The sequence below is a fragment of the Shinella sp. WSC3-e genome (genome assembly GCF_945994535.1).
GTDB lineage: Bacteria > Pseudomonadota > Alphaproteobacteria > Rhizobiales > Rhizobiaceae > Shinella > Shinella yambaruensis.
This window is the reverse complement of the sequence record NZ_OZ000530.1, coordinates 1,064,059-1,121,729: the sequence shown is the minus strand read 5'-3', so window position 1 is coordinate 1,121,729 and position 57,671 is coordinate 1,064,059. Positions and strand designations below refer to the sequence as shown.

General features: G+C 64.4%; 49 protein-coding genes (2 of these 49 only partly in view). 23 read left to right on the top strand and 26 right to left on the bottom strand.

The window, feature by feature from the left end; genetic code table 11:
• The 10 genes from AABF56_RS05670 to AABF56_RS05625 all read left to right on the top strand — a co-directional run.
• On the top strand, positions 1-386 hold the final stretch of the coding sequence (locus tag AABF56_RS05670; protein WP_272805224.1) for an extracellular solute-binding protein. 1,048 nt of this gene lie to the left of the window's left edge; 386 of the gene's 1,434 nt are visible here — the last part of the coding sequence; its start codon lies beyond the left edge, outside the window; its stop codon occupies positions 384-386.
• A gap of 107 nt (positions 387-493) precedes the next feature.
• Positions 494-1,375: a carbohydrate ABC transporter permease gene (locus AABF56_RS05665; RefSeq protein ID WP_244765723.1), complete on the top strand. Its 882-nt coding sequence runs from the start codon at positions 494-496 to the stop codon at positions 1,373-1,375.
• Complete coding sequence (locus tag AABF56_RS05660; RefSeq protein WP_272807449.1) at positions 1,375-2,211, top strand: carbohydrate ABC transporter permease; 837 nt, start codon at positions 1,375-1,377, stop codon at positions 2,209-2,211. Before AABF56_RS05665 ends, AABF56_RS05660 begins: the two co-directional genes overlap by 1 nt.
• A gap of 3 nt (positions 2,212-2,214) precedes the next feature.
• Positions 2,215-2,451 (top strand): DUF2160 family membrane protein, encoded by a 237-nt coding sequence (locus AABF56_RS05655; protein ID WP_272805223.1) that lies wholly within the window; start codon positions 2,215-2,217, stop codon positions 2,449-2,451.
• Positions 2,452-2,483: 32 nt separating this feature from the next.
• On the top strand, positions 2,484-3,527 hold the full coding sequence (locus AABF56_RS05650) for an NAD(P)-dependent alcohol dehydrogenase (protein ID WP_272805222.1): 1,044 nt from the start codon (positions 2,484-2,486) through the stop codon (positions 3,525-3,527).
• 9 nt (positions 3,528-3,536) lie between these two features.
• Positions 3,537-4,598, top strand: a complete 1,062-nt coding sequence (locus AABF56_RS05645) for an ABC transporter ATP-binding protein (RefSeq protein WP_272805221.1) — start codon at positions 3,537-3,539, stop codon at positions 4,596-4,598.
• Between the two features lie 13 nt (positions 4,599-4,611).
• Entirely contained in the window at positions 4,612-5,382 is a 771-nt protein-coding gene (locus AABF56_RS05640) for an SDR family NAD(P)-dependent oxidoreductase (protein ID WP_272805220.1), read from the top strand.
• Positions 5,383-5,393: 11 nt separating this feature from the next.
• Entirely contained in the window at positions 5,394-6,119 is a 726-nt protein-coding gene (locus AABF56_RS05635; protein ID WP_244765728.1) for an SDR family oxidoreductase, read from the top strand.
• A gap of 18 nt (positions 6,120-6,137) precedes the next feature.
• Positions 6,138-7,208, top strand: a complete 1,071-nt coding sequence (locus AABF56_RS05630; protein WP_272805219.1) for a carbohydrate kinase family protein — start codon at positions 6,138-6,140, stop codon at positions 7,206-7,208.
• Complete coding sequence (locus tag AABF56_RS05625; protein ID WP_272807448.1) at positions 7,205-7,930, top strand: SDR family oxidoreductase; 726 nt, start codon at positions 7,205-7,207, stop codon at positions 7,928-7,930. The genes AABF56_RS05630 and AABF56_RS05625 overlap by 4 nt, the downstream gene beginning before the upstream one ends.
• Positions 7,931-8,053: 123 nt before the next feature.
• On the opposite strand, the gene AABF56_RS05620 is transcribed toward AABF56_RS05625, so the two are convergent.
• The 6 genes from AABF56_RS05620 to AABF56_RS05595 form a co-directional block, all read right to left on the bottom strand.
• A complete protein-coding gene (locus tag AABF56_RS05620) occupies positions 8,054-8,491 on the bottom strand; it encodes an acyl-CoA thioesterase (RefSeq protein ID WP_272805218.1) in 438 nt (145 codons plus the stop codon).
• On the bottom strand, positions 8,491-9,651 hold the full coding sequence (locus tag AABF56_RS05615) for an iron-containing alcohol dehydrogenase (protein ID WP_272805217.1): 1,161 nt from the start codon (positions 9,649-9,651) through the stop codon (positions 8,491-8,493). Before AABF56_RS05615 ends, AABF56_RS05620 begins: the two co-directional genes overlap by 1 nt.
• 24 nt (positions 9,652-9,675) lie before the next feature.
• Entirely contained in the window at positions 9,676-11,202 is a 1,527-nt protein-coding gene (locus tag AABF56_RS05610) for a class I adenylate-forming enzyme family protein (protein ID WP_272805216.1), read from the bottom strand.
• Positions 11,203-11,224: 22 nt separating this feature from the next.
• Positions 11,225-11,980, bottom strand: coding sequence for an SDR family NAD(P)-dependent oxidoreductase (locus tag AABF56_RS05605; RefSeq protein ID WP_272805215.1), 756 nt, complete (start codon positions 11,978-11,980; stop codon positions 11,225-11,227).
• Positions 11,981-12,057: 77 nt separating this feature from the next.
• The gene (locus tag AABF56_RS05600; protein ID WP_272805214.1) at positions 12,058-12,825 is read right to left on the bottom strand and encodes an enoyl-CoA hydratase-related protein; all 768 of its coding nucleotides are present in this window, start codon (positions 12,823-12,825) and stop codon (positions 12,058-12,060) included.
• 56 nt (positions 12,826-12,881) lie between these two features.
• The gene (locus AABF56_RS05595) at positions 12,882-14,090 is read right to left on the bottom strand and encodes an ABC transporter substrate-binding protein (RefSeq protein WP_272805213.1); all 1,209 of its coding nucleotides are present in this window, start codon (positions 14,088-14,090) and stop codon (positions 12,882-12,884) included.
• Between the two features lie 187 nt (positions 14,091-14,277).
• Here AABF56_RS05595 and AABF56_RS05590 point away from each other — a divergent pair, with 187 nt between their 5' ends.
• Genes AABF56_RS05590 through AABF56_RS05575 form a run of 4 tightly spaced genes read left to right on the top strand, consistent with a single transcriptional unit; the run spans position 14,278 to position 17,714 of the window.
• A complete protein-coding gene (locus AABF56_RS05590; protein ID WP_272805212.1) occupies positions 14,278-15,117 on the top strand; it encodes an ABC transporter ATP-binding protein in 840 nt (279 codons plus the stop codon).
• The gene (locus tag AABF56_RS05585) at positions 15,110-15,817 is read left to right on the top strand and encodes an ABC transporter ATP-binding protein (RefSeq protein WP_244765737.1); all 708 of its coding nucleotides are present in this window, start codon (positions 15,110-15,112) and stop codon (positions 15,815-15,817) included. Before AABF56_RS05590 ends, AABF56_RS05585 begins: the two co-directional genes overlap by 8 nt.
• Positions 15,818-15,852: 35 nt before the next feature.
• Positions 15,853-16,740 carry a branched-chain amino acid ABC transporter permease gene (locus AABF56_RS05580; RefSeq protein ID WP_272805211.1) on the top strand — a complete coding sequence of 296 codons (888 nt, stop codon included), beginning with the start codon at positions 15,853-15,855 and terminating at the stop codon, positions 16,738-16,740.
• A 2-nt stretch (positions 16,741-16,742) separates the two neighbouring features.
• A complete protein-coding gene (locus AABF56_RS05575) occupies positions 16,743-17,714 on the top strand; it encodes a branched-chain amino acid ABC transporter permease (RefSeq protein ID WP_272805210.1) in 972 nt (323 codons plus the stop codon).
• Between the two features lie 59 nt (positions 17,715-17,773).
• On the opposite strand, the gene AABF56_RS05570 is transcribed toward AABF56_RS05575, so the two are convergent.
• Positions 17,774-18,568 carry an SRPBCC family protein gene (locus AABF56_RS05570; protein WP_272805209.1) on the bottom strand — a complete coding sequence of 265 codons (795 nt, stop codon included), beginning with the start codon at positions 18,566-18,568 and terminating at the stop codon, positions 17,774-17,776.
• Positions 18,569-18,745: 177 nt separating this feature from the next.
• Here AABF56_RS05570 and AABF56_RS05565 point away from each other — a divergent pair, with 177 nt between their 5' ends.
• Genes AABF56_RS05565 through AABF56_RS05550 form a run of 4 tightly spaced genes read left to right on the top strand, consistent with a single transcriptional unit; the run spans position 18,746 to position 23,292 of the window.
• The gene (locus tag AABF56_RS05565; protein WP_336314374.1) at positions 18,746-19,669 is read left to right on the top strand and encodes an FAD binding domain-containing protein; all 924 of its coding nucleotides are present in this window, start codon (positions 18,746-18,748) and stop codon (positions 19,667-19,669) included.
• Positions 19,662-20,147, top strand: coding sequence for a (2Fe-2S)-binding protein (locus tag AABF56_RS05560; RefSeq protein WP_272805208.1), 486 nt, complete (start codon positions 19,662-19,664; stop codon positions 20,145-20,147). The genes AABF56_RS05565 and AABF56_RS05560 overlap by 8 nt, the downstream gene beginning before the upstream one ends.
• The gene (locus tag AABF56_RS05555; RefSeq protein ID WP_272805207.1) at positions 20,144-20,902 is read left to right on the top strand and encodes an N-acyl homoserine lactonase family protein; all 759 of its coding nucleotides are present in this window, start codon (positions 20,144-20,146) and stop codon (positions 20,900-20,902) included. Before AABF56_RS05560 ends, AABF56_RS05555 begins: the two co-directional genes overlap by 4 nt.
• Positions 20,899-23,292 carry a xanthine dehydrogenase family protein molybdopterin-binding subunit gene (locus AABF56_RS05550; protein WP_272805206.1) on the top strand — a complete coding sequence of 798 codons (2,394 nt, stop codon included), beginning with the start codon at positions 20,899-20,901 and terminating at the stop codon, positions 23,290-23,292. Before AABF56_RS05555 ends, AABF56_RS05550 begins: the two co-directional genes overlap by 4 nt.
• On the opposite strand, the gene AABF56_RS05545 is transcribed toward AABF56_RS05550, so the two are convergent.
• From AABF56_RS05545 to choX, 3 genes are all read right to left on the bottom strand, one after another.
• Entirely contained in the window at positions 23,282-24,304 is a 1,023-nt protein-coding gene (locus AABF56_RS05545; RefSeq protein WP_272805205.1) for a winged helix-turn-helix transcriptional regulator, read from the bottom strand. The two genes, AABF56_RS05550 and AABF56_RS05545, sit on opposite strands and share 11 nt — an antisense overlap.
• Before the next feature lie 193 nt (positions 24,305-24,497).
• Positions 24,498-25,508, bottom strand: a complete 1,011-nt coding sequence (locus tag AABF56_RS05540) for an alcohol dehydrogenase catalytic domain-containing protein (protein WP_272805204.1) — start codon at positions 25,506-25,508, stop codon at positions 24,498-24,500.
• 8 nt (positions 25,509-25,516) lie between these two features.
• Positions 25,517-26,467 carry a choline ABC transporter substrate-binding protein gene (choX, locus tag AABF56_RS05535; RefSeq protein WP_272805203.1) on the bottom strand — a complete coding sequence of 317 codons (951 nt, stop codon included), beginning with the start codon at positions 26,465-26,467 and terminating at the stop codon, positions 25,517-25,519.
• Between the two features lie 104 nt (positions 26,468-26,571).
• Here choX and betI point away from each other — a divergent pair, with 104 nt between their 5' ends.
• The 3 genes from betI to AABF56_RS05520 all read left to right on the top strand — a co-directional run bounded on the left by betI (position 26,572) and on the right by AABF56_RS05520 (position 28,714).
• Positions 26,572-27,234: a transcriptional regulator BetI gene (gene betI / locus AABF56_RS05530; RefSeq protein ID WP_272805202.1), complete on the top strand. Its 663-nt coding sequence runs from the start codon at positions 26,572-26,574 to the stop codon at positions 27,232-27,234.
• A gap of 2 nt (positions 27,235-27,236) precedes the next feature.
• Positions 27,237-27,476, top strand: coding sequence for a BrnA antitoxin family protein (locus tag AABF56_RS05525; RefSeq protein WP_272805201.1), 240 nt, complete (start codon positions 27,237-27,239; stop codon positions 27,474-27,476).
• Between the two features lie 176 nt (positions 27,477-27,652).
• Positions 27,653-28,714, top strand: a complete 1,062-nt coding sequence (locus tag AABF56_RS05520) for a TlpA family protein disulfide reductase (protein WP_272805200.1) — start codon at positions 27,653-27,655, stop codon at positions 28,712-28,714.
• 300 nt (positions 28,715-29,014) lie between these two features.
• Here the strand turns inward: AABF56_RS05520 and ftsH are convergent, their stop codons facing one another.
• Complete coding sequence (gene ftsH, locus AABF56_RS05515; RefSeq protein WP_272805199.1) at positions 29,015-30,871, bottom strand: ATP-dependent zinc metalloprotease FtsH; 1,857 nt, start codon at positions 30,869-30,871, stop codon at positions 29,015-29,017.
• Positions 30,872-30,938: 67 nt separating this feature from the next.
• Positions 30,939-31,124 carry a hypothetical protein gene (locus AABF56_RS05510; RefSeq protein WP_244765751.1) on the bottom strand — a complete coding sequence of 62 codons (186 nt, stop codon included), beginning with the start codon at positions 31,122-31,124 and terminating at the stop codon, positions 30,939-30,941.
• 234 nt (positions 31,125-31,358) lie between these two features.
• Between AABF56_RS05510 and AABF56_RS05505 the strand changes: the two genes are divergently transcribed.
• Positions 31,359-33,140 carry a PHA/PHB synthase family protein gene (locus AABF56_RS05505; RefSeq protein WP_272807446.1) on the top strand — a complete coding sequence of 594 codons (1,782 nt, stop codon included), beginning with the start codon at positions 31,359-31,361 and terminating at the stop codon, positions 33,138-33,140.
• 138 nt (positions 33,141-33,278) lie between these two features.
• On the opposite strand, the gene AABF56_RS05500 is transcribed toward AABF56_RS05505, so the two are convergent.
• The 13 genes from AABF56_RS05500 to AABF56_RS05440 form a co-directional block, all read right to left on the bottom strand.
• Complete coding sequence (locus tag AABF56_RS05500) at positions 33,279-34,199, bottom strand: LysR family transcriptional regulator (RefSeq protein ID WP_272805198.1); 921 nt, start codon at positions 34,197-34,199, stop codon at positions 33,279-33,281.
• Positions 34,200-34,292: 93 nt separating this feature from the next.
• Entirely contained in the window at positions 34,293-34,997 is a 705-nt protein-coding gene (locus AABF56_RS05495; protein WP_272805197.1) for a class II aldolase/adducin family protein, read from the bottom strand.
• Between the two features lie 2 nt (positions 34,998-34,999).
• Positions 35,000-35,989, bottom strand: coding sequence for an ABC transporter substrate-binding protein (locus AABF56_RS05490; RefSeq protein ID WP_272805196.1), 990 nt, complete (start codon positions 35,987-35,989; stop codon positions 35,000-35,002).
• A gap of 15 nt (positions 35,990-36,004) precedes the next feature.
• Positions 36,005-37,111: an ABC transporter ATP-binding protein gene (locus AABF56_RS05485; protein WP_272805195.1), complete on the bottom strand. Its 1,107-nt coding sequence runs from the start codon at positions 37,109-37,111 to the stop codon at positions 36,005-36,007.
• Positions 37,112-37,206: 95 nt separating this feature from the next.
• The gene (locus AABF56_RS05480; RefSeq protein WP_272805194.1) at positions 37,207-38,253 is read right to left on the bottom strand and encodes an ABC transporter substrate-binding protein; all 1,047 of its coding nucleotides are present in this window, start codon (positions 38,251-38,253) and stop codon (positions 37,207-37,209) included.
• 33 nt (positions 38,254-38,286) lie between these two features.
• Positions 38,287-39,339: an ABC transporter substrate-binding protein gene (locus tag AABF56_RS05475; protein ID WP_272805193.1), complete on the bottom strand. Its 1,053-nt coding sequence runs from the start codon at positions 39,337-39,339 to the stop codon at positions 38,287-38,289.
• A gap of 41 nt (positions 39,340-39,380) precedes the next feature.
• Positions 39,381-41,126: an ABC transporter permease gene (locus AABF56_RS05470; protein ID WP_244765758.1), complete on the bottom strand. Its 1,746-nt coding sequence runs from the start codon at positions 41,124-41,126 to the stop codon at positions 39,381-39,383.
• Between the two features lie 39 nt (positions 41,127-41,165).
• Positions 41,166-42,419, bottom strand: a complete 1,254-nt coding sequence (locus tag AABF56_RS05465) for a flavin-dependent oxidoreductase (RefSeq protein WP_272805192.1) — start codon at positions 42,417-42,419, stop codon at positions 41,166-41,168.
• Positions 42,420-42,886: 467 nt separating this feature from the next.
• The gene (gene betC, locus AABF56_RS05460) at positions 42,887-44,443 is read right to left on the bottom strand and encodes a choline-sulfatase (protein WP_272805191.1); all 1,557 of its coding nucleotides are present in this window, start codon (positions 44,441-44,443) and stop codon (positions 42,887-42,889) included.
• Positions 44,444-44,454: 11 nt separating this feature from the next.
• On the bottom strand, positions 44,455-45,207 hold the full coding sequence (locus AABF56_RS05455) for an amino acid ABC transporter ATP-binding protein (RefSeq protein ID WP_272805190.1): 753 nt from the start codon (positions 45,205-45,207) through the stop codon (positions 44,455-44,457).
• 19 nt (positions 45,208-45,226) lie between these two features.
• Positions 45,227-46,321 (bottom strand): amino acid ABC transporter permease, encoded by a 1,095-nt coding sequence (locus tag AABF56_RS05450; protein WP_272805189.1) that lies wholly within the window; start codon positions 46,319-46,321, stop codon positions 45,227-45,229.
• A gap of 16 nt (positions 46,322-46,337) precedes the next feature.
• Positions 46,338-47,492, bottom strand: a complete 1,155-nt coding sequence (locus tag AABF56_RS05445; protein ID WP_272805188.1) for an ABC transporter permease subunit — start codon at positions 47,490-47,492, stop codon at positions 46,338-46,340.
• Between the two features lie 73 nt (positions 47,493-47,565).
• Positions 47,566-48,603, bottom strand: coding sequence for an amino acid ABC transporter substrate-binding protein (locus AABF56_RS05440; RefSeq protein WP_244765764.1), 1,038 nt, complete (start codon positions 48,601-48,603; stop codon positions 47,566-47,568).
• 184 nt (positions 48,604-48,787) lie between these two features.
• Between AABF56_RS05440 and AABF56_RS05435 the strand changes: the two genes are divergently transcribed.
• Positions 48,788-49,507, top strand: coding sequence for a GntR family transcriptional regulator (locus AABF56_RS05435; RefSeq protein WP_272805187.1), 720 nt, complete (start codon positions 48,788-48,790; stop codon positions 49,505-49,507).
• 487 nt (positions 49,508-49,994) lie between these two features.
• Here the strand turns inward: AABF56_RS05435 and AABF56_RS05430 are convergent, their stop codons facing one another.
• Positions 49,995-57,671, bottom strand: partial view of a GH36-type glycosyl hydrolase domain-containing protein gene (locus AABF56_RS05430; protein WP_272805186.1) — the 3' portion only. Its footprint extends 918 nt past the window's final position; only the last 7,677 of its 8,595 coding nucleotides appear in the window; its start codon lies off the right edge, out of view — the gene reads right to left on this strand; it ends in the stop codon at positions 49,995-49,997.

Genomic DNA, 57,671 nt, shown 5'->3' with positions numbered 1-57,671 from the left:
TCGGCTACTATGACGGCGGCGCCTTCGGCCTTCCGATCACCTCGAAGAACAAGGAGGCGGCCCTGCTCTTCCTGCAGTTCATCGGGCAGGATTCGGTACAGGCGGACTGGGCCGTCGCGGCGCCGCGCATCACCAACACCGCGACCTATGACGACCCCAAGGTCATCGAGATGGACAAGCAGCTGAACGGCTACTACTCGATGCTCAAGAACGAGGGCAAGCTGTTCGCCGGCGCGCCGCCCTTCCCGTTCCATGCGCAGGTCCGCGAAGCCACCGCGCCGATCTTCTACAGCATCCTGCTCGGCGAGATCGGCCCCGACGAAGGCCTCGACCAGATGGCGGCCAAGGCCGAAGAGGAACTGACCAACCTCGGCTATCGCAAGTAGCTCGGCAGAGCCTGCGTCCGGGCGGCACCTCCCAGGATCGCCGCCCGGACGCAGCCGTCTTCGCGGCAGGCCGCGGCCTGCTCCTGTTGCCTCGGGAGACCGCCTTCATGCGTTCGAACACGGTGGGCTGGCTGATGCTTGCCCCGACGATTGCGATCCTCGCCGTCTTCGGCATCGCGCCCTTCATCTACGTGCTCTACGTCGCCTTCCACCACTGGAACCCGTTCGGCGCGGACCCTCTCATGACCTATAACGGCGCGAACAATTTCCGCCGCCTGGTGTTCGACCGGGAATTCCTGCTGTCGATCGCCGTCACGATCAAGTTCGCCTTCTTCGCGGTCGTGAGCGAGATCATCCTCGGCTATCTGCTGGCGCAGCTGTTCATGCGCGAGTTTCCCGGCCGTGGCCTGTTCCGCACCGTCCACACGCTGCCGCTGATCGTGGCGCCCATCGTCGTCGGCTCCGTTTGGCGCCTGATGACCACGCCGTCGATCGGCATCATCCCCTACCTGCTCAAGACCTGGTTCGGCTACGACCTCAATATCGGCCGGGACGCCGGCGCCGCCTTCCTGCTCACCGTCATCATGGATATCTGGCACTGGACGCCGCTGGTGACGCTGACGCTGCTCGCAGCCCTCCTGTCCCTGCCCAAGGAGCCGTTCGAACAGGCCCAGATCGACGGGGCGAATCGCTGGCAGATCTTCTGGCACATCACCTTGCCGATGATCCGTCCCGCCATCCTCGCCACCGTCTTCATCCGCCTCATGGACGCGCTGCGCACCGTCGACGAGGTCTGGATGCTCACCTCCGGCGGGCCGGGCGCGGCGACCCGCTATGTCGGCCTGCACATCTGGAAGATCGTCTTCCCGAAGACGGATTACGGCTACGGCGCCGCCATATCGGTCATCGTCCTCTACCTGACGCTGGTCATGTGCTGGCTGCTCTATGTGGCGCTGGTCGCGCCGCGCCAGAAGAAGGAGGCGGAATGATGCGCCAGTCGAGCCCCGTCCTCTACCTCGTCTTCTGGATCCTGCTCAGCCTCCTGACGCTGTTTCCGATCTACTGGCTCTTCGTCATCTCGGTGAAGCCCGCGGTGGACCTGTTCACCACGCCGAGCCTGATCCTCGATACGGTCTACTGGAACAACTACGTCAAGGTGCTCTCCAACGAGACGATCCGCCGCTACATGTATAATTCGCTGGTCATCTCGACCAGCAATGCGGCGCTGGTCACCGTGCTTGCCTTCATGGCCTGCTATGCGCTGTCGCGCTTCGATCTCGCCGGCAAGGAAAACATCTTCTTCTGGACGATCACCAACCGCATGGCGCCCGCCGCCGTGTTCCTGCTGCCCTTCTTCCTGCTGTTCACCCAGGTCTTCACGATCGGCGACTGGAAGCTCTACGACACCAAGATCGGCATGGTGCTGCTCTACTGCACCTTCAACCTGCCCTTCGCGATCTGGACGCTCAGGCCCACCATGGACGGCATACCGAAGGAACTCGACGAGGCGGCGACGGTCGACGGCGCCACGACGTGGCAGGTCATCCACGAGGTGGTCTTCCCCCTCGCCCGGCCCGGCCTCGCGGTGACCTTCATCCTTACCTGGGTGTTCGCCTGGAACGAGTTCCTGCTGGCGGCCACGCTCACCAGCTTCAACGCCCGGACCATCACCACGGGCCTTTCGGAATACGTGACGACGACCGGCACCGAATGGGGCGCGATGGCCTCGATCGCCGTGATCACGCTGATTCCGGCGCTCATCATCTTCTCGATGGTGCAGCGTCACATCGTGGCGGGCCTCACCTTCGGCGCGGTCAAGGAGTAAGCCATGGAGCATCATGTCGACCCCGATACCGCCGAGGACCGCCAAACCGATCAAAGGCCGGCGCGGCGCACCGGCTTCCTGCCGATCAGGACGAACTGGTTCGACCGGCTCTTCGTCGGAATCTACCTGTTCGTCGCGCTGGAGCTGTTCTGGATGCGGTTCCTGGAACAGTCGATCCCGCTCACCGTCTGCCACGTCCTGGCGATCGCGCTCGGGGTGCTGATCGTCTGGCGCGGCTGAGGCATTTCCTCAAGCCAGGATGGAATGGAACGATGAAATCGCTTGTTCTCGAAGAAAGATTGAAGCTGTCGCTCAGGGATTTCCCGATCGAGCGCGAGGAGGTCCTGGGGCCGCGCGACGTGCGCATCAAGCTGCACACCGTCGGCATATGCGGCTCGGACGTGCACTACTATACCCATGGCGGCACCGGCGTCTTCCAGGTGAAGGCGCCGATGATCCTCGGCCACGAGGCCTCCGGGACCGTGATCGAGACAGGCCCGGACGTGACCGGCCTTGCGGTCGGCGACCGCGTCTGCATGGAGCCGGGCATTCCCGACCCCAACAGCCGCGCGACCCGGCTCGGCCTCTACAATGTGGACCCCGCCGTGCGCTTCTGGGCGACGCCGCCGATCCACGGCGTGCTGCGCCCCACCGTCGTCCATCCGGCCGATTTCACCTTCAAGCTGCCGGACAACGTCTCCTTCGCCGAGGCGGCGATGGTCGAGCCGCTCGCCGTCGGCGTGCACGCCGCCACCAAGGCGCAGGTGAAGCCGGGCGACATCGCGCTCGTCATCGGCGCCGGCCCGATCGGTCTCGTCACCGCGCTTTCGGCGCTCGCGGCGGGTTGCGCCCGCGTCTTCGTCAGCGATATCGACGATGCGAAGCTGGAGATCGCCGCAAAGCTTGGCGCGATCGTTCCGGTCAATGTCCAGCGACAGGACCTGGCGGCGGAGATCCTGAAGGCCACCGACGGATGGGGCGTCGAGATCGTCTTCGAATGCTCGGGCCATCCCAAGGGCGCGGAAGGCGTGTTCGATCCGCTCTGCCCCGGCGGGCGCGTCGTGTTCATCGGCTCGCAGGTGCATCCCGTCCAGTACGATGTCGGCAAGGCCATGGTGCGCGAGGCGCGCGTCGAGCATGTGTTCCGCTATGCGCATGTGTTCCCGCGCTGCGTCGCCATGCTGTCGTCCGGCGCGATCGACGTCAAGCCGCTGATCACCCGCAATTTCAGCTTCGACGAGAGCGTCGAGGCCTTCGAGATCGCCGCCGCCGCGCCGAAGGGCGAGGTGAAGATGCAGATCCTTCTGCCCCAATGAGGAAGACACATGGCTCAGGTCGCCGTCAGGAATGTCGTCAAGAAATACGGTAGTCTCCAGGTCATCCATGGGGTGAACATCGATATCGCCGATGGCGAGTTCGTCGTGCTCGTCGGCCCGTCCGGCTGCGGCAAGTCGACCCTGCTCAGGATGATCGCGGGGCTGGAAAGGATCTCCGGCGGCGAGGTCGATATCGGCGGGCGCGTGGTCAACGACGTCCTGCCCAAGGATCGCGACATCGCGATGGTGTTCCAGAACTACGCGCTCTATCCGCACAAGACGGTGGCCGAGAACATGGGCTTTCCGCTGAAGCTCAAGGGCCGGCCGAAGGACGAGATCGCCGCCAAGGTGAAAAAAGCCGCCGAGATCCTGGCGCTGGAAAAGCTGCTCGACCGCTATCCCAAGCAGCTTTCCGGCGGCCAGCGCCAGCGCGTCGCCATGGGGCGGGCGATCGTGCGCGATCCCCAGGTGTTCCTGTTCGACGAGCCGCTGTCCAACCTCGACGCCAAGCTGCGCGTGACCATGCGCGTCGAGATCAAGGAACTGCACCAGCGGCTGAAGACCACCACGGTCTATGTGACGCACGACCAGATCGAGGCCATGACCATGGCCGACAAGATCGTGGTGATGCGCGACGGCCATGTCGAGCAGATCGGCGCGCCGCTCGATCTCTACGACCGGCCCGCCAACACCTTCGTCGCCGGCTTCATCGGCTCGCCGGCGATGAACTTCGTGCTCGGCAGGCTCGAAGGCCGGGACGGCGAAACGGTGTTCGTCAGCGACCACGGCACGGTCCTGCCGGTGCCGGCCGGGACCGCGCCGCGCCCGGAACCCGTGGTCTACGGCATCCGCCCCGAGCATATCGACCTGCGCCCCGGCGGGATCGCCGCCACCATCTCCGTGCTGGAGCCCACCGGTTCGGAAACCCAGATCTTCGCGCGCATCGGCGAGGACCCGCTGAACGCCGCCGTGCGCGACCGCGTCGCATCAAGGCCTGGCGAGACGATCCCGCTCTCGATCGACAGCCAGCGCGTCCACCTCTTCGACCGCCAGAGCGGCAAGCGTATCTGAAAGGAGAAGTGCCGTGTTCTTCGAGAAATTCCGGATGGACGGCCAGGTCGCGGTGGTGACCGGCGGCGGGCGCGGCATCGGGCTTGCCTGCTGCGAGGCACTCGCCGAGGCCGGCGCCAAGATCGTCATCATCGACCGGGAGGACGCGATCGCCGAGGCCGGCAGGGAGGCCTTGGCGAAAAAGGGCCATGATGCCGACGCGCATGTGCTCGACGTGACCGATTCCGCCGCCGTCGGCCGCATCGCCGATGCGATCGTCGAGGCGCATGGCCGCGTCGACACGCTCGTCGCCAATGCCGGCATCGCCCGCACCGGGTTTGCCGCCGAGGACACGCCGGACGAGGTCTGGCTCAGCGTCAACGACGTCAACTACAACGGCGTCTTCTGGTGCTGCCGGGCCTTCGGCCGGCACATGCTGCGGGCCGGGCGCGGCGCGATCGTCAATATCGGCTCGATGTCTGGCTATATCGTCAACCGCCCGCAGATGCAGTCCTACTACAACGCCTCGAAGGCGGCGGTGCATCATCTCACCGCCTCGCTTGCCGCCGAATGGGCGGATCGCGGCGTGCGCGTCAACGCCGTCGCGCCGACCTATATCGAAACCGAGATGACCAGGACCGTGGTCGACAAGGCGATGATGGACATCTGGATCCGCGACACGCCGATGGGCCGCATGGGCCAGCCGCATGAAATCGCATCCGTCGTGCATTTCCTGGCCTCGGACGCGTCGAGCCTGATCACCGGCGCGACCGTGAAGGCGGATGCCGGTTTCACCTGCTGGTAAAGGAGGAAGACATGGATTTCACGGGCAAGCATGTGATCGTCACCGGCGCCGGCAAGGGCATCGGCAGGGCAACCGCCGTGATGCTCGCCCGGCGGGGCGCGAAGGTCGTGGCCCTGACACGCTCGGCCGCCGACCTCGAAAGCCTGGAAAAGGAGATCGGCTGCGTCCCGATCCCGGTCGATCTCGCCGATGCGGCGGCAACGCGCGCCGCAGCCCTCAAGGCGCTGCCGGCCGACTACCTGGTCAACTGCGCGGGCACGACCGAGCTCGAACCCTTCCTCGACGTCTCGGTCGAGAACTTCGACCTCCTCTATGCCGTCAACACCCGGGCGCCGATGATCGTGGCGCAGGAATATGCGCGCGACAGGGTGGGGAAAGGCGCAAAGGGTGCGATCGTCAACGTGTCGAGCGTCGCGGCCTTTGTCGGCATTCCCGACCACGCCGCCTACTGCGCCTCGAAATCCGGCCTCGACGGGCTGACGCGGGTGATGGCCAGGGAGCTCGCGCCGAAGGGCATCCGCGTCAACGGTGTGCACCCGACCGTCACCCTCACCCCCATGGCGGTCAAGGCCTGGAGCGACCCGGACAAGGCCGCCGGCATGCTTGGCCGCATTCCGGTCGGCCGCTTTGCCGACCCCGACGACATCGCCGAAGTCATCCTCTTCCTGCTGTCGGACGAGGCGGCGATGGTCAACGGCCTGTCGATGCCGGTCGACGGCGGCTACACGATCGCCTGAACCCCGCTGGAGGATGCCGTGGCCGGAGTGGAAAGGCGTGGTTTCATCACGGGCGGCACCTGGTGCCTCGACCGCAACCGCAAGATCGACGCCTGGCCGCGCGAGGACAGCGTCGGTGTCGCCTGGGGGCTGGAAGAGCGCGGCGGCGGCTCGGCCTGCAATCTCGCCATCGACGTCAAGCGCCTCGACCCGACGATGCCGGTCGAGACGATCGGGCTCGTGGGCGATGACGATGCGGGACGCAAGCTGCTCGCCGAGGCGGACCGGGCGGGGCTCGATTGCCGGCAGATGCATGTCAGCCGCGAGGCGCCGACCCACACGACCGAGGCCTTCATCTCGCAGGCGAGCGGCCAGCGCACGCATATCTCGGATCTCGGCGCCGGGACGCTGCTGACGCCGGACCATTTCGACTTTTCCGGAACGGCGGCGCGCGTCCTGCATCTCGGCCTGCCGGGCATCCATCCCCGGATGGATGCCCCCTGGGGGACGGATGCCAACGGATGGGTAAGCGTGCTCAGGGCCGCCCGCGCCGCCGGCCTTGAAACCAATCTCGAACTCTGCACGGTCACGCCGGAGCGCCTGCGTGCGCTGATCCTGCCATGCCTGCCGCATCTCGACACGCTGATCGTCAACGACAGCGAGATCGGCGCGCTGGCGGGGATCGCGACCATGGACGGCGGCAGGGCGAATGCCGACGCCTGCGCCGCAGCCTCGGCCACGGTCCTCGAACGGGGAGCGATGCGGCTCGTGACCGTGCACTTTCCCGAGGGGGCGATCACCGTCACGCGCACGGGCGAGATGATTTTCGTACCGTCGGCCAGCGTGCCGCCCGATGCGATCGTCGGGCCGAACGGCGCGGGGGACGCGTTTGCAGCGGGCTTCCTCTACGGCCTGCACGAGAACTGGCCGCTGGCCGACAGCCTGTGGCTCGGCCATGCGGCGGCCGCCTGTTCGCTGCGCTCGGCGGGCACGACCGACGGCGTCGTCTCCTGGCGGCAATGCCTCGACACGGCGCGGACCTGGGACAGGCGCAGGCAGCCGGATCTGACGAAACCTCAACCCGACTCGGAAGGGACACGGACATGGTGAAGCAACTGGAAGGCAAGGTCGCGGCGGTGACGGGCGCAGCTTCGGGGATAGGGCTTGCGAGCACGAAGGCGATGATTGCCGAGGGCGCGCATGTCGTGCTCGTCGACCGTGATCGCAATGCCCTCGATGCCGTTTGCGCAGATCTCGGAGGTGCCGCGATCCCGCTGGTGATCGATCTTCTCGACCCGGCGGACTGCGCGACATTGATGCCCGCCATCGAGCGACTGACCGGCCGGCTCGATATCCTTCACGCCAATGCCGGCACCTATATAGGCGGAGACCTGGTCGATGCGCAGACCGCCAATATCGACCGGATGCTCAACCTCAATGTCAACGTCGTGATGAAGAACGTGCATGACGTGCTGCCGCACATGATCGAGCGCGGCGCCGGCGACATCATCGTGACGAGTTCGGTGGCGGGCCACTATCCGGTTCCGTGGGAGCCGGTCTATTCGGCATCGAAATGGGCCATGACCTGCTTCGTCCAGACGGTGCGCCGGCAGGTCAACAAGAAGGGCATCCGGGTCGGGTCGGTTTCTCCCGGCCCCGTGATCAGCGCGCTGCTTGCCGACTGGCCCGAGGAAAACCTCCGGAAGGCCAAGGAATCGGGAAGCCTGATCGAGCCCGCCGAAGTGGCCGATGCAGTCATCTTCATGCTGACCCGCCCCCGGAACGTCACCATCCGCGACGTCGTGGTGCTTCCATCGAATTTCGACATCTGACCCGCCGGGAATGGCAGCGACAGGTTTCGATCCACGCCCCCGCGAGGAGGCGACCACTCAGGAACACCTCCCGGATCGCTGGGATAATAGCCGTGGCCGCCCTTTGTCCACCGGCAACCCTGCCTAAACCAGCAGCGGTTCAAGCACGCGTCTTGCGGCGTGCCCGAACGGCACGGGGCGCCGTGCCATGCGGTCGACATTCACATGGATGAAAAAGCCCTCCGCCGCCGCGATGTCTTCGTCGTTGCGGAAGAGCCCGATCTCATAACGGACGGACGAGCTTCCGAGCCGGGCGACACGGATGCCGGTCGTGACCACGTCCGGGAAGGTCATTTCCGCGTGGTAGCGGCACCCTGTCTCGACGACGAGGAAGATCTCCGGTCCTCCCCTGATATCCAGAACCCCGTTTTCGATGAGGAAGCCATTCACCGCGCTGTCGAAGAGGCTGTAATGGACGACATTGTTCATGTGCCCGTATGTGTCGTTGTCCGACCAGCGCGTTCCGATCGTCCGGAAAACCTTGTAGCCGGAGCGCCCGCCGGGTCCGATCCGTTCCGTCATCACCAGGCCGCCTTGTAGATCGAGAGGGCGTCCGCTTCACTTACCGCCCGGGGATTGTTCACGAGGAGCCTGGTCTGCTTCATGGCGTCGCGCGCCATGCCCGCCAGATGCTCCTCGCCGATGCCGACATCCCGCAACCGGGCTTGCAGCCCGAGCCGTGCCGACAGTTCGGCCAGCCGCTCGATGAAGGCCGCGCAGCGCTGCCCGCCATCCTGCTCGCGCGAGAGATCCGGAAAGGTGTCGGCGGCGATCTCCGCATAGACGGACGCCGCCTCCGGCGCGTTGAAGCGCAGGACATGGGGAAGCACGAGCGCATTGGAAAGCCCGTGCGGAACATGGAACGTCCCGCCGATCGGATAGGCGAGCGCATGCACGGCGGCGACCGGCGAATTGGCGAAGGCCTGGCCTGCCAGCATGGAGCCGAGGAGCATCGCCCCCCGCGCCGCCCGGTCCTTGCCGTCGAAGACCGCCGTCTCGATGTTCGCGCCCAGCAACTGCAGCGCCTGCCGGGCCAGCATCCTGGAGAGCGGATTGTTGTTCGCGTTTCGGGAGGCATAGGCCTCGATGGCATGCACCATCGCATCGATGCCGGTGGCAGCCGTGATCGACGGCGGCAGCCCGAGGGTGAGCTCCGCATCGAGGATCGCGACGTCGGGCAGGATGACCGGCGACGAGACACCGCGCTTCTCGTCGCCGCCCACCGTGATGATCGAGACCGGCGTCACCTCCGATCCCGTCCCCGCCGTCGTGGGCACGAGCGCCAGGGGCAGCCGGGGGCCCTTGGCATTGCCGACGCCCCACGCGCCATCGAGATCCTCGCCCGAACCGCAGACGAGCGCCACGACCTTTGCCACATCCAGCGAGGAACCGCCGCCGAAGCCGATCACGCCCGTCACGCCGGCGGCCCTTGCCGCCTCCACCGCGGCCTCAACCGTCGCCAGCGAAGGATCGGCCTCGACCGCATCGAAAACGGTGACCTCCATTCCCGATCCCGAGAGCGAGGCGAGCGCGGCGTCGCACAGACCAAGCTTCCTGAGGCCGCCGTCCGTGACGAACAGGATGCGCCCGCCAAATCGCGGGCCGAGCAGGCCGCCGAGCTCGGCCGCGGCACCGGGGCGGAAAACGATCTGGCTCGTCGTATTGAACACAAAGGGATTCATGATTTCCTCCTGTGCCGTCCTGCATCACGCCGCAGGAAGGCTTTCGCGAAGTTTGACCCGCAGGATTTTTCCCGATCCCGTGCGCGGGATCTCGGCCACGACATAGACACGATCGGGCACCTTGTAGGAAGACAGGCGGGCCTTGCAATGCCGGATCAGATCCTCCTGGTCGAAGGGCCGCCCGTCCTTGACGACGATGCAGGCGACGGGGACCTCTCCCAGCATGGCATGGGGCATTCCGATCACCGCGCAGTCCATGACCGTGTCGTGCAGCAGCAGGATCGCCTCCTCGACCTCCGCCGGCGCGATGTTCTGGCCGCCGCGGATGATCAGTTCCTTGAGGCGGCCGGTGATGGTGAGGAAGCCGTTCATGTCGGACTTCGCGAGGTCGCCGGTATGATACCATCCATCGACGATGGCCTTTTCCGTCTCCAGCGGCTTGTTGTGGTAGCCCTGCATCAGGTTCGGGCCCTTGCAGATCAATTCGCCCTCGACGCCCGCCGGCACATCCAGCCCTGTTTTCGGATCGACCAGACGGACCGCAAGGCCCGGCACCGGCAGCCCGCAGGAACCGGGAACACGCCATTTTCCAGGCCAGTTCATGGTCACCATCGTCGATGTCTCGGTGATGCCGTAGCCATCCAGAAGCGGGACGCCGAAGAACGCCTCGAAGTCGCTGTTCAGCGTTCCCGGCATGATCGCTCCGGCGGAGACGCAAAGCCGGACGGATGAAAGCAACCGTTCTCCACTGGCCTGGCAGGCCGACAGGAAATAGTGGAAGACCGTCGGGACGCCCGGCATGAAGGTGAAGCGGCCCGTGCGAAGAAGTTCCGTCGCCTGGGAGGTCGAGAACTTCTCCATGATATATTCGCTCGCGCCCGTCGCGATGATGGAGAGAACCGCGATGTTGAGGGCATAGGAATGATAGAGAGGCAGGGTGTTGAGAACGACGTCGTTCTCGTTCAGCCCGGCGATCGGCGCCCAGCATGCCGCCGCCACCCAGAGCATGGAGCGCGTCGACAGCAGGACGCCCTTGGGCTGGCCCGTCGTGCCGGATGTATAGACGATGAAGGCCGGGCGATCGATATCCCGGTCATCCTCGAAGGCTGACGCCGGCGCCGCTGCGCCAAAGCCGGCCTCCTCGTCCACGGCGATCACGACGGGCGGTTTGCCGGCGCGCGGCGGCAATCCGTCCACCAGCGGCTGCTTCTGCGATGGCATGATCACGAAGGCGCATCCCGCATCGTCGATGCGGTAGGCGAGTTCGGCCTCGGTCGCCTCGATGCTGACGGGAACGGCGATCCCTCCCGCCCGCACGACGGCAAGGCAGGCGACGACCCAGTTCACCGAGTTCGGCAGGAAGATCGCGACGGCCTCGTCTTTCGCGAGGCCCAACGCGACCAGACGAGACGCCAGCTCCGCGGTCTCGCGGTCTAGGGCGTCATGGGAGACCGACCGTCTCCTGTCCTCGAAGGCCATCTTGCCCGGATACAGGCGCGCATTCCGCCGAAGGATTTCTCCGACCGGCGCGATAAGCTCGAAGTGTATCATGTTCTCCTCCCGCTCCTCCCGGTCAGACCATGCAGAATCCGCCGTTGACGCTGATCACCTGGCCGGTCACCCAGGAGGATGCCTCGGAAGCCAGGAAGGTCACCATCGGCGCCACGTCGCCGGGCCTGCCGATGCGGCGCAAAGGGTAGGCCTTTACGATCTTCTCACGATTCTTCTCGAGAAAATCGGGATCGGAATGGGACGTTTCGATCAGGCCGAGCGAAACCGTGTTGACCGTGATGTTGTTTCGGCCGAATTCACGGGCCAGCGACTTGCCGAGCGCGATCGTGCCGCCACGCGCGGCCGCGGCCAGCGCCAGATTGGCTTCGCCGATGCGGGAACTGTCGCCGACGAGATTGATGATGCGGCCGGAATTCTGCCCGATCATCAGCGGCGCGACGGCGTGGCAGCAATTGATCGCGCCGTAGAGGCATATGTCGATCTGCTTCTTCCAGTCTTCAGGGGTCGAGTCGACGAACCGCTGGTATTTGACGTATCCCGCATTGTTGACCAGCACATCGACGGTCCCGAAATCCGCCTTGATGGCGGCGACCATCGCCCTGACCTGATCGTTTTCGCTGATGTCGGCCCTATAGGCCCTGGCCTTTCCGCCGGCGGCCGCGATCGCGGCGACCACCGCCTCCGCCTCGGCCTGCGAACGGCTGTAGTTCACGGCGACGATGGCGCCTTCCGCCGCGAGAGACCGGGCGATATCTCCGCCGACATCTCTTCCGCCGCCGGTCACCAGCGCCACCTTGTCATTCAGATTGGTCTGCATTCACGAAACTCCTCGATAGTCCGACGGCTGCAGCGCAGCGCAATCCAGTGCGGCCCGGTCCGCGGAACGAAGCCGGGTCATTTCCCCAGAAACCGGGGCGAACGCTTGTCCTTGAAGGCCTGCCGGCCTTCGATGTAGTCGTGGCTCGCGCTGGCCTCGTCGATCAGCCTGCCGGCCGCGGCGTGATCCAGCGTCCCGCGCGCGCAGCCGTTGAGAATGAACTTCGCGCCCGCAATCGTAAGGGGGGCGTTTTCAGCCAGCTCCGCCGCCCGGTCGTGCGCGGCAGCAAGCGCATCCTCCGCAACCTGATCGATGAAGCCGATATCGAGAGCCTGCCCGGCATCGAAGCGGCGGGCCGAGAAGAGGATGCGCTTTGCCTGCGTCACCCCCACGAGCGCGCACAGCTTGCGGGTCGCGGAGATGCCGTAGACGATCGACAGCCGTGCTGCGGGGATTGCGAAGACCGCATTGCCTTCGGCGACCCGGAAATCGCAGGACATGGCCAGGTGCGCCGCGCCGCCGAGGCAATATCCCCGCAGGGCGGCGATCGTCGGCTTGGAAACCTCGTATATCGCGTCTCCCGCGGCATCGACCACCACCTCATAGGCCTTGCTGGCCTCGAGGCCGCCGCGCACCGCGTCGAACTCGCTGATGTCGGCGCCGGCCGAGAAATCGTCGCCGGCGCCGGTCAGGATGATCGAACGGACCGACGGGTCCCGATCGAAGGCGCGGAACAGATCGGCGAGCCGCCGCCACATCGCATAGGTTACGGCATTCCTGTGTCCGGGGCGGCTCAACGTGACCACCGCGACCCCATCCCTGTCTTCAACGAGAATATCGCTCATTCGCCTGCCCTCGAACCGCCTGGGAAGCGCCCGGCCGCTTGCCGGGCGCCGTCGCGTCACTTCTTCACGAGCGGGCACTGGCTTTCCGCAAGCGGACGGAAAGCCTCGTCGCCCGGAATGGTGGTGACGAGCTTCAGGATGTCCCATTCGCCGGTGGATTCGGCGGGCGTCTTGACCTGGTAGACGTACATGTCGTGCACCATCCGGCCATCCTCGCGGATCTTGCCGTTCGTGGCGAAGAAGTCGTTGATCGGCGTCTCGCGCATCTTCGCCATGACCTCCTGAGCGTCGGTCGTACCGGCGGCCTGGACGGCCTTCAGGTAATGCATGGTCGAGGAATAGTCTCCCGCATCGCCCATGTGCGGCGGGCGGCCGACGCGCTCTTCGAAGCGCTTGGAGAAGGCCCGCGTCGCATCGTCGCGATCCCAGTAGAAGGCATTCGTCAGGATCATGCCCTGCGCGGTATCGAGGCCGAGCGAATGAACGTCGGTATCCCAGACGAGCAGGCCCGCGATGGTCTTGCCGGAGGCGGCAAGGCCGAACTCCGCCGCGGACTTCACCGCATTGATGAAGGTGGTGCCGGAGCCCGCCATGGCGACGACCTGCGCCGGCGATGCCTGCGCCTGCAGCATGAAGGCGCTGTGGTCGGACGTCTCGATCGGATAGCGCACGGCGCCGGAGACCGCGCCGCCATTGTCCTCGACGATCTGCGTCGCATCGGCTTCCAGCGCATGCCCGAACGCGTAGTCGGCCGTCAGGAAGAACCAGTTCTTCATGCCCTGCAGGAGCAGCTGGTTGGCGGTCCCGTTGGCAAGGGCATAGGTATCGTAGGAATAGTGGATGCTGTTCGGCGTGCAGCCGTCGTTCGTCAGGCGTGACGAGCCGGAGCCGTTGACGATGGCGATCCTGTCCTCGTCCTTCGCGACCTGCGTGACGGCCAGCGCAATGCCGGAATTGATCAGGTTGTTGATCATCGTCACGCCCTGCGCTTCATACCATTCGCGCGCCGTGGCCACCGCCACTTCCGGCTTGTTCTGATGGTCGGCCACGACGACTTCGAGCGGCCGGTCGAGAACCTCGCCGCCGAAATCCTCCACCGCCATCCTCACTGCGGTGATCGCCCCCTCGCCCGCCTCATGCGAGAACTGGCCGCTGACATCGGTGAGCACGCCGATGCGAACGGGCGCGGCATCCTGCGCCCCGGCGGACATGGTCAAGGCGCCGACAGCCGCGGCGCAGGACAGTAGCATAAGCTTGTTCTTCATCGTTCTTCCTCCCAGGTTCGGCGCCCCGAGCTCCTCCCAAGGCCCTATCATCAACTTGCGTTATCATACTAAGACTACGCTTGAGGCCTACATCTTGTGCGCTGCAACAGCCTTTACGCAGCAAGGTAAGCAGAGTTTTCCGCAAAGCGCAAGCTTGCATTATTAGACTTTATGTGTTTTTCTGATCATGCCGGAACCGAACAGTGGGAAGGCGGGCGCGCCATCCGGCGCCCGCCCGGAGAATGAGAAAGCCGGCGGAGGAGAAAACGTGCTGGACACCGCACCCATCATCGAGGCGCGCGCTTTGACGCGCTCCTTCGGCGGCTTCGTCGCCGTCAAGAACGTCGACCTGAAGATCCGCGCCGGCACGATCCACGCGCTGATCGGGCCGAACGGCGCCGGCAAGAGCACGCTGTTCAATCTCCTGACCAAGTTCCTGTCGCCGAGCGGCGGACAGATCCTGTTCAAGGATCGCGACATAACGCGGATGGCGCCCGCCGACATCGCGCGCATGGGCCTCGTGCGGTCGTTCCAGATTTCATCGGTCTTCCCGCATCTCAGCGCGCATGAGAATGTCCGGGTCGCCCTGCAGGCCCGCGCGAAGGAGACATTCGCATTCTGGAAATCGAACGCGACGCTCCGCCGCTTCAACGAGGAAGCGGCAAGGCTGCTCGACAGCGTCGGCCTTGCCGACCGGGCGCAGACAAAGGCCGCCGAGCTGTCCTACGGGCGAAAACGCGCCCTCGAGCTCGCCACCACATTGGCGCTCGACCCGGAAGTCCTGCTTCTCGACGAGCCGATGGCGGGAATGGGCACGGAGGATATCGGCCGGACGGCCGCCCTCATCCGCAGCGTCGGCAAGGGACGCACGGTGCTGATGGTCGAGCACAATCTCGGCGTCGTCTCCGACCTGTCGGACCGGATCACGGTGCTACGCCGGGGAGAGGTCATCGCGGAAGGAAGTTATGCGGACGTTTCCGCCGACAGCGAAGTCCGCAAGGCCTATATGGGAGGCAGCCATGGCTGAGGCTCCCCTCCTTGACGTCAAGCGTCTCGAGGCCTGGTATGGCGAAAGCCATGTGCTGCACGGCATCGACTTCGATGTGCGCAAAGGCGAGGTCGTGACGCTTATCGGCCGCAACGGCGCCGGCAAGACGACGACGCTGCGCAGCCTCGTCGGCGTCGTCGGAAAGAGGCGCGGCGCCTGCATCTACAAGGGCGCGGACCTCCTGAAGGTCGCGCCGCACAAGGTCGCGCGCCTCGGCATCGGCTACGTGCCGGAAGAACGCGGCATCTTCTCCTCGCTCAGCGTGCTGGAAAACCTCCTGTTTCCGCCGGCCTGGCAGGCGGGCGGCATGGCGGTCGACGAAATATACGGCCTTTTTCCGAACCTGAAGGGGCGGGACAGCACATCGGGCACGCGCCTTTCCGGCGGCGAACAGCAGATGCTGGCCATCGGCCGGGTTCTCCGGACGGGCGCCGACTTCATCCTGCTCGACGAGCCGACCGAAGGCATCGCCCCCGTGATCATCGAGGAGATCGGCGCGGCCCTGCGCATCCTCAAGGATCGCGGCATGACGATCATCCTGGTCGAGCAGAACCTTCGCTTCGCGGCATCCATCGCGGACCGCCACTACGTCCTCGACCAGGGAAAGGTCGTCGACGAGATCCCAAACCACGCACTCGACGCCAACATGGACCGGCTGAACAGATATCTCGGAGTCTGATCCATGACGCGCTCCTTTCAGATAGGTAGAAACCGATGACGGACATCTTCGGGGTTCCCATTGCCGTCCTGCTCGGGCAACTGCTGCTCGGCCTGATCAACGGCTCCTTCTATGCCCTCCTGAGCCTCGGCCTCGCCATCATCTTCGGCATGCTGAACGTGATCAACTTCGCCCATGGCGCCTTCTACATGCTCGGCGGCTTCGCCGCCTGGCTCCTGCTGTCGAGCCTCGGCCTCGGCTACTGGGAAACGCTCGCCATCGCCCCCCTGGTGGTGGGAGCGCTGGGCGCCGTCGTGGAGCGGCTGTTCCTCAAGCGCCTCTACAGGATCGACCACCTCTACAGCCTGCTCCTGACCTTCGGGATCGCCCTCATGCTCGAAGGGCTTTTCCGGCATGTCTTCGGCGCCGCCGGCAAGCCCTATCCCATCCCGCCGTCGCTGACGGGCGGCATCAATCTCGGCTTCATGTTCCTGCCGGTGTACCGCGCCTGGGTGATCGTCGCCTCCCTTGCGGTCTGCCTCGCCACGTGGCTTGCGATCGAGCGGACGAGGCTCGGCGCCTACCTGCGGGCGGCGACGGAAAATCCAAGCCTCGTCCAGGCCTTCGGCATCAACGTCCCGCTCATGCTGACCTTGACCTATGCCTTCTGCGTGGGCCTTGCCGGCTTTGCCGGGGCGCTGGCGGCACCGCTCTACCAGGTCAGCCCCGGCATGGGTTCCAGTATCATCATCGTGGTCTTCGCGGTCGTCGTCATCGGCGGCATGGGATCGATCGGCGGTGCGATCGTCACCGCCCTGGCGCTCGGCGTCATCGAGGGGCTGACCAAGACATTCTATCCCGCGGCCTCCTCCATAGCGGTTTTCGTGGTGATGGTCCTTGTCATTCTCATCCGGCCGTCCGGCCTGTTCTCCCGCGAGGCTTGATCATGAACAGCACAACCGCGACCTCTTCCCTGACGGCCCCTCGCCGCCTCCGGACGACCGGCGGCCTCCTTCTCGCCCTCGTCGCCGTGCTGATGATCGGCGCGCCGCTGGCGATCTATCCGCTCTTCCTCATCAAGATCCTCTGTTTCGCGCTCTTCGCGGCCGCATTCAACCTCGTTCTCGGATATGCGGGGCTCCTGTCGTTCGGGCATGCGGCCTTCTTCGGCGGGGCGGCGTATGTCGCCGCCCATGCCGCCAAGGTCTGGCAGCTGCCCTTCGAGCTCGCCGTGCTCGCGGGAACCGCGTTCGCCGCGCTTCTCGGCCTTGCCTTCGGTACGCTTGCCATTCGCCGCCACGGCATCTACTTCGCGATGATCACGCTCGCCCTCGCGCAGATGATCTATTTCATGGCGGTACAGATGCCCTTCACCGGCGGCGAGGACGGCATCCAGGCCGTGCCGCGGGGCTATCTTCTCGGGATCGTCGATCTCCGCAACATCACCGCGATGTACTACACGGTCCTCGGCGGAACGGTCCTTGGCCTCGTGATCATCTGGAGGACCGTCAACTCGCCCTTCGGCCACATCCTCTCGGCCATTCGCGAGAACGAAACGCGCGTCGCCTCGCTGGGCCTCAAGTCGGAGCGCTACAAGCTGATCGCCTTCACGCTCTCCGCCGCACTCTCCGGTTTCGCCGGCTCGCTGAAGGCGATCGCGTTCCAGCTCGCCTCGCTCGTGGACGTCACCTGGCACATGTCCGGCGAAGTCATCCTCATGACCCTTCTCGGCGGCATGGGCACGCTGATCGGCCCGATCGTCGGTGCCAGCATCGTCGTCGGGCTGGAGCATTTTCTTTCGACGAGCGGCCTGCCGATCACCTTCATCATCGGCCTGTTCTTCGTCGTGTGCGTGATGATGTTCAGGCGGGGCGTGTTCGGCGAGCTGAAGGCGCTGCTCGATCGCCCCAGGGCTTGATATAAGTCTTCTTGTGCAAGCTATTTTTCCGGGGCCACGTTTGGCCCCGGTTTTCGGCCTCAGCCGGCGCGCCTTGCGCGAGACCCGAACAGGTAACCGATGGCCGCGGCCATGACGAGCTGCACGATGCTCCCCATGTCCGGTGAAATGCGCGCCGGACCATCCGCCTGCGGCGCAAGGCTCGGCAGCAATCCCCCATGGATCGCCCACATCGCCACCACGACGGCGGCGAAAACGACAGCCGCGAGAACCGGCAGGCCGAGCGACGCGCCGGCGGGCGACGCGGCGGCCGGCGCGGGAAGCACGCGCGGGGCGGCGGAGGCGCCCCCGTCGGAAGACGCGACGGCGGCCACCTGCCTTGCGGCACCAGTCTGAACGACGGCATCGCCCGCGGCAGGTGCCTCAGGGGACTGGCGGGCGAGGATCTCCTCGGCGAACCGCTTGAAAAACTGCCCCGACATCTGCTTTGCGGTTGCATCGATGAGCCGGCCGCCGAGTTGCGACAGCTTGCCGCCGATCTGGGCGTCGACGGTATAGTGCAGGACGGTCCCGTTCTCGACCGCTTCCAGGCGAACGACCGCCACGCCCTTCGCGAATCCGGCGACGCCGCCCTGCCCTTCGCCGGTGATGCGATAGCCGTTCGGGGGATCGAGGTCCGACAGCGTGACGGCGCCCTGGAACCGGGCCTTTACCGGCCCCACCTTGATGACGGCGACGGCCGACATTTCGGTCTCGGAAAACTTCGTCAGTTCCTGGCATCCGGGGATGCAGGCTTTCAGCACGTCGGCATCGTTCAGGGCGCTCCACACATCCTCCCTGCGCGCGGGAATATGCTGCTGGCCGGTCATGTCCATGGAATTTCCTCCTCGTCCTCCGGCGAAAACCCTTCATGTCCCGGGGCGCCGGTATTGCTTGACAATCCTATTTTAAGTCTAATAATGCAAGTTAATTTTGGAATTCGCCACGGGATCGGCGAGGCTGGGAGGAGCCGCGATGACAAGGCTTTCCGCTATGCGGCGCGCGGCCGGACGATGCCGGCAAGCGCCCTTGCGACGGACGGCGGCGAAATGAAGCCGGCGCCCTTCGACTATCTCGCCGCGACATCGGCATCCGAGGCCGCCGAAGCCCTTGCCGCCGCGAGCGGCGACGGCAAGATCATCGCGGGCGGCCAGAGCCTCATGCCGATGATCAATTTCCGCCTGGTGAAGCCCGCGATCCTGATCGACATCAACTGCATCGCCGGCCTCGACCGTATCGAGAAACACGGCGAACGTCTGCGCATCGGGGCGACGGTCCGGCACCGCATGACGGCGACGGATGCGCTCGTGCACCGGCACATCCCGATCCTGCACGATGCCATGCATCATGTTGCGCATTTGACGGTGCGCAATCGCGGCACGTTCTGCGGCAGCGTCTGCCATGCCGATCCGGCCGCGGAGATGCCGATGATGACGCTCCTCCTTAACGGGACGATTGCGGCGCTCTCGATCAGGGGCGAGCGGCAGATCGCCGCCTCGGACTTCTTCGTCGGCTCGCTGATGACATCGCTCGAGCCGGACGAGTTCGTCACCTCGATCGAAATCGACACGCTGCCGCTCGACACGGGCTGGGGCTTCGAGGAGTTCTCGCGGCGCCACGGCGATTTTGCCCTTGCCTGCGTGGCGACGACGCTGCGCATCGTCGACGGCGTGGCGCGCGACGTCCGTTTCGGCATGATGGGCGTGGGCGAGACGCCGTTGCGCCTGCCGGAAATCGAGGCACGCATCGAAGGCCAGGCGATTTCGCAGGCGCTGCTGCAGGACGTGACGGAGGCGCTGAAGGGGCGCCTGCATCCCAACACCGACATCCATGCGTCCGCCGACTATCGCCGGCATCTTGCCGGCACGCTGGCGCGGCGCGCGCTGCGCGATGCCTGGCGGCGGGCCACGCTTCGCAAGGACGCTGCAGATGCCTGAAAAGAAAACCACCCTCAGCGTCAGCGTGAACGGCGTGGTCCACACCGCCACCGTTGAGCCGCGCATGCTGCTGAGCGATTTCCTGCGCCACGCGCTGGGCCTCACGGGAACGCATGTCGGCTGCGAACACGGCGTCTGCGGCGCATGCACCGTCCTTCTGGACGGCCGCAGCGCGAGGTCCTGCCTGATGCTTGCCGTGCAGGCCGAGGGCGCGGAGATCGAGACCGTCGAGGGACAGGGAAGCGTGGACCGGCTCGGGCGGATCCAGGAGGCGTTCCGCCAGCATCACGCCTTGCAATGCGGCTTCTGCACGCCCGGCTTCATCATGGCGATCACCGACATGCTGCGCCACCACCCGCTCGAAACCGACGACCAGATCCGCGAGGCGCTCTCCGGCAACATCTGTCGCTGCACGGGCTACGAACACATCGTCAACGCCGTCCGGGAACTGGCGAAGGAAAGAGGGCCCCTGACATGAGAATGCATTTTCTCGCCGGAGGCCGGCTGCGCATGCGCCGCTCCGTCTTCGTTCCCGGTGCGGCGAAGGAAGAGACGATCGAGCTGCCCGTCCATGCCACCTTGATCCGCCATCCGCAGGGCAACGTGCTTTTCGACAGCGGCTGCAATCCGCAGGCCGCCATCGACCCGCAAGCCTGCTGGGGCGGGCTGGCAAGGGTGATGACGCCGATATTCGATCCCGAGCAGACGGTTGTCCGGCAGCTGGCAACGCTCGGCCTCGAAGCTGGCGACATCGACGTCGTGATCTGCTCGCACCTGCATCCCGACCATTGCGGATGCAACCGGTATTTCGGCCGCGCGACGTTCCTCTGCCACGAGGCCGAGGTCGCGGCGGCAAAGGCGGACGGCGCCGAAAACCAGGGTTACCTGAAACCGGAATGGGACCAGCCACAGGGTTTCCAAACCTTCGGCGCGGAGCACGACGTCTTCGGCGATGGGCGCATCGTCCTCCTCCCCATGCCCGGCCATACGCCCGGCATGACCGTCGCGCAGGTGGCGCTGGACGGCGGCACCTTCGTCCTCGCCTCCGACGCCGCGCCGCTCCAGGCCAATATCGACGAGGGCATGGCGCCGCGGAACACGTGGAACATGGAGCTCGCCGTGGCGGCGCTCGCGCGCCTGAAGGCCCTGCGGGACAAGGGTGCGACGATCGTCTCCGGACACGACGAGGCGCAGTGGCTGGCCCTGCGGAAGGGCGGGGAGTTTTACGAATGAGCCTGCGCGACCATTCCGTCGAACTGCGCCCCAAGCTCGTCGGCAAGCGGGTGAAGCGCACCGAGGACCCGCGGCTCCTTGCGGGCGTGGGGCAATATGTCGACGACATGGCGCCGGCCGGGATGGTGCATGTCGCGCTGCGCCGTTCCGACCAGCCGCATGCCCGCATCCTCGGCATCGATGTCGGCGAGGCGTTCTCCGTCCCCGGAGTCATCGCCATCTACGACGCGACGGACCTGGAAAGCGAGGTCAGGCCGGCGATCCCCACCTCCCGCATGCCGGACTACTACGCGACGCCCATCTGGCCGCTGGCGCGCGGCAAGGTGCGCTATGTCGGCGAACCCATCGTCGCCGTCGTCGCGGAAAGCCGCTACGCCGCCGAGGACGCGCTGGAGCATATCACCATCGACTACGAACCCCTGCCCTTCGCGATCCGGCAGGTCGATGCGGTGAAGGACGACGCGCCGCTGCTGCACGAGGAAGCCGGCACGAACACGATCATCCGGCGGGAATTCAAGCGCGGCGACGTCGACGCCGCCTTCGAAAGCGCCGCGGTGACCGTCAAGGGCCGGTTCCGGATGACGCGCAAGACGGCCGTCGCGATGGAAAACCGCTCCTACCTCGCCGAATGGGACCCGCGAAAGCAGGCGCTGACGCTCTACACCTCGTCGAACATCCCCGGCGTCATCCGCGACGTCCTGTCCGGATGCCTCGGCCTGCCGGGCACGCGCCTGCGGGTCGTGGCGCCGGATGTCGGCGGCAGCTTCGGCGGCAAGGGATCGCTCTACGGGGAGGAGATCCTTGTCTGCGCCCTTGCCCGCAAGCTGAGGCGCCCGGTGAAGTTCATCAGCGACCGCCTCGAGGACCTGTCCGCGACCAGCCAGGCATTCGACGAACTGATAGAGGCCGAGCTCGCCGTCACGCAGGACGGCCTGCTGATCGGGCTGAGGGCCGACGTCATCGGCGATGTCGGCGCCTATTCGATCTATCCCTGGACCGCGGCCCTCGAAACCGTGCAGGTGGTGAGCTTCCTGCCCGGTCCCTACAGGATGGAGCACTACCGGGGCCGCATCAGGGGCGTCCTCACGCCCAAGCCCCCGACCGGACCCTACCGCGGCGTCGGAAGGCCATCCTCGACCTTCGCGATGGAACGCCTGATCGAGATGGCGGCGCGCAAGCTCGGCATGGACCCGGTCGCGTTCCGCCACAAGAACCTCGTCAATGCCGACGAGTTCCCCTACCGGACCGCCTCCGGCATCATCTGGGACAAGTCCGCGTTTCAGGAATGCTTGGCGGGCGCCTGCGCGCATGCCGACTATCCCAACCTCCTCATCGAAAGGGACGAGGCACGAAGGCAGGGACGCTGGATCGGCATCGGCCTTGCGAGCTATGCGGAACTGACCGGCATCGGCTCGCGCATCTCCGTCGCCCCCGGCATGCCCATCAACACCGGCACCGAAACCTCGAAAATCGAGATCGACGCGACCGGCGCGATCACCGCCGCCTTCGGCATCGCCTCGCACGGACAGGGCCTCGAGACCACGCTCGCGCAGGTGATCGTCGACGAACTCGGCTGCAGGCTGGAGGATATCGAGGTCAAGCACGGCGACAGCGCGCTGGTGCCGATGTCCAGCGGCACCTATGCCAGCCGTTCGGCCGTCCTCGGCGGCGGCGCGGCGACCCTCGCCGCGCGCGTCGTCAAGGCCAAGGTCCTGCGCGCGGCCGCCTATCTGATGGAGCAGGACGTCGACGACCTCGACATGCATGACGGCATCGTCACCAGCAAGAGCTCGAACCGGACGATGACGCTCGGGGAAGTCGCATCCGCCGTCTATTCGCAGATGGGCCGCATCCCGCGCGACCGGCGCGAGGACCTTGCCGCATCGGAGACCTATGACCCCTATCTCGGCACCGCCTGTTCATCCACCCATCTTGCCATGGTCGAGGTCGATCCGGAGACCTACGGCGTCAAGGTCCTGCGTTACGTGGTCGCCGAGGATTGCGGAAAGATCATCAATCCGATGATCGTCGACGGCCAGGTGCAGGGCGCGGTGGCGCAGGGCATCGGCGCGGCCCTCCTTGAAGAGGTCGTGCACGACGACCAGGGCCAGGCCGTCGCGGCAAGCCTGGCGGACTACCTCGTTCCCGTCGCGAGCAACATACCGGATATCGGCATCGTGCATATCGAGGCGGACCTGCCCGACACTGTGGGCGGGTTCCGCGGCATGGGCGAAGGCGGGACGATCGGCGCGCCGGCGGCGATCGCGAATGCCGTGTCCGACGCGCTTTCCCATCTCGGCATCTCGGTCGAGACGCTTCCCGTCACGCCGGAGCGGATATTCCGGATGTTGCAAGCGCGCACCGACCCGGCCGATGCCGTCACAGGTTGAACGGATAACGCAGGATGTAGTCCGTGTCCTTCGCCGCGATCTGCTTCTTGCATTCGGAGCACACGACGATGGCCGAGAAGTCCTGCCCGCAGGTCTTGTGCCGCAGGCGCATCGGCGGCTTGCCTTCCGCAAGCCAGCGGTCTCCCCAGGCCATCATCACCAGCATCGGCTTGTAGAGATCAAGCCCCATTTCGGTGAAGCGGTATTCGAAACGTTCGCTTGAGCCATAGGGAACCTTGCGAAACACTCCGGCCTGCACGAGGCGCGCAAGGCGGTCGGCGAGGATGTTCGTGGCGATGCCGAGATTTTCCCGCATCTCCTCGAAGCGGCGCACACCGAACCAGCCCTCCCGCAGGATCAGGAAGCTCCACCTGTCGCCGATGATCCCGAGCGTCCGTGCGACGGAGCAAGGCCGCACCCGCTCCAGAAGCGTGGGATCGGAACTGCGGCGCGACGTCGGGCGCGTGTCGACCGGAGCATATCCCGCACCCGGCCCGTCGCGGGGAGCGACCTCCCGCGCCGTGAACGGCTCCAGGCACTCGCAGCAGACCGTGACCGGATGGCATGCGCAGCCGCAGCTCTTGTGAATCAGTTGCAGGGGCGGCTCCTTGCCGCCCGTCAGCCATCTATCGCCGAATTCCATCAGGGACAGCATGGTCGGAAAGAGGTCCTTTCCTCTTTCCGTCAGGAAATATTGCTGCCCCGGCTCGTTGGGCCGCCGTCCCACGCTCATGATCTCGTTCGCGACAAGGGCGGACAGGCGCGACGACAGCGTCTGCCGGGGGATGCCCAGCCTTTGCTGGAACTTGTCGAACCGGCGAACCCCGAAATACGCCTCGCGGAGAATGAGGAAGTTCCAGGTGTCGAGGACGATCTCCATCGTACGGCGGACGGACGACTGCCTCTGCAGCGGCGCCGGCTTTAACGAAGCACTGTCGGACTTGGCGGGCAGAGTGCCTTTATTCAACATATTCAGCTTGATCTCAGTGGCGCGGCAATAGGATTCAACCATTCTCCTTTGTCCAGGATAGGCGGAAAAGTCTATCAGTGAAAGTTAAAAGCAACCGGCATTCTGCGAGCCGGGTACCGGGCGCTCCGGCACACGGCTTCTTGGCGCATCCGCCAGGTTCGGGATTGACGCGGTGCCACGGCAAGGAAGGCCGTCCGGGGCTTGACTGGATACGAGCCATCCTCATCGCCCCGCTTCAAAAGCGTATCACGAAACGTCCCCGTGCTTTCCCACTTTCAAGCGCGTGAAGGGCGTCAGTGGCATGCGCGAGGTCGATCTCCTCGATCGGATTGAGCAGGGGCTGGCGGGCGTGAAGGGCGACCACCTCGCGCATTTCCTGCCGGGTGCCGACGCTGGTCCCGGTGATGGTGACGCCGGTCGCGGTCAGCCATTCCTGGATGAGCGGCACGGGCTCGGATACCAGCGCTGCGGCAACGATGCGCCCGCGCGGCCGGACCGACGCGACGATCCCCGCCCAGGTGGCAGGCGTCGGCGCAAAGTTGATCGCCGCATGGTAGCCGGGATTGTCCGCCAGAAGCCGTTCAAGTCCCTCGCCCGCCGTTTCGACTGCGGCTGCGCCATATCGGCGGGCATGCTCGAGTTTCGCCAGATCACGATCCACCGCCAGGACGTGCACCCCCATGCGCGCGGCGATCTGTACCGCATAGAGGCCGAGGCCACCGCAGCCGAACACCGCGAGCCGCTCGCCGGCCGCCACGCCCGCACGGCGGATGGCGCCATAGGCGGTGACGCCCGCGCACATGACCGGTGCCGTCGCCAGCGGATCCACGTCGGCCGGCAGCGGCACGGCGAATGCGGCGTCGACCGCGACATATTCCGCAAAGCCGCCCGGAACGTTGAGGCCATGCGCCCGCTGGTGCTGGCAGAAGGCCTCGTAGCGGTCGATGCATTCGTCGCAGCGCAGGCAGGTGTCGTGCAGCCAGGGCACGCCGACCGTATCGCCCACGGCCCAGCCGCGCACGCCTTCACCGATCGCCTCGACCACGCCAACGCCCTCATGGCCGAGGATGAAGGGGTTCGGCGCCTGCGGCGGCCGCACGTCGCCCTTCCAGATGTGAACGTCGGAATGGCAGATGCCGCAGGCCTTCAGCCGGACGAGCAGCTTGCCGTGCCCTGCAACGGGCCGAGGCACCTGCCTGATCTGCAACGGCTCCCCGTATGCCGCCAGCACGGCAGCCCGCATCATGGGAGATGTCACTGGATGCCGAGCTCCGCCTTGACCGCCGCAAGTCCCGGCCTGCCGTCGAAGGTCAGGACGTCCTTGAGCCAGGCCTCGAGCTTTTCCGGATGCGCTTTCAGCATCTTCTCGGCGGCGTCGCGCGCCTCCAGCCCGTCCGTCATGATCATGTTCATGCCCGCATTCTCGTAGTCGATGTCGAAGACGAGGTTGCCGAAGAACGCCGTCACGTTCGGGCATTGCCCGGGATAGCCCTTGCGAACGAGCGTGCGGACCGTCGCGCCGCCGAAGTCCGGTCCGAATTCCGCGTCTCCGTCCGCCAGATAGGCCATGTCCATGTTGACGTTCATCGGATGCGGCTGCCAGCCGAGGAAGACGATCCATTCCCGGTTTTCCACGGCCCTCTGGACCTGCGCCAGCATCGCGGCCTCGCTCGATTCCACGACCTCCCAGTCGCCGGTGAGGCCATGCGCCTTGCTTTCCACCATGTCGAGCAGCGGCTTGTTGGTGCCCGGCTCGATGCCGTAGATCTTGCGGTCGAGCTTGTCGGCAAACGTCTCGAGGTCGTCGAAGGAGGTCAGCCCGCCGTCGAAGACGTATTTCGGGACGGCCAGCGTGTACTTGGCCCCCGTCAGGTTGGTGGCAACGGGAATGACGGAACCGTCATCGAAATAGGCCTTGTAGTCTTCATCCTGCACCGGGCGCCAATTGCCCAGGAAAACGTCGATATCGCCGTTCCTGAGGGAATCGAAGGTGATGTTGAGGGCAAGCATCGTCTGGCTCGGTTCGTAGCCGAGCGCGCCCAGAATGATCTCGGCGGTGGTGTTCGTGAGCGCGATATCCGTCCAGCCGAGATCGGCAAGGCGCACCGCCTTGCACTCCGGCGCGTCGGCGGCGAGCGCGGCATGGGCCGGCGCGAGACATGCGGCGCCGGCCGCAACGATCATGGCGAGTGCTGTCCTGTTCATAAGCGTTCCCTTTCTTGGTTTTCCCGGAAGGATAAGGACGATGATTTTTAAGGCAAGCAAAAATTTGTTAAAGCGTACAAAAATTTGATCTGCTACGGAAAACCATGCAGCAGAAACCGAAGAAGCAGCGAACCCGTATCGAGGACGTCCGCCGCGTCGAACTGATCGACGCGGCCCATCGCATCTTCCTGAAGGAGGGATTGCGGGGCCTGACGAGCGCGAAGATCTGTGCCGAGGCAGGCCTCTCGCAGGGCATCCTCACCTACTATTTCAAGGACAAGGAAGAGGTTCTCTTCGAGATGGTGCGGATGAACAACCGCATCCTCGCCGAGGAGGTGGTCGGCAACCTGCGCCGCGCCCGCTCGGGCTGGGAGCGGCTGGTCGCCCTCATCGACGGAAACTTCCCCGCCCAGCGCTTCGACAAGCAGACGGCGAGCGCCTGGATCTCGCTCTACGCCGAAGCCTCGCACAACGAGCGTTACGCACGCCTGCTGCGCCCCTACTATCGCCGTCTCCGGTCAAATGTTTCCAGCATCCTGAAACCCTATCTCGATCAGGGCGAGATCGACCATTTCGTCCTTGGCTTCGCCGCGATGATCGACGGCCTGTGGCTTCGCCGCGGACATGCCGACATCGACCTGTCTCTGGAGGAGGCCAAGACGATCCTCATCGAATACGTCGGGAAGGCACTCGGGCCGGAGGTCGTACGACCGCTGGTCGAGCCGAACGCAAGCGCGCATCAACACACCGAAACAACAAGGACATGACGATGGCAACGACACCCCGACGCCCGGCCAACCCGAAAGACGCAGCCGAGGCATTGTTCAAGCCGGCAAAGAAGATCGCCGCGCCCGCCGTTGAAAGGCCTGTGATCCCCAACACCCGGGAACCCGTCACGCTGAAGATCGACAGCGATGTCCTGGCTTATTTTCAAGCGGAAGGACCCGGCTGGCAGGAGCGCATCAACCACGCCTTGCGCGCAGCGATGAAGACGTCTTCCGGCCTGTGATGGGCGATATTGCGCAAGATGCAGGAGGAAAGACTGGTGTGAATAACGCCCGCGCGCCGTCGAGGATGACGCGCCTCTTTCCGGAACGCCTTCGGCGCACCATGTCGTACGGCGAAGGCGGCAGGTGAAGCAGCGGTCGCCGACCATCTGGTTTTCAAAGCACGGAGGAAAGCTCCATGACCAGCAATCCTGGTTCGGTGAAGCGACTGCTGCCGGGAGACGCGGCGCCCGCACTGGTACTTTCCAGAAACCTTGCAACGGGAGCGCATTCTCCTCGCGTCGTGTTCAACGAGACCAGCATCGTGGTCCTTTGGAACGCTGGATGCAGCGGCTGCCTGCCGGCGATCGCGACATATTCCAGGGCAGCAAAGGCCCTCGGCGTGCCGATGTACGGCGTGGCCATCATGGTGCGCGACCTCGACAGGACGATCGAGATCGCTCGCCAGACACCGACGGATGCCTTGCTTGCGCACGAGCAGGTCGATCCAGCGCAGGGCGGCCTGTCCCGAGGCCTGGTGACGCGCGCGTGGCTGGAGGCGAGCGGTCAACGCGGAATCCCGGCCGCGTTCCTGATCGACAGGGACGGCAAGATTGCCTGGATGGGGCCTCTCGATGACGCCATTCTCGACCCGTTGCGCGCTGTTTTCGACGGCGTATGGGATGTAGAAGCTGCGCGCCGGCATTGGGAGAATGATGTCTCCGATAACGATGTCATTCATTTGGGCATTCGTCGGGACATTACCGATGCAATGCTGGCAAACGACCTGGAGCGCGCGCGAAGCTTGATCGACGAGGCTGAACGCGACAGGCCCGAACTGGTTCACGACCATGAATTCGCGATGGAGAAGCTGATCCTGCTTGCCGCCGTGCCCGAAACCGCCGCCGCGGCAGGCAGTTACTACGACACCTGCGTCCGGACGTTCGCGGACGACCCGCTGCAAACCCTCTCCTTCACTGATTGCGTTTTGCACAGGAAGGTGCCGGTGGAGGTGTTTTCGCAGGCAGCGCACGATGCGTTGAAGCGCGTGGAACACCAGATCGACGGAATGGCGGACCAGCTCATTCCCCGTCTTCGCTTTCATTTCACTTCGGCAAGGCTTTGCCGCCGCCTCGGTGACGAGGATGGATATCAGCGGTGCGTGGACGCCCTTCGTGCGCTTGCCGCAAATGAAATCACGTCATTCGACCTCAAGCAGCGGATCGCGGCCGAAATCCACCGGCTACACGAGGAGCGTTGATTTACCGGTGCTCTTGATGGGATCCGGCCTGCCGACCTTCTGCCGCTCAACGGCACCAGCGGGCTCGTTCGCATGGAGCATTAGACCGCGCGCAGATACCGCCAGCGTTGTCCGAGCCTTTGTCGTATCAAGGGGGGCGCAACATCAAGACAGAAATCCCGATGAGCGTATCAAGCAATCCAGCGAGATCCCGGCTTGACGCCCAACGGGTCTTCACCGCAAAGCAGGCGGAGAAGCGGTCAAGGCCGCCTGACGTCGCCCGGCTTGTTTCGCATGGCGAGATCGTGCAGGTCAGAAACTCTATGAAGAAGTCGTTGCGCGGCCTGTGGCCGACGGATTGACCCGCCGTTCCGAAATCCCCTCCCCGCGCCGGATCGGCGGGAAATCGTCCGGCGTGATGGTCTCGCGCTCAAGCAACAGGCGGGCACCGGCCTTGAGGTCGTCTATGCGGGAGCGCAGCAGTTCCTTCGCCGCCGTGGCGGCCTCGTCAAGCATCTCGCGCACCGCAAGATCGACTTCCCGCGCGGTCGCCTCGGAATAGTCCCTGGGATGAAGGCGGGCGCCATCGCCCAGCCACTGCTGTTTCTCCGCCTCGAGCACGACCTGGCCGATGGCGGCGCTCATGCCGAACCGGGTGACGCTCTGGCGCGCGACGTCGGTCACCTTGGCCAGATCGTCCGCCGCGCCGGTCGAGACCTCACCATAGATGACCTCTTCCGCCGCGCGACCGGCAAGCAGCACGATCATCCGCTCCTTCAATTCGCTTGCGGTGATCAGGAAACGGTCGTCGGTCGGCCGCTGCAGCGTATAACCGAGAGCACCGATCGAGCGCGGAATGATCGAGACCTTGTGCACGGGATCGGTCTTCGTCAGCGATGCGGCGGCGAGCGCATGGCCCATCTCGTGGTAGGCGACGCGCTCCCGCTCCAGCGGGCCGAGCAATCGGCCCCGCCGCTCGGCGCCGGCGACGATGCGCTCCACCGCTTCGGTGAAATCGGCCATGGTCACCTGGTCCGCGTCGCGACGGGTGGCGAAGATGGCCGCCTCGTTGACGAGATTGGCAAGGTCGGCACCGGTGAAGCCGGGTGTGATCCCGGCAATATCGCCCACGTTCACTCCCGGCGCGGTCCTCACCGCCTTCATGTGAACCCTGAGGATGGCTTCGCGGCCCTTGCGGTCAGGCCGGTCGAGCACGACCTGGCGGTCGAAGCGCCCGGCGCGCGTGAGCGCCGGATCGAGGATCTCCGGCCGGTTGGTCGCGGCCAGCAGGACGATGCCGACGCGCGGATCGAAACCGTCGAGTTCGGAGAGCAACTGGTTGAGCGTCTGCTCCTTCTCGTCGCCACCGCCATAGCCGCCAAACGGCGTGCGCGCCCGGCCGAGCGCATCGAGTTCGTCGATGAAGATGATGCAGGGAGCCGCCTTGCGCGCCTGCTCGAACAGATCGCGCACGCGGGCCGCGCCGACGCCGACGAACATCTCGACGAATTCGGACCCGGAGATCGAGAAGAACGGCACGCCGGCCTCGCCCGCGACCGCCCGCGCCATCAGCGTCTTGCCGGTTCCGGGCGGGCCGACCAGCAGGATGCCCTTTGGAATGCGCGCGCCAAGACGCCCGTATTTCTCCTTGTCCCTCAGGAAGGACACGATCTCCATGAGCTCAAGCTTGGCCTCGTCGACGCCGGCGACGTCCTCGAAGCTCACGCCGGTCTCCCGCTCGACATAGACCTTCGCCTTGGACTTACCGATGTTGATGAGGCCGCCCATGCCCTGCCGCTCGGCAAAGCCTCGGAACAGGAACATCCAAAAGCCGAAAAAGAGCAGCACCGGCAGAACCCAGGAAAGGATGGTGGTAAGCCAGTTGCTGTCGGTGCCACCCGTCACCGCAACCCCCGCCCTGTCGAACACGGCGACCGCGTTCGGGTCCACGCGGGTCGATACGAAGAGGCTCCGGCCGTCCTGTGGTTCCTTGAACTGGCCCTGGATCGTCGTCTCGGTAATCGTGACCGACGCCACCTTGCCCTGATCCACCATCCGCATGAGCTCGGTGTGAGAGAGTGGAACGACCTCGCGCCAGGCCAACCATGCCTGGAATGCGCCGAGCAAGAAGAGCGCCAGGAGGAAATAACCGATGTTGAACGTATGCTTCCGGTCCATGTCGATTACCCCCATGCGATATAGCCGGCTTGTTTCCTTTCACGTTCCGGAGGCCGTATCCTTGATGTCAGTCAAACGAATGACGTCCGGTGACCTTGCCTGTCTTGCCCGCCGCGACCCATGGGCGGACTGATCCAGAAGCAGGCGCGACGTCGCGCCGATGCGCGAAAAAGCGGGTCTGCACCGGTGGGACAATGGGCCAGGCGAAGGCCGCAACGATCCGCTCCGCATCCGTCGCATTGCCACCGGACATGACGAGATCCCGTTTTCCCGTTTCGGTACGGCCTGATTCCAGGCGGTTTCGCGCAATGAAACTTGATCTGCGTCAATGGAGGTGGGGAATGCCCTCTATAGGGTGCGTCCTGTCCGCAGGATGCCCCCCAGAGCGGGCCACGGCCGGATGCGAAATGCGATTTGCCTTTCAAGCGGGCATGTCTTGCGCCCGAACCTGCCGAAGGAGACGACCATGAACAGTCCGGCGAGCGAGATGCCGCCCTTCCGGCAAGCGGCGTACCTGCCGCCCGTCCCGAGAACGGAGGAACTGGGAAGCGAAGCCTTCCGGGCGATCGACCGCATGCGGGAGGCGATCGCCGGTCAGCTCAGCGCCGGGCTGTCGCCGGCCGCCTTCGCGCTCGCCCTCATCGACTGGTCGATCCATCTCGCCTCAGCCCCCGGAAAGCGTCTTGAGCTGATCGACAAGGCGAACCGCAAGGCCGTCCGCCTGCTTTGCCATCTTGCCGCGGCGGCGGTCGATCCGGACGCACCCCCGTGCATAGAGGCCCTGCCCGGAGACTACCGCTTTTCCGATGCGCGCTGGAAAAAGCCGCCGTTCAGCATCTGGGCCCAGGCGTTCCTGCTCCAGCAGCAATGGTGGCACAATGTCACCAACGAGGTGCCGGGCGTCACCCCGCATCACGAGGATGTCCTATCCTTCGCCGCCCGCCAGGTTCTCGACGTCTTCTCGCCCTCCAACATGCCCTTGACCAATCCGGAAGTGCTGGAAAGGACGATGCGGTCCGGCGGCATGAATTTCCTCGATGGCTGGCGCAACTGGGTGGAGGACGCAGGCCGCCTCGCCGCCGGCCAGCCGCCTGTTGGCACGGAGGATTTCGTCGTCGGCCGGGACGTCGCGGCGACGCCGGGCACGGTGATCTACCGCAACCATCTGATCGAGCTGATCCAGTATGCGCCGGCGACGGAGGGCGTGGCGGCCGAACCGGTGCTGCTCGTGCCGGCCTGGATCATGAAATATTACATCCTCGACCTCTCGCCGCACAATTCGCTCGTGCGCCATCTGGTGGAGAAAGGCCACACCGTCTTCTGCATCTCCTGGCGCAATCCCACGGCGGCCGACCGCGACCTGACGATGGACGACTACCGCCGGCTCGGCGTGATGGCGGCGCTCGATGCGGTCAATGCCGTCGTTCCCGGCCGAAAGGTCCATGCCGCGGGCTATTGCCTGGGCGGCACGCTGCTGGCGATCGCGGCGGCCGACATGGCGCATCGCGGCGACGACCGGCTGGCAAGCCTGACCTTGCTTGCCGCGCAGACGGACTTCACCCAGCCCGGCGAGCTCGCCCTCTTCATCGACCACAGCCAGGTGCATGTGCTCGAAAGCATGATGTGGAACCGCGGCTATCTTTCGGCCGACCAGATGGCGGGCGCCTTCCAGCTCCTGCGCTCGAACGACCTCGTCTGGTCGCGCATCGTGCACGAGCACATGATGGGCGAGCGCACGCCGATGATCGACCTAATGGCCTGGAACACCGATTCCACCCGCATGCCCTACCGGATGCACGCCGAATACCTGAAGCGGCTCTATCTCGGAAACGAGCTCGCCGCCGGCCGCTTCATGGTCGAGGGGCGCCCCGCCGCGATCCAGAACATCCGCGTGCCGATGTTCGTGGTCGGCACCGAGCGCGACCATGTCGCGCCGTGGCGGTCGGTCTACAAGATCCACTATCTGAGCAACACCGACCTCACCTTCGTCCTGACCAGCGGCGGCCACAATGCCGGCATCGTCAGCGAACCCGGCCGCCCGCGCCGACGCTACCGCATCGCCGTGCGCACAGCCGACGGGCTGTGCGTGGGCGCCGATGAATGGGCCGAGACGGCGGAGGCGCGGCCGGGCTCGTGGTGGGAGGCCTGGACGGGCTGGCTTGCCGCGCATTCGGCGCCCGAACGGGTCGACGCCCCGGCGATGGGCGCCCGCCGCAAGGGCTACAAACCCCTCGCGGATGCCCCGGGTGCATATGTTTTGCAAAGGTGAACCGCCGATGGCGCAGCAGATCGCAGGAACAGTCGCCGGTCGATCTCGCTTAAGACAAGCAAAGCTGAACATGCTCGCCGGCGCGGGCAGATTTCCGCAGGCAGTGCTGGAGCGAATTCAGGAAACGATTGCCAGCGGTCAATCGATCCGTTCAAAGGCAAAGCTTTCGGCAAGCGACGCGATGGACCGTTCAATCGTGGTCTGCGCCAAGTGCATCGCACGCGTTTGGAATTGCGTCACCGGACGCAGAAGGAAGAGCGTTCGGGTAAGCGGCGGGTTCACGATGCGACGCGCTATGAGGGTCCCTGCCTTGACCTCGCGCGCCACCGTCCCGAACGGCAGGACCGCGCACGCCGTGCCGTCGGTGATGAGCCCCTTGATCGCGTCCATGGACTCGATCTGGAAAGCGACGTTCAGGGGAAGGTCGAATTCTACCATAGCCTCCTTGAGCAATTGTATGATCTGGCCCTTTTCCGTCGGAATGACGAAGGTGGCGTTCGTCAGCTCGGGCATGGTGATCGGCTTGTCTTCCCCGAAGGGGGAGTTCGGGCTCGTGATGAAGAAGACCGCTTCCCGCAGCACAGGTTGCTTTCGGATCGCCTTGTGATCCGCAACGTTATAAGCAAGAGCGAAATCGAGATCTCCCTGGGCTACCCTGTCTCGGAGAATGTGGCTCATGTCTTCGACCAGTTGCACGGAAATCGATTCGGAGAGATGGCTAAGCTCCCGAGCCAAGGTGCCAGCAAGCATGGCGGACAGGCTGCCCGTCAGCCCTATTGAAAGATGCTCCTTCTCATTCTCCGCAAAGGACTTTATGGACTTCTTCACGTCGGCGACATGCGCAAGCAGCTTGCGAGCTTCCACAAGGAAATATTCGCCCGCCGGCGTCATCGCCGTACCGCGACGGCCCCGCTTCAGGAGCCTTACGCCCAATTCGTCCTCAAGAGCGCTGATTTGCGCGCCGAGTGCCGGTTGTACGATATTTAAGGCCGCAGCCGCCCGCGTGATACTGCCCAGCTCACAAATGCAGACGAATGACTCAAGCTGGCGAATGCGCACCGAATCCCGCCTCCCTTTTTCCAATGGTGAACCAGCGACACTATCATGGAACAGACTGCTGGTCAGGATTGGAAGCCTGATGCGGGCTTGCGCTCAAGCATTCAAACCCGCTCGTGAAAGGTGGTAGTCCCATACCCGCTCAAGCACGCGCGGATCGAGGTTCTTGGCGCCTGAAAGAGCAACCTCCCCCGGCGTCAGCGCCCGCGGCTCGCCGATCGCCAACGACTGCAACAGGACATCCGCATTGCGGCAGAGTTGTATGCTGCGCATGACAAGCTCGCGGATGCTGCCGCCCACGACCACGGCCCCGTGATTGCGCAACAGCACGGCCGAATGCTGGCCGAGTGCGATGGCAAGCGATGCCCCCTGCTCCCGCGTCGAGACCAGCATGTCGGTGTCGCCAAACGCAGCCTGCTCGTCCCAGAGGGGCACGTTCATGCCGACCGTCGCTCCCACATGGGTGACCGGGACCCATGGCCGCCCGGTCACGCAGAAGGGCATGATCGCGGGCGAATGGAAATGACAGATGGCGCGCACATCCGGCCGGACCCTGTAGATCGCCCCATGGATGATCCGCTCAAGATAACCGCCGCGTGTATCGGAGCCGATAATCTTCGAATCCGCGTCATAGTGCTGGATATCGTCCAGCGTCACGAGTTCCGGGCTGCGGGAGCGGGAGATGTGATAGCCGGTCTTTGCGCCGCGAATGCTGACATGGCCGAAGGCATCCAGCACCGCCTCATGCGCCAGGATGCGGTTCGCATGAACCAGCTCCACCAGTGCCGCCTGATCGCCCATGCTCACACCACGACCTTGGTCATGATACCGGGCGTGAAGATTTCTTCCGGTGTCATATGCCGCTCGGCAATGCCCTGCTGATGGGTGTAGAGCAGCATCTGCTCGAAGGTCTTGCGGTTCTTGTCGATGCCGAAGGGGAACGGATCGGCGCCGAAAAGATCGCGCATCCTGCGGGCATAGATCGGCATCCAGGCGAGCGGATAGCGCGAAACCGCCGGATCGAACAGGCGCTCCAGGCTGCGCCGCTTCGATTCCTCGAATGCATTGTAGAGATTGCGCGCCACCCAGGGGTTTTCCTCCACGACATGTTTCCGCATCGCGACGATATGCATGATCGGCCAGACGCCGGTCGTCCTGTAGTATTCCTCCTCGCGTTCCAGGAAGTCCGGGATCAGCCGCTCGACACGCGGATCCTCTTCGAGGAAGCAGGTCGGTGGGCGGGCGATAATCGCGCAGTCGATCTCGCCGCACGCGAGCATTTCAGACAGCGACTTGTCGGCGATGCGGTCGATCGCGACACCTTCCGGCAGTTTCAGGTCCACCTTTTCGATACGGCCCGGCGCGTTCGCGCCGGCCTGCACCCAATGCACGTCCTGCAGCTTGACGCCGACCTCGTTGTGCATCCAGCCGCGCATGTAGACGGCTGCGGAATGCGCCCATTCCGGCACACCGATCCGCTTGCCTTTCAGGTCCGCGACGGTTTTGATGCCGGCCGCCTTGTTGACGTAGAAGGAGGAGAACCGGAAAAGCCGCGAGCAGACGACCGGCAGGCCAACGATGTCGCTGTCCGGCCGACTGACCTGCGCCATGAACTTGGCAAAGGACAGCTCCGCCACGTCCCATTCGCGGTTGAAGGTGAAACGGGCGAAAATCTCGTGATGGCTCAGCATCGACCAGGTGTGCTCGATGCCTTCGGCGTTGACGGTGCCCAGGCGGAAATCGCGAAAGTGATCGTAGTCGGTGGTGGCAATCGAAAGCTTCAAACGGTTCATGACAGTATCCGGAACTCAGCGGGTGATGATGTTGACCTTGGCGGGGTCGATATTGACGAGGATGGGATTGCCGATCGGCGTGCGAAGGCTCGGATGAACGCGCGCCAGAAGCCGCGTTTCGCCGACTGAGACCATGTAGTCGACACATTCGCCGAGGAAGACCTTGGTATCGACGCGACCTTCGAGAAGATTGCCGGACGCACCGTTCTCCTTGCCGGGCTCGATCAGATGGACGTTCTCCGGACGGATCGCCACAGTGAGCTTGTCACGCACGTCGAGCGCCTCTTCCGATACGACTTCGATGGTGCCGGCCGGGCTTTCGACCGCCCAGCGACCGGCCTCGCTGCCACGCGCGGCAACCTTGCATTCCATGAAATTCGAGGAACCGATGAAATCCGCGACAAAACGGGTCTGCGGCGCCTCGTAGATGTCGCGTGGCGAGCCGAGCTGGACAATCTGGCCGTCATTCATGACGGCGATCTGATGGGAGAGCGCCAGCGCCTCCTGCTGGTCATGCGTCACGTAAAGCGTCGTGAGGTTCAGCTCGCGCTGAAGGCGCTTCAGTTCGAAGCGCATCTGCTCGCGCAGCTTGGCGTCGAGGTTGGAGAGCGGCTCGTCGAGAAGCAGAAGCCGTGGCTCCATGACAAGCGCCCGGGCAAGCGCAAGTCGTTGCTGCTGACCACCGGAAAGACGCGTCGCCTCGCGGCCCGCGTAACTCTCCAGCGCCACCGCCTTCAGCACCCGCTCGACCTTCTCCTCGATCTGCTTCTTGGAGAAGCCGGCTTTGCTGACCCGCAGCGGAAACGCGGCATTCTCGAAAACGCTCATATGCGGCCAGATGGCGTAGCTCTGGAAGACCATGCCGAAATTGCGGCGGTTCGGCGCCACGAAGACGCCCTTGCCGGCGGAATAGACGGTGACGTCCTCGACGGAGATATTGCCCTTGACCGGCCGCTCGAGGCCGGCGATCGAGCGAAGCGTCGTCGTCTTCCCGCAGCCGCTCGGGCCAAGCAAGGTGAAGAGCTTGCCTTGCGGCACATCGAAGGAGATATCCTTGGCGGCGCGGACGGCCTTGCCCTTGCCGTCGGCATATTCGGTCGTTAGTCCCTGAACATTGAGCATTCAACATCTCCTCACGTCCGCCGCGCTCCCCGCACGGCCGGTCTTCATCAGCGGGACATCGCGGACGTTCGCGATGTCCCCGTTCGATCGGTCACCTACTTGACGGCCTTCTCGAAGGTGTCGCGCCACTCGGCAAGCTTGTCGAGCATGGCGGCGCCGTCGACGACCTTGACGTCGAGGCTCGTCGGCAACGGGGCAATCTTGATGTTGGTCGGCGTGAAGCCGCGTTCGGCAAGAATCTTCTGGCCGTCCGTCAGCGTGAAGTCCTGGAACAGGATCGCCGCATTCGGATGCTTGGCGGTCTTGGCGATGCCAAGGCCGTTGACGCGCGCAACCGATGGGCCGAGTTGCAGGGACTTGATCGGTGCACCGTCCTTGTTCATCTGATCGACCTTGTAGAGATAGGTCGTCAGCGCCAGAGGCACTTCGCCGGAGGCCGCCAGATTGGTCAGGAGCGTATGCCCCTTGCGCAGCGAGATGCCGTTGGTATCCGCGAGCCTGGTGAAGAAGTCGATGCCTTCCTTCTCGCTCGGGAAGCTGGCATTGACGGTAGCAAGCCAGTCGTAGGCCTCCGCTTCGAGGCCGACCTTGCCCTTCCACTTCGGATCGAGCAGGTCACTCCAGGCGTTCGGTACGTCCGCCTCCGAGACGAGGTCGGTGTTGTAGGCCGCCGTGATGATATTCAAGCGGCTACCGACCCATTCCTTATGTGCGGGAACCGCGCCTTCGAAAATATCCGGAATAATGGGCGACGAGACGGGCTGCAGAATGTTTTCCCGGTGCAGCGCTTCGAGTTCCGGCCCGTTCGTCTCGATCAGGTCGGCATCATGGCGGCCCGCCTTGATCTCGGTAACCGCACGGCGGAGCACATCTTCAGAACTGCCGCGCCAGACGGTGACCGGGATATCGTATTTTGCAGTGAACGCCTCGGTCATCGCGGTAACGTCCTCGACGGGCGTAGCCGTGTACAATGTCAACGCCCCTTCCGCCTTCGCCGCAGCCACCAACTTTTCCAAGCGGTCCGGACCGTTGTAGCTGGAGGCCTCGTCGATCGTCTGCGCCATCGCCGATGTCGCCAGGAAGGCTCCGACGAGAGCCGCCGTGCGCGTCAAATGTTTCAGCAAATTCAGGGTGTCTGGCATGTGGTTCCTCCTCCAAAGAATTTCTGGGCCTTGTCACTGAAAGGTGGTCTCGAACGTCTCGCGCCATTCCGTAAGCGCGTCGAGCATCCCGGTCGGCTCGATGACCTTGACCTCCATGCCCGCCGGGAATGGCACTTCTTTCGTGTTGGTCGGCGTAAAATGGCGCGACGCCAGGATCTTCTGTCCCTCCGTCAACGTGAACTGCTGATAGAGGATCGCGGCATTCGGGTGCGCGGTGGTCCGTGCGACGCCGAGCCCGTTGATGCGGGCGATGGCTGGCCCCAACGACAAGGCCTTGATCGGCGCGCCGTCCTGTTCCATCTGGTGAACACGATAGAGATAGACCTGAAGCGTGATCGGCAGTTCGCCCGAGGCGGTCATGTTGGCAAGCTGCGGGTGGCCCTTGTGCAAGGGCGGGCGATTGGTCTCGGCAAGCTTCCTGAAGAAGGCAAGCCCCTCCTCCCGCGAGGGGAAACTCTGGATCACCGTGGCCAACCAGTCGTATGCCTCCGATTCGATGCCGATCCTCCCGGCCCACCTGGGATCAAGGAGATCATCCCAGCTCTTCGGTACATCCGCCTCCGAAACGAGCTCGGTGTTGTAGGAGGCCGTGATGACATTGAGACGGCTGCCGACCCATTCCCGGTGATCCGGCACCGCATCCGGAAAAATCTCGGAGAAAACAGGTGAATCGACGGCCTGCAGGATGTTTTCACGGTGGAGGGCTTCGAGTTCCGGACCGTTCGTTTCGATCACGTCGACGTCGTGGCGGCCGCCCTTGATCTCGGTAACGGCGCGCCGCAGCACGTCCTCCGAACTGCCGCGCCACAAGGTTATCGGAATACCATACTTCGCGGTGAAGGCGGCGATCACCTGATTGACGTCGTCTACCGGCGTTGCCGTGTAGAGTGTCAGCGTTCCCTCCTTCTTCGCGCCGGCGACCAGTCTTTCCATCCGGTCCGGTCCGTCATAGGCGGCAACTTCGGCGACCGACTGCGCCAACGCGGGACCTGCGGCAAGGACAACGACGAGACCGAGCGCGAGCACCCTGCGAGTAATGCCTTCATGGAACTTCGGATTGATCATCTCTTCCTCCCTTATCTCAAAGCCGGACCTCCCAATCCGGCTTACGCTTCCTTGACTCCGAACCTCTTGCCGACGAGCTGGGCGAGCATGACGACGATGAAGAGCGCAATGATCATCATCACCCCGAAGGCGGAGAGTTCGACATACTGGCCGTTCTGCCAGAGCTCCCAGATGACAATCGACACCACTTCCGAACCGGGGCTGTAAAGCAGCACGGAACTGGACAGTTCACGGATCGAGACGACGACGATGTAGATCCAGCCGGCGAGCAGGCCGGGCTTCAACAGCGGCAGCACGATGCGCACGAAGCTCTGGCTCCAGGAGGCGCCGCTCATCGCTGCCGACTCTTCGAGGTCCTTGTGGATCTGCAGCATCGACGTGGTGTTGTAGCGGATGCCGTAGGGCATGAAGCGCGTCACATAGGCGATGAAGATGATCCAGGTCGTGCCGTAGATGCCGATGTCGAGATAGAGGTAGCAGATCATCACCGACAGGCCGAGCACGAGCCCCGGAAAGACCATCGGCAACGAGGCGACATTGTCGAGCAGCCACCGCGCGGGCAGCTTGGTGCGGATGACGATCCAGCAGATGACCGCGGTCAACAGCATGATCGTCGTTGCGGCGCCAAGCGACAGCATCGCGCTGTTCCATACCGCCTGGCCGACCATCGGGTAGTTGATGACCTTGACATAGGCATCGAAGGAAAGGCGGCTCAGAGCGGACCAGGAGGGCACGCTGTAATACTTGTTCAGCGACGACCAGAAGAGCACGAGGAACGGCAATACGATGACCAGGATCATGTAGAGGACGATCAGGATCGCGGCGGGAATGCGCCACACGCCGAGGTCGAACGGCCGCGGCCGAAATCCCTTGCCGGTGACGGTCGAGTATTTGCTCCCCTGGCTCGACAGCTTCGACTGGAAATAGATGCCGAAGGAAGCGATCAGCAGCAGCACGACGGCATAGGCGGAAGCCAGCCCGACATTGCTCGGATATTCCCGGATCGCCTCGTAGATCGACGAGGTGAAGACCTCGATGCCGACCGGCATGCCGAGCAGCGCCGGAACCTCGAAGGATTCGATCGAGCGGATGAACAGGATGAAGAACGAGGCGATCAACGCCGGCCAGACGAGTTTCAGCGTGATGCGGAACATGATCTGGCCGATGGACGCGCCGGACATCAGGGCGGATTCTTCCAGCGACGGGTCCATGGAGCGGAATGCCGCCGACATCAGCAGGAAGGCGATCGGCGAATAGTGCAGCCCTTCGACCCAGATCATGCCGCCCATCGAATAGATGTCGAAGACCGGGCCGGAGAGACCGAACATGTTTTTGAGCATCAGGTTGAAAAGCCCGATCTGCGGGCTCGCCACCATGATCCAGGATACGGTGAAAAGGATCGACGGGATGACCAGAGGCACGATGGAGGCCGCATAGAACATCATCTTGAAGGGCGTGTTCGTCCGCTCGTTGAGCCAGGCGAAAAGGGTGCCGATGAACAGCGCCAGACAGGACGTGCCCGTTGCGAAGACCACAGAATTGCGAAACAGCGGCAGAATGCTGCTGTCGGTGAGTGCCCGCACATAGTTACCCAGCGTGAAGATGGCCGGAATGTCGCCTGCGGCAGGCGTCATGAAACTCTGCCACAGAAGGAAGACCAGCGGCACCAGCGCCAGCCAGCCGACGATCAGCACCGCGGCGCCGATGATCAACCATTCCGGCCTGATGCGGCCGAAGAAGCTCGGCTTTTCGACCGATTTTGCGAAGCTGCTTTCGTGTAACGACATCCCGACCTCCCGAACGAAATGCTGCCGGCAAGCCGGGGATCAAACCCCGGCCGGCGACATCGCGAGGTTTTCCTTATGGTAGCCCGCGATCTTCTGGTAGCTGGTGGATAGCTTCTCGAGATCCTCGTGGCTAATCACCTTGTTGATGTCGTCGAACGGCTTGTCGCCCGTCCGCTCGTAGACTTCGCGCAAGATTGCATCCGGCGGGTTCTTGCGGTTGGTGAGCACGACCTGCGCGGTGGCCGGGCGGCGGATCGCCTCATAGGCATGCATCGCCTTGACGGGATCGCCTTCCTTGACGATCGCGTCGGTCAGCGCCCGGCAATCGAGGATCGCCTGAGCCGAACCGTTGGCGCCACGCGGATACATGGGATGGGCGGCGTCGCCGAGCAACGTCACGCGACCGAAGGTCCACTGGTTGAGCGGATCCTGGTCCACCATCGGATATTCGAGGATGGCGTCGGCCGCCTTGAACAGCGCCGGGCAATCCAGCCAATCGAACTTCCAGTCCTTGACGACATCGAAGAAGTCCTCGAGGCGGCCCGGCTTGTTCCAGTCGCGCTGCGACTTGTAGCTCTCCGTCGCGATGTCCACGACCCAGTTGATGAGCTGCGTGCCCTCGCCGTCGATATTGTCGCGGATCGGATAGATCAGCACCTTGGCAGTATTCAGCCAGCCGATGCGCACCATGCTCGCACCGGTAAGGAACGGTTTCCACTTGGTGACGCCGCGCCACATGTTGATGCCCGAGTAACGCGGCGGCCCCTCGTTCGGATAAAGCTGCTTGCGGATCTTCGAATGGATACCCTCCGCGCTGACAACCATTTCGGCCTTCACCGAAGGACGTGCCGAGCCATCGCGCGGATCGACGAAATGCAAGGTGACGAGGTCGTCGTCCTGTTCGAAACCGGTGCACTGCCAGCCGGTCATCAGGCGGTCGGCGCCACAACGCGCCTTGAAGGCCTCCACCAGAACCATGTGCAGGTCGCCGCGGTGGATCGAGAACTGTGGCCAGTCATAGCCGGCATAACGACCGGTCGGCTCGCTGAAGATATGCTGGCCGTAACGATTGTAGAAACCGGATTCCCTGGTGGTGATCGCCACCTTGGCCAAAGCTTCTTCGAGGCCGAGCTTGCACATTTCACGCGCGGCATGCGGGAGAAGATTGATCCCGACCCCAAGCGCCTTGAGTTCCGGGGCGGCTTCGTAAACCCGCGAGGCAATCCCCTGCTCCTTGAGCATCAGCGCGAGCGTCAAGCCGCCGATGCCTCCTCCAACGATCGTCACTTCCATTCGTCTGCTCCCATCTGAGAATTGCCCGTTCCCCGCAAAGTTGCGGGATACGTGTGGTCAGTCGGGACTCTGGGCAAAGCTCCGCCGGCGGCCCGGACACCCGAAACCGTCGCCAATCTCAAACTTTTCCGATCCTCCCGCTCATCGCGACTGCCGCGACCCGAGCCGCCCGATCTGCGATGTTGATGAAAGGGGTAGAGCCATTCTTGCCAATTGACAAATAGATAGATTGTTTGAAGTCATCTCAAAAACAGATGACTGAAAAACGGATGACCACACGAACGGTTCGTTGGACGGTTCGACCCGCCTACAATTCAAGATCAGAGAATCTTCAATGGAATCATTTACTTGAAGTGACAGTCCAGACGGACGCCGGCGCGGCCGTTCTCATGTCGGCTGACTGAGGTGTTCGCGGCGAAGGCTGCCGCGCAGGCGGATGCGGCAACCCGGGATATCGGACGGTGGGATCAATAGTCGGCGTATGGAAGATAGGAACGCCGCTCCACATCGGGGAAACGCTCGCCGGTGCGCACGAACCGCGTGTGTTCCTCGATCGGGTTGGGATAATGTTCCCAGCTGCGCTGCTTGCCTTTTTGCATCGCCCTGTTGACGAACTGGCGCACGCGCTGGCTCTGCATGACCTCCGCACGGAGCCTCGGCAGATCCCAGATCGCCTCGACCGCCTCCAGCAGCCGTTCGAGTTCCGGCTGGAAGGCAGGATCGTCCGCCAGGTTGCGCGTTTCGCCGGGATCGGCGGCAAGATCGTACAACTGCGTGGGATAGGCCTCCGACACCACGATCTTTCTGGCGCCGCGGCGCAGCATGACGCGGGGAGCCTTCGTTCCTCCGTCGATGTGTTCGGCCATGGTCACGCGCTGCGGATCGTCCTTGGCGAGCAGGGGAAGAAGGCTCCTGCCCTCGTGCGGCGTGACGAAAGCCCCCGCCTCACCACCCCCGAGATCGACGAGGGTCGGCAGCAGGTCGAGAAGCGAGACGGGCGCGACGATCCTCGAAAGCCCCTTCCCATCCGGACGATAGACGACCAGCGGGACGCGGATGGCGGGATCGAAGAGGTTCTTCTTGAACCACAGGCCCCGTTCCCCGATCATGTCGCCATGGTCGGATGTGAAGATTATCACCGTCTCATCGGCGATGCCCGCATCCTCCAGCGTCTTGCGCAACTCGCCGAGCTTGCGGTCGACATAGCTGATCATGCCGTAATATCCGCGGCGCGCGCGCCGGTAGATCTCATCCGTCACCTCGAACTTGTCGAGGCTGTAGTGGAAATAGAGGGACCGGCTATGCGGGTCCAACGCGTCGAGCGGAATCTTCGCGGTGCGCGGCGGGTCGATGCCCTCGTCCGTATAGAGGTCCCAGTATTCCCGCGTGATGACGTATGGATCATGCGGCTGCGTGAAGGAGACCGTCATGAACATCGGCCGGCCATCGCCGTAGCGCCGCCAGTCGAAAATGTGCTGCGCCGCCCGCCGTGCGACCTCGTCGTCATAGTCGATCTGCTGGGAGCGGGCGAGCGGGCCTGCGTCGGCGATCGTCTCGACGCTGGAGACCCCGAACGGCACCTTGCCCTTGGCGACGATCTCCTCGTCCTCCAGCTCGTCATAGGTTTTCGGCGGCACCCAGCTGAAGTCGGCCGGATAGATCTCGGTCGTCAGCCTGTCCTCATAGCCATGATGCTGATCGGGGCCGACGAAATGCATCTTGCCGGAGATGCAGGTGTAGTAGCCGGCATCGCGCAGATAATGCGCGATGGTCGGAACGGCCGCCGGAAACTCCGCTGCATTGTCGAAGGCACCGATCCGCGACGGAAGGCGTCCGCTCATCAGAGCGAAGCGCGACGGCGCGCAAAGCGGGTAGTTGCAATAGGCATTTTCGAAGACCGAGCCCTGTTCCGCCAGGCGGTCGATGTTCGGTGTCCTGCAGACCCTGTTGCCGTAAATTGAGAGCGCGATGGCCGTCAGCTGATCGCACATGACAAGCAGGATGTTCGGTTGCTTGCGACGCATGCTTTTTCCCCTCAATGACCGAGAATCTGGCTCAGGAACAGTTTGGACCGTTCGTGCCGGGGATTGTCGAAGAAATCGGACGGAGCCGCCTCCTCGACGATCCGCCCCTTGTCCATGAACACGACCCGATCGGCGACCTTGCGGGCAAAGCCCATTTCGTGGGTCACGCAGAGCATCGTCATGCCGTCCTGCGCCAGTTCGATCATGACGTCGAGCACCTCCGAAATCATTTCCGGGTCGAGCGCCGAAGTCGGCTCGTCGAAGAGCATGATCTCCGGCCGCATGCACAAGGCCCGCGCAATGGCAACGCGCTGCTGCTGGCCGCCCGAGAGTTCGCCCGGATAGCTTCCGGCCTTCTGCGGGATCTTCACGCGCTCGAGATAAAGCATCGCCTGCTCCTCGGCGGTTCTCCGATCCTGCTTGCGCACCAGCATCGGTGCGAGGACGCAATTCTCCAGTACCGTCAGGTGCGGGAAAAGGTTGAAGTGCTGAAACACCATGCCGACGTCCCGGCGGATCTCGTCGATGTTGGCGAGGTCCTCGTTGAGTTCCGTGCCGAGCATCCTGATGATGCCGGCCTGATGATCCTCGAGCTTGTTGAGGCACCGGATCAAGGTGGATTTCCCGGAACCGGAAGGACCGCAGATCACGATCTTCTCGCCCGCCGCCACGCTCAGGCTGACGTCGAACAGAACCTGATGGGCTCCATAGAACTTCGCGAGGCTTTTGACGTCGACGGCAATCTCGCCGCTTTGTGTGCTCATCTCCGTGCCTTTCATCGGATCAATGACGCGCCACGTTCAACCGTCTCTCCAGATAGGCGCCGTATCGGGAAAGCGTGAAGGTGAACGCGAAGTAGATTGCGGCCACGAAGACGTAGACCTCGACATAGGTGGCGGACCACTCGGCCGTCGAAAACGCGGCATTGCCGGAGGCCATGACCTCGAAGAAGCCGATGATGACGATCAGAGAGGTCTCCATGAACGTTATGACGACCTGGTTGATGGTCGGCGGCAGCGCATGGCGGAAGGCTTGCGGCAGGACGATGCGGGACATGGTCTGCCAGTAGTTGAGGCCGAGCGCATGGGCGGCCTCTTCCTGCCCCGCGGGAAGCGCCTGCATCCCGCCACGGATGATCTCCGCCTGGTAGACCGCGAAGAACAGCGAGAAACCGGCGATGACGCGGTAAAGCTTGTCGCCGACCAGGAAGTGCGGCAGCGCGTAGGGAATGATGATCGCCGCCGTGAACAGGATCGCCACGAGAGGAAGAGAGCGGATGCCGTCGATCAGGACCGCGACCGTCCGGGCGATGACGGGCAGGCGCGAACGCCTCAGCAGCGCAAGGCAGACCGCGATCGGCATTCCCGTGACGACCACCGTGGAGAACACGAAGAGCGTCAGGGACAAGCCGCCCCACTGGGTCTCGAGCACGGTGGGAAGGCCGAGGAAGCCGCCGCGCATCAATCCGTAAAACACCCCGTAACCGGCGATCCAGACCAGCGGCAACCGCTTCGCGGACCAGGAGAAGGGAAAGCAGGACACCACAACGGTCGCCAGGATGGCCGCGCAGGCGAGCGCCGAGCGCCATTGCTCGTCATAGGGATAAAGCCCGAAGAAGATCAGCCGCCAGCGCGCGGCGATGACCGCCCAGCAGGCGCCTGTCGCTTGCTGGCACACGTCCGGCCCGCCGGAGGACCAAACGGCATCGAGGACGGCCCATCGGAACACGGTCCAGACGGCCAGCGCGATCAGCGCGAGGCAGACGCTCGTCACGGCGGCCGCGCCGGGCGTCGCAAAATATCCCTTCCTCACGGCGGCGAGAAACGTGTCATGGCGCGGTGGCGGGATTTCGCCGGAAACGATCGCAACGTTCGACATGTCGGCGCCTTCCTTCCTAGCGGACATTCTGGCCCCGCAAGGCGATTGCACGATTGACGGCGTTCAAGACCGCGGCGAGGGAGAAATTGATCGCCCAGAAACCGGCGATGAGGATGAAAATCAGCGAGAGCGTCTGGCCGGAATGGTTGATCGAATTGGCGACGACCATGAAGAAGTCGCTGAATCCGATCGCGATGCCGATCGAGGTCGCCTTGACCAGCCAGACATACTGGTTGGTCAGGGTCGGAAGCATGATGCGGATGGCGAGCGGCAGCCTGATCTTCCAGAAGATCTGCGAGCCGGTGAGGCCGAGCGCGAGGCCCGCTTCGACCTTGCCGCGGGACACCGCAAGCAGGCCGGCGCGGACGATCTCCGCAATGTAGGACGCGCCGAACAGGGATATCGCGATGACGGCGGCGCAGAATTCCGGCGCAAGCTCAAGTCCGCCGGCGATCCTCAGGCCACGCTGGACCGGCAGGTCGAACAGCGGCGTCTCAGCGATCCGGCCCGACGACAGGACGCCGGCGACGGCCGCGACGAGAATGACGAACCCGGCCAGTTTCACAAGGCCGTCGTTGCGCCGGAGGACGGCAAATCGCCGTGCGGCATATCCGACGATCAAAAGCGCCAGGGCCGTCAGGACGGCAAGGCCGATCGCTCCACGTTCGATATTGAGGCCGGGCAGGTAGAAACCGCGGTTCGAAAAGTAGGCCAATTCACCGAGGTTGTAGGCATTGCGCGCATTCGGCAGATGCGTGAAGACCGAATACCAGAAGAAGGCCTGCAAGATGAGCGGGATGTTCCGAAAGAACTGGACATAGACGAGCGCGATCTTGCTCAGCAGCCTGTGCGCGGAAAGCCGGGCGGTCCCGATGGCGCCCCCCAGGATCGTCGCCAGGAAAAGCGTCAGCGCCGCGAGCAGGAGCGTGTTCAGAAAGCCCACCGCAAGGGCACGCGCATAGCTCGAATTGATATCGTACGGTATCAGGCTGAAGGATATGGTCCAGCCGGTGGCGTAGTTCAGGAAATCCCATCCGACGGCAATGCCCTGGGCATCGAGGTTACGGCGGGTGATGATCACCGCGGACGCGAGAATTGCGACGATCACCCCGATGAACAGCACCTGAAGACCTATGTCCCGGTGCTTGCGATTCCTCAGCACGGCGAACATCCGGCGCCTCCCCAACTCTTGTTGCTAAAGCGAGGAGCGCCCGCGCGCGACGCGCGCCGGCGCCACTCGATGCTCAATCGAGGATCGGCGGGACGAACACGCCGCCCTTTTGCCAGGGTGCGTTCATGCCGCGCTCCAGCTTGTAGGGCGAGTCCTTGCCGACATTGCGATCGTAGATCTCCTCGGCGTTGCCGATGACCTTGATGACATTGTAGGCCCAGTCGTCGGAAAGGCCGAGGCGATTGCCGATTCCGGGCGTGACACCCAGCAGCTTCGCCACCGTGGCGCTCTTGGGATTTGCCTTCTGCTCGTCGATGTTCTTGCTTGTGATGCCGTTCTCCTCGGCGATCCGGCCCACGGCGATCACCCAGTTGACAAGATCGACCCAGGCATCGTCCCCTTGCCGCATCGCGGCCGCCTCGGGCTCCATCGCAAGGACATCCGGCAGAATGGCATGTTCGTCGGGGTTGGGAGCGGAGGCGCGCCGCGCCGCGAGCACCGGACCCCATTCGGCGAAGGAATCGCAGCGGTTGGCGAAATAGGCGGCCGAAGCCTCGGTGTTCTTCTCGAAGGAGACGAGCTTGATGTCGTAGTCGTTCGCCTTGATGTAGTCGGCGATCAGCCGTTCCGTGCTGGTGCCCCCGGCCGTGCAGATCGTCCCGCCGTCGAGGTCCTTCACGGAACCGGCATTGAGCTCCTTGTGGACCATGAACTGGGTGGCCCCGAGGAAGTAAGGGGTGCTGAACTGCACGCCGAGTTCGGTGTCCCGGCTCATCGTCCAGCCGGTCGCCTTAATGACGAGGTCGAGATCGCCGGACTGAAGCGAGGGGAAGCGCTGCGCCCAGCTGATCGGGATAAGCTTCACCTTCTCGTCGCTGCCGAAAATGGCGATACCCACGGCGCGGCAATAGTCGATGTCGATGCCGTGCCATTTTCCCTTGTCGTCGATCTCGAAGAAGCCTTGGAAGTTGCCGTCGCCCGACGTGCAGTTGAGCTCACCGCGCGCCTGCACGGTCTTCAGGGTATCGCCGGCGGCCGCATATGCGGCCATCGGAACAATCGCCGCCGTTCCGGCCAGCAGCGCCGCGGTGGTAAGAGCCTTGACGTTCATTGAAATCTCCCGAGTTTGCCTGCGCCCTCGCGCCGTTCCCTGTCGCCATCGTCCGGTCTTGTGCCGGCTCCGTGTCGACTAGACGAATTAGTCGGCTTCGTGTCGACAAAGTCAAGCGAAAAGTTTACGTTGCCGTCACGCTGTTTTTCTGGCCCAATGCCGGAAGCGGAAGGAAGGTGCCTAAGTGTCTGAAGAAACTGAATCGAAACGCGTGCGCGGCACCGGCTGGAAGCACGTCTACGACACGTTGCGCAACGAGATCCTGGCCCTGACCCTGCAGCCCGGCCAGCTGCTCGACGAGATGACGCTGGCCGAACGCTTCGACATGTCGCGTTCCCCGGTGCGTGAGGCATTGATCCGTCTGGCAGGCGAGGAGCTGGTGGTGACGCTCTCCAATCGCAGCACCATCGTCGCGCCGATCGAGGTGGCGAGCTTTCCCAAATATGTCGAGGCGCTCGATGTCGCTCAGCGCATGAACACGCGTCTTGCGGCGGCCCTGCGCACCGAGGCGGACCTGAAGATCATCGCCAGGCGCCAGAGGGAATTCGAGGCGGCGGTGAAGACCGGCCAGCATTTGAGGATGTCGGAGGCCAACAAGCAGTTCCACATGGCGATTGCCAATGCCGGCAAGAACGCCTACCTCGCCTCCTTCTACGAGCGCCTGCTAAACCAGGGCCAGCGCATGCTGCATCTGCATTTCGAGTATCTGGAGCGTACGAACGACGGTTATCTCCTCACCGACGAACACGACCTGATGCTGGAGGCGATCCGCGCCAAGAACGTCGATCTCGCCGACGAGCTGGCCCATGCCCACACGCGACAATTCCAGGACAATTTCATCGCGTTCCTGCGCGAGAACTACACGACCGACGTCTCTTTTGGCTCGCTCGCCGCCGCACAATAGCCTGCCAGTCCGCCGAAATAACCGGGTTGAGCTGCTGGTGCTTGCAAGCCGCGCAAGCATCCAACAAACCGTCCGAACGGTCGCAGGGCCGTTCGGGCCACCGCGCTCATTGTCGCCACCGCCATTGCTTCGAGAATGTCGTGGCCCGCTCAAATTTGTCGAAACAGCACACGTGCTTCGACAAGCAGGCGCCGAGTGCGAAAGCAGGGTAAAAATGTTGGAGCGGGTAGCGAGACTCAAAACCAGGCTCTAACGTTTTGACCTAATAGCATTCTTCCAGTTCACGATTTACTGATGTACCACTTGATGTACCGGAAATCGTTGATTGGTGAGATTCTATCTCAGTCATAAGACCATAATTTTCCACCAAATTCCACTATGCCCCAAGGTTTTGAAAGGATTCGAACACGAGACCCATCTGTTATCTCCGCACAAAATGTGCCTCATGAACAACTTCAGCGCTCACAGCATTCACATATTCGCCGCCTCATACTTCAACCAGGAGAGTGTGGCTCCTCCCACTCAATGGGAAACGGATTGGACCGCCGGTGTAAGGTAAAGAAGAGCCGTCCAAAATCGCGGAGGGCGCACGGTCCGTTCGATCCGCAACCCTCTCGATGCGGATGTCGTAGCAGGTATCACCCATTGTGATCGTCACCTCGAACTGCGGCCATGATTTCGGCATGCAAGGCTCCACGACAAGAACCGTGCCCTCCCTATGCAGGCCGAGGATGCCCTCGATGCCGGCGCGGTACATCCAGGCGGCGGAGCCGGTGTACCATGTCCAACCGCCGCGCCCGACATGGGGCGCGACCGAATAGACATCGGCGGCGATGACATAGGGCTCCACCTTATAGCGTGCCGCCGCTTCGGGCGTGTTTGCGTGATTGACCGGGTTCAGCAGCGTGAAGAGATCGTGCGCCTTGTCGCCATCGCCCAGCTTGGCGAAGGCGAGGATAGCCCACATAGCCGCGTGGCTGTACTGGCCACCATTTTCGCGCAAGCCCGGCGGATAACCCTTGATGTAGCCGGGATCGCGCACCGTTGCGTCGAAAGGCGGCGTGAACAGAAGGGCGAGGCCGTCGTCCTTGCGGATCAGATGGCTTTCCAGCGACGCCATGGCGGTGGCGGCGCGAGCGGGATCGGCCGCACCGGACAGGACCGCCCAGGACTGGGCGATGCTGTCGATCCGGCATTCGTCACTGTCCTTCGCGCCCAGCCATGCACCATCATCGAATGTGGCGCGTCGATACCAGTCGCCATCCCAGGCTTCCCGTTCGATGGAGACCTTGAGGCTTGCGGCATGCGCCTTCCAGTGCGCCGCACGTTCGGGATCGCGGCCCTCGGCAAAAGGCGCGAAGAGGTCGATCGTGCGGATCAGCAGCCAGCCGAGCCAAACGCTCTCGCCCTCACCGCCCTCCCCGACCCGGTTCATCCCGTCGTTCCAGTCGCCGGTACCCATCTGGGGCAGGCCGTGTCGACCGGTGAGCGCGACGGCCTGGTCGAGGCCGCGGGCGCAATGCTCGAAGAGAGAGGCGGCCTCGCCGGAGGGCGCGGGCTGGAAGAAAGCGTCATGCTCCCCTTCGGCAAGGGCGGGCCCTTCGAGGAACGGAATGACTTCATCGAGAATCGCCGCGTCGCCGGCCGTTCCAACATAAGTCGCAGCGGCGAAGGCGAGCCAGATCCGGTCGTCGGAAATCCGGGTGCGAACGCCCGCACCCGAATGGGGCAGCCACCAATGCTGCATGTCCCCTTCGGGAAACTGCCGTCCGGCAGCGCGCAGGATATGCGCCCGCGCCTCCTGCGGCCGGGCGAAGGCCAGCGCCATGCCATCCTGCAACTGGTCGCGGAAGCCATAGGCCCCGCTTGCCTGGTAGAAGGCCGAGCGCGCCCATATCCGGCAGGCGAGCGTCTGGTAGAGCAGCCAGCCGTTCAGCATGATGTCCATCGCCCGGTCCGGCGTTTTGACCCGCACGGTCTTCAGCAGCGTCTGCCAATGCGCGGAAACCTCGGAAAGAACCGCATCGAGGTCGGCGGTGCGGTAGCGGGCGATCAGCGCGCCGGCCTCCTCAACCGAAGCGGCCTGGCCGAGGAAGGAGACGATCTCGATACTCTCACCCGCGTCCAGTTCGATCGTGCATTGCAGCGCGGCGCACGGATCGACCCCCGCGCCGACCTTCGCGCCGAGCGGCATTCTCGTCCCGAGAGCCGCAGGCCGCGCGGAACTGCCGCCCCGTCCGAGGAATTCCGTGCGGTCGGCGGTCCATGCGGTCTGCCGGCCGCCGAGATCGGCAAAGGCAACGCGACCGGGAAAGCCCATAGCCCATCGATTGCATACGAAGATCGCCCCCGTTGCCGCGTCGACGGATGTGGCGATGAACGGTGCGCTTGCACCTCGCAGGGTGCCAAGCACCCATTCGGCATAGCTGGTGACCGAAAGCCGGCGCGGGCGCGACGAACGGTTGGTCAGCGTCAGCCGCGAAATGCGGATCGGATCGGCGAGCGGCACATAGGACAGCAGCTCGCTTTCGATCCCGTGCGCCCGATGGCTGAAGCGGCTGTAGCCGAAGCCGTGGCACGCCACGTAGCGCCCGCCATCCCGGATCGGCTGGGCCGTCGGGCTCCAGAGGTCGAGCGTCTCCTCGTCGCGGATGTAGAGCGCCTCGCCGGAAGGATCTCCGACCGGGTCGTTGGACCATTGCGTGATCTGGTTCTCGCGGCTGTTCTCGGCCCAGGTATAGGCGCTGCCGTCGGCTGACACCTGGAAGCCGAAGGCCGGATTGGCGATGACGTTGATCCAGGGCATCGGCGTCGTCGCGCCGTTTTCCAGCACGGTCACATATTCCGTACCATTCCTGCCGAAGCCGCCGAGGCCGTTGAAGAACTCCAGCGTTTCCGGCTGCGCGACCGTCTCGGCCGTGGCCGTTGGCGGAAACCGCGGCGGCAGCGCAGCCGAGTGCTCGATGCCGGCGGAAAGACGCGCGAGCTGGTCGGCGATGAGGCCGCGGTGGGCCGACAGCACGACGCGCGCGGTCGCGTTCAGAAGGTTTTTCGTGTCCTGGTTCAGGAAATCGGCGCGCAGCACATGAACCGCGCCCTGCGCCGGCATGTCGCCGAAACGCGGGCGGGACTGGCTGGAGCGCACGGCGGCTTCGACGGCGTTCTGCAGGTCCTGCACATAGGAGGCAGCGCGCTCGTTGACGATCACCAGATCGACGGCGAGCCGCTTGATGCGCCAGTATTCATGCGCGCGCAGCATCTGGCGCAACTGGGGAAGGTCTTCGACATCCTCGATGCGCAAGAGCACGATCGGCAGGTCGCCCGAGATGCCATACGGCCAAAGGCCGGACTGCGGGCCGGCGCCGGCGAGAATGGCGTCCGAGGCCGGGCGGAAGCGCGCGTCGGCATAGAGGATGGGGGCTGCAAGACGCTGGAAGTCCGCTGCCTCCTCCAGGTCCATATCGAGATGGTGAAGCTGCACCTGCGCCTGCGTCCAGGCCAGCGTCTTCGCCCGGTCGAAAGCATTCTTGTCATGATGCTTGTCGATGCGTTCGAGGAGCTCTTCCCGCGACCCTGCGACGATCGTCCAGAAGGCGACCCGCGCCACCTTGCCGGGAAGGACCCGCACGCTGCGGCGCAACGCGAAGATCGGATCGAGGACGGTGCCCGCCGTGTTGGAAAGCGCCTGCCCGTCATGGATGGCGGCGGCGGTGGCGATGGAGCGGCCGCGCCCGAGGAAACGGGCGCGATCGGATTCGTATTGCGGATCGGCAATCGCATCGCCCTCGACCACGGCGAAGTGAGCGGCCCAGATCTCGGCCTCCGAGGGCGCGCGCCGCCGCCGCGTGGCGATGAGCGCGCCGTATTCGGCCAGGTGCTCGGTCTCGACGAACATCTTGGCGAAGGCCGGATGCGCATTGTCGGTCGCCGCGGAGGCGAGCACCAGTTCTGCATAGGAGGTCAGCTCGATCTCGCGTGCCCGGGGCCCGATGTTCGTCAGGTAGATGCGGCGCACCTCGCCGTCGTCCTCGCCGGAGACGATGACGTCCATTTCCGTCGTCAGCGTCTCGTCATGGCGGATATATTGCGCATGGTCCTCGCCGAAGACCACCGAGGCGTCGGCCTTGTCGCCCATCGCCGCGACGGTGGGGGAGAAGACCGTGCCGGCCTGCATGTCCTTGAGGAAGATAAAGGCGCCGCAATCGTCCCGCGTCGCATCCTCGCGCCAGCGCGTGACGGCGATATCGCGCCAGCGGCTGTAGCCGCCGCCCGAGGCCGTCAGCATGACAGCGTAACGTCCGTTGGAAAGCAGGTGCGTGACCGGCGCGCCGGCGGCGGGCAGCGACAGCCGGCGGACCGACGGTGCCGGGTTCAGCGAAATGCCTGCCGATGCCTTGACCTCCTCGGCGCGCGGTCGGGCGATCGCCACATCGCGCGGCATGCGCTCCGACAGCAGCAGTTCGCTGGCCATGATCATGGGTTCGCGGTGGAACCGCGCCCGCATGCGCCCGTCCTGCAGAAGAACGGCGATGGCGACGATGGTCATGCCCTGGTGGTGGGCCATGTAGCTGCGGACGATCTCGACGCGCGCATTTTCGGGCAGGCGGGCGCGGGTGAAGTCCAGCGCCTCGTAGAAGCCGTGAACGCCGCGGGCGCCCATGGCTTCGAGACGCCGGTAGTTGTCGAGCGCGGCATGGGGATCGACCATGGCGGCAAGGCCGGTGGCATAAGGGGCAACGACCATGTTGCCCGACAGGCCGCGCTTGAGCCCCAGTCCCGGCACGCCGAAATTGGAATACTGATAGGTGAACTCCATGTCCCGCGCATTGAAGGCGGATTCCGATACGCCCCAGGGCACGTTCCGCGACCGCCCGTAGGCCTCCTGGCGCGCCACGATCAGCCGGTTCGTGTCGTCGAGCAGACTTCCCGCGGGCGCGCGCATCACCAGCGACGGCATGAGATATTCGAACATCGAGCCCGACCAGGAGATCAGCGCCGACCCGCTGCCGAGCGGTGTCGCCGCCCTGCCGAGGCGGAACCAGTGCCGCGTGCCGACATCGCCCTTGGCGATGGCGAAGAAGCTCGCAAGGCGCGCTTCGGACGCCAGCAGGTCGTAGCAGTTGGGGTCGAGGCCGTTGTCGGCGAGCGAATAGCCGATGGACAACAGCTTCCTTTCGGGGTCGAACAGGAAGGCGAAATCCATGTCGAGCGCCATGGTGCGGGCCGTGCCCGCAAGCGCCTGGAGCCGGCCTTTCACGGCGGCGGCATCGTCGCGGAGCGCCTGCCGGTCGCGCGCCGACTCGACGGCGGATCGTCTGAGCGCCGCGATCCAGAAGACGAGATCGGCGACCGCGCCGCCCTCGGCCGGCCCCACCAGTTTCAGCGCCTTGTCCAGAAGTCGCGTCAGTGCCGGCGTTGCGGCGTCGAAGGATTGCGGGCCGCGCACAAGGATTTCGACCTCATCGAGAATGGACGACAAGACGGCACGGTGATTACCGGGCGCGTCTGCAAGGGCCATGCGGGCAAGCGCCAGCGTATCGCCGAAACCCTCGCCGTTTTCCGCCGGCGGCATCATCTCGGCCCACTCCTCGCAGGCATTCGCCAGCGCGATCAGGTGGCCGGCGAGATTGCCGCTGTCGACGGAGGAGACGTAGGGCGGATCGAGGGTTCTCAGATCGCGCGTATCGTACCAGTTGAAGAAATGCCCGTTGAAGCGATCGAGCCGCTTGAGCGTCGTGAAGCTCGCTTCCAGCCGTTCGAGCGCCTCGAGGGTTCCCACCCAGCCGAAGTCGCGTGCGGCGACCGTCGAGAGAAAATAGAGGCCGATATTGGTCGGCGAGGTACGGTGAGCGACGGCCGGCAGCGGGGTTTCCTGGAAATTGTCCGGCGGCAGCATATTTTCCAGCGGGGTGACGAAGGTTTCGAAGAACCGCCATGTGCGCCGCGCGACGAGCCGGAGTTCCACCGCATCGGCATCCGAAAGCGCCTTGCCCGGCCTTGCCGTCGGCGACCGGCTGACCCAGAGCGCGATGGCGGGCGCGGCCAGCCAGAGTAGCGCCAGCAGAAATGCGAGAGCCCAAGCGGCCGGCGAGAACGCGACGGCGGCCGCCAGAAGGGCCAGTGCCGCAACGGTGCCGCCCGCCATGTCGCGGTAGAAACCGGCAAGCGTCAGCCGCGTCCGGTTTCCCGATGTCGCCGCGGTCGTCCATTCCAGCAGTTTCCGGCGCGTCACCAGCAGGCGGCTTGCGGTTCGCAGCATGGCATCGCAATTGCGCCATGCCTGGTCGGGCAGGAATGCGAGGCCGAGCCCGATCTGCATCGCGGCGAGCTTCAGGTCGCCGGCAAGCCTGACGGCATGGCTGCTCAACTGCAGGCCGCTGCGGCGTGGCAGGATGGCGAAGGCCAGCGGCAGGAACGCGGGAATGGCGAGGCAGGATGCGATCAGCAGCGCTCCCGTCATTCCCGCCTGCAACGGCATCGCGCAACAGGCTACGAGGGCTGCGAAGGCCGAGGGTGCGATCAAGGTGCGGCGCAGATTGTCCAGCATCTTCCAGCGGCCGAGCGCCGGAAGCGCCCGCCGTCCGAATATCCACGGCAGCAACTGCCAGTCGCCGCGCGTCCAGCGGTGCTGCCGCCGGGCCGCGACGTCGTAGCGCGCCGGGAAATCGTCGACCACCTCGATGTCGGAGGCGAGCCCCGCCCGCGCGAAGGTGCCCTCGAAGAGATCGTGGCTGAGAAGGGTATTGTCCGGGATGCGCCCGGCAAGTGCCGCCTCGAAGGCATCGACGTCATAGATGCCCTTGCCGGTATAGGAGCCTTCGCCGAACAGGTCCTGGTAGACGTCCGAGACGGCCGCCGCATAGGGATCCATGCCGCCGGGCGCGGAAAAGACCCGCTGGTAGAGCGAGCCTTCGCGCCCGATGGGAAGCGACGGGGTGACGCGCGGCTGGATGATCGCATAGCCGTCGACCACCCGCTGCTGCCCCGCGTCGAAACGCGGCCTGTTGAGGGGATGCGCCATCTTGCCGATCAGCCGCAGGACCGTGTCGCGCGGCAGTTTCGTGTCCGCGTCGAGCGTGATGACATAGCGCACGTCCGGGGGCACCGTCGGCGGCTTTCCCGCAAGCGCCATGAAGCTGGTGTCGGTGGCCCCGCGCAGCAGGCGGTTGAGCTCGTGCAGCTTGCCGCGCTTTCGCTCCCAGCCCATCCAGACGTTTTCGCCGGCATTGAACCGGCGCTTGCGATGCAGCAGCAGGAAGCGGTCGCCAGCCGGGCCCGGTCCGTGCCGCCGGTTCAGCTCGGCCATGGTCTCGATGGCGAGCGCGAGAAGCTCGCCATCGCCCTCGGCACTCTCCTGCGGGGTGTCCCGGCCGTCGGTCAGCAGGGCGAAGCTCAGGTCGCCGCCCGCGCCCGAGAGATGATGGACCTCCAGCCGTTCGATCTGCTCCAGCAGGTCGGCGCGACTGGTCATGAGCGTCGGCACGACGACAAGCGTACGCGATGACTGCGGGACGCCCTGCGCAAGCTCCAGCCCCGGCAGGGTCGTCGCGCCGTGGCTCCAGCTTACGAAACGGTTGACGAGCGCCGTTGCGATATCGCTCGCCGGCAGTAGCGCCAGAACGGCGAAGACGATCATGCCGAGCGCGGAGAGGCCCGTAGCGGACAGCAACCATAGCGCAACGGCGAGAGACATCGATGTCACCACGCCGATCGCCCCGGCATAGCCGGCAATACCCGTGTGCGCCACCAGCCGCCCGGCCATCAGGCGCCGGGGCCGGCGGAATCCGACCATGCGCTCGAAGGCCGGCCGCCCTTGTGCGATCAGGTGGTAGCCGGGATCGCCCACGCGTTCGGCCTGGGAGGCGGCGTTCCCGACAACCGGCGCTGTCCGCGCCGCTTTCACCGCCAGCCCGGCAATGTCGAGTTCCGACAGGTCTGAGCCGCGGGCGAGATCCTCGATGGCGCTGCGGTAGAGGTTGCGCGTCGCGAAATCCATGCGGGCGAAGCTGCCATCGACAGACAGGCGGGCATCGACCAGGCTGACCTTCTCAAAAAGATCGGCCCAGTCGACATCGCCGATCAGCCGCATACTGGTAATGATGTTCCTGACAGTGACGTTGGAGGCGCCCTGGCGTTGCTGGGCATGGCGCACCACAGCTTCCAC

Coding starts and splice junctions, on each gene's coding strand:
- AABF56_RS05665 (WP_244765723.1), top strand. CDS start 494: ATGCGTTCGAACACGGTGGGCTGGCTGATGCTTGCCCCGACGATTGCG.
- AABF56_RS05660 (WP_272807449.1), top strand. CDS start 1,375: ATGCGCCAGTCGAGCCCCGTCCTCTACCTCGTCTTCTGGATCCTGCTC.
- AABF56_RS05655 (WP_272805223.1), top strand. CDS start 2,215: ATGGAGCATCATGTCGACCCCGATACCGCCGAGGACCGCCAAACCGAT.
- AABF56_RS05650 (WP_272805222.1), top strand. CDS start 2,484: ATGAAATCGCTTGTTCTCGAAGAAAGATTGAAGCTGTCGCTCAGGGAT.
- AABF56_RS05645 (WP_272805221.1), top strand. CDS start 3,537: ATGGCTCAGGTCGCCGTCAGGAATGTCGTCAAGAAATACGGTAGTCTC.
- AABF56_RS05635 (WP_244765728.1), top strand. CDS start 5,394: ATGGATTTCACGGGCAAGCATGTGATCGTCACCGGCGCCGGCAAGGGC.
- AABF56_RS05620 (WP_272805218.1), bottom strand. CDS start 8,491: ATGACGGAACGGATCGGACCCGGCGGGCGCTCCGGCTACAAGGTTTTC.
- AABF56_RS05615 (WP_272805217.1), bottom strand. CDS start 9,651: ATGAATCCCTTTGTGTTCAATACGACGAGCCAGATCGTTTTCCGCCCC.
- AABF56_RS05610 (WP_272805216.1), bottom strand. CDS start 11,202: ATGATACACTTCGAGCTTATCGCGCCGGTCGGAGAAATCCTTCGGCGG.
- AABF56_RS05605 (WP_272805215.1), bottom strand. CDS start 11,980: ATGCAGACCAATCTGAATGACAAGGTGGCGCTGGTGACCGGCGGCGGA.
- AABF56_RS05600 (WP_272805214.1), bottom strand. CDS start 12,825: ATGAGCGATATTCTCGTTGAAGACAGGGATGGGGTCGCGGTGGTCACG.
- AABF56_RS05595 (WP_272805213.1), bottom strand. CDS start 14,090: ATGAAGAACAAGCTTATGCTACTGTCCTGCGCCGCGGCTGTCGGCGCC.
- AABF56_RS05590 (WP_272805212.1), top strand. CDS start 14,278: ATGCCGGAACCGAACAGTGGGAAGGCGGGCGCGCCATCCGGCGCCCGC.
- AABF56_RS05585 (WP_244765737.1), top strand. CDS start 15,110: ATGGCTGAGGCTCCCCTCCTTGACGTCAAGCGTCTCGAGGCCTGGTAT.
- AABF56_RS05580 (WP_272805211.1), top strand. CDS start 15,853: ATGACGGACATCTTCGGGGTTCCCATTGCCGTCCTGCTCGGGCAACTG.
- AABF56_RS05575 (WP_272805210.1), top strand. CDS start 16,743: ATGAACAGCACAACCGCGACCTCTTCCCTGACGGCCCCTCGCCGCCTC.
- AABF56_RS05570 (WP_272805209.1), bottom strand. CDS start 18,568: ATGGACATGACCGGCCAGCAGCATATTCCCGCGCGCAGGGAGGATGTG.
- AABF56_RS05565 (WP_336314374.1), top strand. CDS start 18,746: ATGCCGGCAAGCGCCCTTGCGACGGACGGCGGCGAAATGAAGCCGGCG.
- AABF56_RS05560 (WP_272805208.1), top strand. CDS start 19,662: ATGCCTGAAAAGAAAACCACCCTCAGCGTCAGCGTGAACGGCGTGGTC.
- AABF56_RS05555 (WP_272805207.1), top strand. CDS start 20,144: ATGAGAATGCATTTTCTCGCCGGAGGCCGGCTGCGCATGCGCCGCTCC.
- AABF56_RS05550 (WP_272805206.1), top strand. CDS start 20,899: ATGAGCCTGCGCGACCATTCCGTCGAACTGCGCCCCAAGCTCGTCGGC.
- AABF56_RS05545 (WP_272805205.1), bottom strand. CDS start 24,304: ATGGTTGAATCCTATTGCCGCGCCACTGAGATCAAGCTGAATATGTTG.
- AABF56_RS05540 (WP_272805204.1), bottom strand. CDS start 25,508: ATGATGCGGGCTGCCGTGCTGGCGGCATACGGGGAGCCGTTGCAGATC.
- choX (WP_272805203.1), bottom strand. CDS start 26,467: ATGAACAGGACAGCACTCGCCATGATCGTTGCGGCCGGCGCCGCATGT.
- betI (WP_272805202.1), top strand. CDS start 26,572: ATGCAGCAGAAACCGAAGAAGCAGCGAACCCGTATCGAGGACGTCCGC.
- AABF56_RS05525 (WP_272805201.1), top strand. CDS start 27,237: ATGGCAACGACACCCCGACGCCCGGCCAACCCGAAAGACGCAGCCGAG.
- AABF56_RS05520 (WP_272805200.1), top strand. CDS start 27,653: ATGACCAGCAATCCTGGTTCGGTGAAGCGACTGCTGCCGGGAGACGCG.
- ftsH (WP_272805199.1), bottom strand. CDS start 30,871: ATGGACCGGAAGCATACGTTCAACATCGGTTATTTCCTCCTGGCGCTC.
- AABF56_RS05510 (WP_244765751.1), bottom strand. CDS start 31,124: ATGTCCGGTGGCAATGCGACGGATGCGGAGCGGATCGTTGCGGCCTTC.
- AABF56_RS05505 (WP_272807446.1), top strand. CDS start 31,359: ATGCCGCCCTTCCGGCAAGCGGCGTACCTGCCGCCCGTCCCGAGAACG.
- AABF56_RS05495 (WP_272805197.1), bottom strand. CDS start 34,997: ATGGGCGATCAGGCGGCACTGGTGGAGCTGGTTCATGCGAACCGCATC.
- AABF56_RS05490 (WP_272805196.1), bottom strand. CDS start 35,989: ATGAACCGTTTGAAGCTTTCGATTGCCACCACCGACTACGATCACTTT.
- AABF56_RS05485 (WP_272805195.1), bottom strand. CDS start 37,111: ATGCTCAATGTTCAGGGACTAACGACCGAATATGCCGACGGCAAGGGC.
- AABF56_RS05480 (WP_272805194.1), bottom strand. CDS start 38,253: ATGCCAGACACCCTGAATTTGCTGAAACATTTGACGCGCACGGCGGCT.
- AABF56_RS05475 (WP_272805193.1), bottom strand. CDS start 39,339: ATGATCAATCCGAAGTTCCATGAAGGCATTACTCGCAGGGTGCTCGCG.
- AABF56_RS05470 (WP_244765758.1), bottom strand. CDS start 41,126: ATGTCGTTACACGAAAGCAGCTTCGCAAAATCGGTCGAAAAGCCGAGC.
- AABF56_RS05465 (WP_272805192.1), bottom strand. CDS start 42,419: ATGGAAGTGACGATCGTTGGAGGAGGCATCGGCGGCTTGACGCTCGCG.
- betC (WP_272805191.1), bottom strand. CDS start 44,443: ATGCGTCGCAAGCAACCGAACATCCTGCTTGTCATGTGCGATCAGCTG.
- AABF56_RS05455 (WP_272805190.1), bottom strand. CDS start 45,207: ATGAGCACACAAAGCGGCGAGATTGCCGTCGACGTCAAAAGCCTCGCG.
- AABF56_RS05450 (WP_272805189.1), bottom strand. CDS start 46,321: ATGTCGAACGTTGCGATCGTTTCCGGCGAAATCCCGCCACCGCGCCAT.
- AABF56_RS05445 (WP_272805188.1), bottom strand. CDS start 47,492: ATGTTCGCCGTGCTGAGGAATCGCAAGCACCGGGACATAGGTCTTCAG.
- AABF56_RS05440 (WP_244765764.1), bottom strand. CDS start 48,603: ATGAACGTCAAGGCTCTTACCACCGCGGCGCTGCTGGCCGGAACGGCG.